The sequence below is a fragment of the Saccharothrix xinjiangensis genome (genome assembly GCF_039527585.1).
GTDB lineage: Bacteria > Actinomycetota > Actinomycetes > Mycobacteriales > Pseudonocardiaceae > Actinosynnema > Actinosynnema xinjiangensis.
The window spans coordinates 1-55,244 of record NZ_BAAAKE010000040.1 but is presented as its reverse complement, the minus strand read 5'-3'; the positions used below and the strand labels follow the sequence as shown (position 1 = coordinate 55,244).

Here is a 55,244-nt window from a genome sequence, read left to right as displayed (position 1 = left end):
CCCGGTGGCGCGGGCGAGCCGGTTGCGCAGGCCGACCGCGCCGAGCGAGTCGAAGCCGAACTCGCGCAGCGGCCGGTTCGCGTCGACCTCCTCCGGGGAGGCGTACCCCAGTTCGGCGGCCACCTCCACCCGGACCACCTCCACCAGCGCCGCCGACCGCTCCCCGGCCGGCAACCCGGCCAGGGGGACGCGGGCGGGCGCCTCGACGGGAGCCTGCCGGGGCGCCAGTTCCCCGATCAGGGGTCGTGGCCGGGCGGCGGTGTAGCCCTCGGCGAAGCGCGCCCAGTCGACGTCGGCGACCGTCGTGCAGGGCTCACCGCCGTCCACGGCCGCGCGCAGCGCGCTCAGGGCGACCTCGGGGTCCATCGGGCGCAGTCCGACGCGGCGGTGGTGCTCCTCGCCCGCCACCGCGCCCATGCCGGCCCCGGCCCACACGCCCCAGGCGATCGAGGTGGCGGGCAGGCCGCGGGCGTGCCGGTCGTGGGCGACCGCGTCGAGCGCCGCGTTGGCGGCGCAGTACCCGGCCTGCCCGCCGCTGCCCCACACCCCGGCCGCCGAGGAGAACAGCACGAAGGCGTCCAGGTCGTCGCCCGCGGTCAGCTCGTCGAGCACGACCGCGCCCGCGGCCTTGCCCCGCAGGAGGTCGGCGAGGTCGCCGGGGTCCGTCCGGGCGACCGGCGTGCCCGACTGCGCGACGCCGGCCGCGTGCACGACCGCGCGCACCGGGCGGCCCGCGGCCCGCAAGCCGGCGAGCAGCGCCGCCATGCCCTCCCGGTCGGCGGCGTCGCCCGCCACCACGTCGACCCGCGCGCCGAGCGCGGCGAGGTCCGCGCGCAGCGCCGCCGCGCCCGGTGCTCCCGGACCGCGCCGGCTCACCAGCACCAGGTGCTCCGCGCCGTCCTCCGCCAGCCACCGGGCGACGTGCCCGGCGAGCCCGCCGGTGCCGCCGGTGACGAGCGCGGTGCCGCGCGGACGCCACGGCGCCCGCCCGCCGGGGGGTGCGGCGCGGACGAGGCGGCGGGCGGACGGCGCGCCGGCCCGGATCACCACCTGGTCCTCGCCCGCGTCCAGCGCCAGCACCGCGGCCAGCGCCGCCAGGTCGTCGTCGCCCGGCGCGCCGGGCAGGTCGACCAGGCCGCCCCACCGGTCGGGGTGCTCCAGCCCGACCACGCGGGCCAGGCCGGCCACGGCCGCGCCCACCACGTCGGTCGCGGCCTCGCCGCGGGTCGAGGCGGCGGCCGAGGTCACCACCCACAGCGGCACGGCCCGGTCGTGGTCCACCAGCGCCCTGGCGAGCGCGAGCGTGGCGGTCACGCCGGTGGGCGCTCCGGCCAGGTCGCCGCCCGCGCGGCTCAGGAGGCTGACGACGCCGGTGACGCCCTCGGGCACCTCGGGCGCGCCCGTGCCGGCCACCGGCAGCACCAGCACGTCCGCGCCGCGGCCGGCCAGGGCCTTGGCCACCTCGTCGCACGGGTCGCCCTCGGGCACGGCGAGCAGCCACGTCCCGGTCAGCGGCGGCGCGTCCGCGACGGACATCGCGGCCCACCGCACGCCGAGGAACCAGTCGTCCGCGGCGCGCCCGGCGGGCGGGCCGTAGCCGAGCACGGAGTTCAGCCAGTACCGCCTGCGCTGGAAGGCGTAGGTGGGCAGGTCGACGGCGCCCGCGGCGCCCGGCGCCAGGGCCGACCGGTCCACCGGCCCGCCGTGCGCGACCAGGTCGGCCAGGGCCCGGGTGAACGCCTCCCGCTCGTCGCGGTCGTGCTGCTGCGAGGCGACGAAGGCGCCACGACCCGGCGCCGCCGCGCACTCCTGCGCCATCGGGGCGAGCACCGCGCCGGGTCCCACCTCCAGGTAGGTCGTCACCCCCGCCGCGTCCAGCGCGCGGACCGCGTCGGCGAACCGGACCGCGCGGCGCGCGTTGTCCAGCCAGTGACCCGGCCCGGACAGCTCGCCGGGCGAGGCGAGGCGACCGGTGGTGGCCGAGACCAGCGGGATCGAGGGCGGCCGGAAGGACAACCCGGACAGCACCTCGCCGAGCCCGTCGAGCACGGGCTCCACCAGAGCCGAGTGGAAGGCGTGCGAGACGCGCAGCCGGGAGGTCTTGCGGCCCAGCGCGGTGAACGCGGCCTCGGCCGCCGCGACGGCGCCCGCCGCGCCCGACACCACGACGGAGGCGGGGCCGTTGACCGCCGCGACGTCCACCGGCCGGTCCAGCCCGGCCAGGACGGTGCGCACCTCGTGCTCGGGCGCGCGCACGGACGTCATCGCCCCGCCCGCCGGCAGGTCCTGCATCAACGCGCCGCGCGCGGCGACCAGCGCGACGGCGTCCCGCGCGGAGAGCACCCCGGCCACGTGCGCGGCGGTGACCTCGCCCAGGGAGTGGCCCGCCACGAAGTCCGGGACCAGGCCGAAGGACTCCCACAGCCGGTGGAGGGCGACCTCGAACGCGAACAGGGCGGGCTGGGCGAAGCCGGTCAGGTCGAGCAGCGCGGCCGACGGGCTGCCCGGTTCGGCGGACAGCACCTCCGCCAGCGGCACGGGCAGCAGCCCGTCGAACCCCGCGCACAGCTCGTCGAACGCCTCGGCGAACACCGGGAACGCGGCCCTCAGGCCAGACCCCATGCCCGGCCGCTGCGCGCCCTGCCCGGTGAACAGCACCGCCGTCCGGCCTCGCCGGACCTCCCCGGTGACCACGCCGGGCGAGTCCAGTCCCCGCGCGAGGGAGTCCAGGCCCGCCAGCAGGTCCTCCCGCCCGCCGCCGAGGACCACGGCCCGGTGGTCGAACGCGGCGCGCCCGGTGGCCAGCGCCCCGGCCACCGCCGCGACGTCCAGCCCGGGGCGCTCGACGACGTGCGCGCGCAGCGCCTCCGCCTGTGCCCGCAGCGCCGCGGCGCCCTTGGCCGACAGCGACCACAGCAGCCGCTCCGGGGCCGGGCCGGCGGGCCGGCCCTCGGGCGGCGGCGCCTGTTCCAGGACGACGTGCGCGTTGGTGCCGCTGATGCCGAACGACGACACCGCGATCCGGCGCGGGCGGCCGGTCTCCGGCCACGCCGTCGACTCGTGCAGCAGCGCGACGCCGCCACCCGACCAGTCCACGTGGGACGTGGGCCGCTCGGCGTGCAGGGTCCGCGGCAGCGTGCCCTCCCGCAGCGCCAGCACCGCCTTGATCACCCCGGCCACGCCCGCCGCGGCCTGGGTGTGGCCGATGTTGGACTTCAGCGACCCCAGGAGCAGCGGCCGGTCGCGGCGGGCCGCCCCGTAGGTGGCCAGCAGCGCCTCCGCCTCGATGGGGTCGCCCAGCGCGGTGCCGGTGCCGTGCGCCTCGACGGCGTCGACGTCGGCGGGACCGAGCCCGGCGTCGGCCAGCGCCTGCCGGATGACCGCGCGCTGGGCGAGGCCGTTGGGCGCCGACACGCCGTTGGAGCGGCCGTCCTGGTTGGTCGCGCTGCCCCGCACCACGGCCAGCACCGGGTGCCCGAGCCGCCGGGCGTCGGACAGCCGTTCCAGCAGCACCAGCCCCGCGCCCTCGCTCCAGCCGGTGCCGTCGGCGGTCTCGGCGAACGCCTTGCAGCGGCCGTCCGGGGCGAGGCCGCCCTGCCGGGAGAACTCGACGAACGCGGCCGGGGTCGCCATCACGGTGACCCCGCCGACCAGCGCCAGGTCGCACTCGCCGGCGCGCAGCGACCTCGTGGCCTGGTGCAGCGCCACCAGGGAGGACGAGCAGGCCGTGTCGACGGTGACCGCCGAGCCCGTCAGCCCCAGGGCGTAGGAGACGCGGCCGGACACCAGCGCCATCGAGCTGCCGGTCACGGCGTAGCCCGCGGTCTCCTCGCCGCCGTGCACGATGCCCGCCGTGTAGCCGGTGGCGGTGGCGCCGACCAGCACGTCGGTGCGGCTGCCGCCCAGGGCCGTCGGGTCGATGCCCGCGCGCTCGAACGCCTCCCACGCCAGCTCCAGCACCAGGCGCTGCTGGGGGTCCATGGCCAGGGCCTCGCGCGGTGGGACGCCGAAGAACTCCGCGTCGAAATCGCCCGCGTCGTGCAGGAACCCGCCCTCGGTGGCGCCGCAGCCGGTCAGCCGCCAGCCGCGGTCGACCGGGAACGGGGTGATGGCGTCCACCCCGTCGTCGACCAGCCGCCACAGCTGCTCCGGGGTGGCGACCCCGCCGGGGAACCGGCAGGCCGCGCTCACCACGGCCACCGGTTCGGCGGCGCGCCGCTCCAGCTCGACCAGGCGCTGCCTGGTGCGGGCCAGTTCGGCGGCGGTCTCCTTCAGGAAGTGCCGCAGCTTGTCCTCGTTCGACACGTGCTTCCCCCTCCGCGGGCGGCGCTCAGGAGATCCCGAACTCCTGGCTCAGGTAGCTGAACACCTCGTCGTCGGCGGCCTCGGCCAGCGACGGGATCGCGTTCGCGCCCGCCCGCCCGGTCGCCTGCCAGCGCGCCAGCAGGTCGGTCAGCCGGGCGGTGACCCGGGCGTGCTCGGCCTCGTCGACCGCCGCGCCCGCCAGGGCGCCCGCCAACCCGTCCAGCCGGTCGGTCACGGACGGCTCGTCCTCCGCGCGCGGCAGCAGCTCGGCGCGCAGGTGGCGGGCGAGCAGCTGCGGCGTCGGGTGGTCGTAGACCAGCGTGGTGGGCAGGCGCAGCCCGGTGGCGGCGTTGAGCCGGTTGCGCAGCTCGACGGTCATCAGCGAGTCGAACCCGAGCTCGCGGAAGGTCCGGTCGGTGACCACGCCACCGGCGTCGGCGTGGCGCAGCACCCCGGCCGCCCGCTCGCGGACCAGGTCGAGCAGCGCCTGCTCCTGCCGCGCCGCGGGCTGCCCGGCCAGGTGCGCGCGCAGCTCCGCCGCGCCGTCCTCGACCGGCTGCTCCGCGCCGTCGGCGGGCGCAAGTTCGGCGAACAGCCGGGTCGGCCGGGCCGCGGTGAACGCGGGCACGAACAGCGGCCAGTCCACATCGGCCACGATCGGGTCGGGCCCGCCCTGCCCGACCACCCGGTGCAGGGCGGCCAGCGCCGACCCGGGCGGCATGGCGCGCACCCCGTGCCTGGCCAGCTCCTCCCGCACGCCGTCGGCCATCCCGGCCTCGCCCCACCCGCCCCAGGCGATCGACGTGGCGGGCAGGCCGCGCGCCACCCGGTCCCGGGCCAGGGCGTCGAGGTGGGCGTTCGCCGCGCCGTAGGCGCCGTGGCCCGCGCTGCCCCACACCCCGGAGATCGAGGCGAACAGCACGAAGGCGTCCAGCTGGGTGTCGCCCAGCAGCGCGTCCAGGTGGTCCGCGCCCGCCACCTTGCCCGACAGGACCTCGGCGAACCCGGCCGTGGAGCTGTCCGCGACGGGGGCGAGCCTGCCGACGCCGGCCGCGTGCACCACGGCCCGCAGCGGCTGCTCCTCGGGGATCCGGGCCAGCACGGCGGCCAGCGCGTCCCGGTCGGCCACGTCGCACGCCTCGACGGTGACCCGCGCGCCCAGCGCGGTGAGGTCCGCGACCAGGTCCTGCGCGCCGGCCACGTCGGAGCCGGTGCGGCTGACCAGCACCAGGTGCTCGGCGCCGCGTTCCGCCGCCCACCGGGCGACCTGGCCGCCCAGCGCCCCGGTGCCGCCGGTGACCAGCACGGTGCCGCTCGGTCGCCACGGCGAGCCCGCGCGCGGCGGCGGCGAGGCGGTCACCCGGCGGACCAGCGGGCCGGGGGCGCGGAGGGCGACCTGGTCCTCGTCCGACCCGGACAGCGCCGCCGGCAGCCACTCCAGCGCGGCGGGGTCGTCGTCGCGCGGCAGGTCGACCAGACCGCCCCAGAGGTGGGGGTGCTCCAGTGCGACCGCGCGGCCCAGGCCCCAGATCTGGGCCTGCACCGGGCTTGTCGGGCCGGCCGGGTTGGCGGGGCCGGCGGGACTTGCCGGGCTCGCTGTGCTGGAGGGGCTTGCGGGGCTCGTCGGACCCACCGGGCCGGCCGGCTCGGTGACCGCGCCCCGGGTGACGCACCACAGCCGCGCCGCCAGGTCGGTTTCGGCCAGGGCCCGCACCGCGGCCGCGGTCAGCGCGAGCCCGGTGGGCACGGCGGGGTGCCCGGGGTGCGGCCGTTCGTCCGCGGCGAGCAGGGACAGCACGCCGACCGCCGTGGGCGCGTCGCGCAGCGCGGCGCGCAGGTGCCCGGCGACCCGCCCGTCCTCGGCGTCGCCCGCGGTCAGCGGCACCGGTCGGACGTGGGCGCCGGACCCGCGCAGCCGGTCGACGACCGCGCGGACGTGCCCGTCGTGCTCGTGGTCGGCCGGGACGAGGACCAGCCAGGTGCCCAGCAGGGCGGTCGGGGTCGCGTCCCGCAGCGGGCGCCACACCACCCGGTGCACCCAGGAGTCCACTGTGGATTCATCACGGTTCCGGTCGCGCCAGGACGCGAGCGCGGGCAGCAGCTCGCGCAGCGGGGTGTCGCCGTCCACGCCGAGCATCCCGGTCACCGCGGGCAGGTCGCCGCGCCCCACCGGCTCCCAGAACGCGCCGTCCTCGGCCGCCGCGCGCTCGTGCGGCGGCGCGTCCAGCCAGAACCGCTGCCGCTGGAACGGGTAGGTCGGCAGGTCCGCGGCGCGCCCGCCGGGCAGGGCGGGCCGCCAGTCCACCTCCGCGCCGCGCACCCACGCCTCGGCGAGCGCGGACCGGAACCGGTCGAGGTCGTCGCCGCGGCGCAGGGTGCCGATCACGGCGGCGTCGCGACCGGAGGCGTCGATGGCGTCCTGGACGCCCAGCGTCAGCACCGGTTGCGGGCTGACCTCGACGAACAGGCCGTGCCCCGCCCCCAGCAGCGCGGCCACGGCGGTGTCGAGCGCCACCGGCTCGCGCAGGTTGCGGTACCAGTAGTCGGGGTCGAGCCCCGCGGTGTCGACCGGGCCGCCGGTGACCGTGGAGCAGAACGGCACGCGCGCGGCCCGCGGTCGGATGCCCGCCAGCCCGGCGAGCACCTCGTCCCGGATCGCGTCCACGTGGCCGGAGTGCGCGGCGAAGTCCACGCCCGGCACGCGCCAGCGCAGCACGCCGCCGCGGGCCAGCTCGCGTTCGAGCTCGACGAGGGCGTCCTCGTCGCCGGAGACGGTGATCGAGGCCGGTCCGTTCACCGCGGCCACCCACAGCCGCCCCGGCCACCGCGACACCAGCTCGGCGACCTGGGCGGGCGGCGAGACCACGGACAGCATCGCGCCGCGCCCGCGCAGCCCGCGCAACGCCCTGGCGCGCACCACGACCACCCGCGCCGCGTCCTCCAGCGCCAGCGCGCCCGCCACGCACGCCGCGGCGACCTCGCCCTGCGAGTGCCCCACCACGGCCGCCGGGACGACCCCGTGCGACCGCCACAGCTCCGCCAGCGACACCATGATCGAGAACAGCACGGGCTGGAGGACGTCCACCCGGTCCAGGCCCGGCGCGCCGGCCGCGCCGCGCACCACGTCCAGCAGCGACCAGTCCACGTGCCGCTCCACGGCCTCCGCGCACTCGGCCATCCGCCGGGCGAACACGGGGGAGTCGGCCAGCAGGTCGCGGCACATCCCCGCCCACTCCGTGCCCTGGCCGGAGAACAGCAGCACCGGCCGGGACCGCCGCGCGGCGCGGCCCGACACCAGGCCCGGTCCGGCGTCGTGCCCGTCGGCGAGCGCGGCCAGCCCGGTCAGCAGCTCCTGCCGGTCCCGGCCGAACACGACGGCGCGGTGCTCCAGCACCGCCCGGCCGGCGGCGAGCGACCAGCCGACGTCGACCGGGTGCGGATCGGTGTCGAGGACGTGCGCGCGCAGCCGCTCGGCCGCGGCGCGCAGGGCCGGCCCGCTGTGCGCGGACAGCACCCACGGTCCGGCGGCGCCTCGCGGCCCGGCGGGCTCGGCGGGTGTGGCAGCTGTGGTGGACGTGGCGGGCTCGGCAGGTGTGGCGATCCCCTCGGGTGTGGCGGTCGCCGAGGGCTCGGTGGCACCGGCGGCGGGTTCGGCGGGGAACTCCTCCAGGACGACGTGCGCGTTGGTGCCGCTCACGCCGAACGACGACACGCCCGCCCGCCGGAGCCGCCCCTCCGCGCGCGGCCACGGCCGTTGCTCGTCCAGCAGCCGCACCGCGCCCGTCGACCAGTCCACCTGGTCGCTCGGCCGGTCCACGTGCAGGGTGCGGGGGAGCACGCCGTGGTGCAGGGCGGTGATCATCTTGATCACTCCGGCGACGCCGGCGGCTGCTTGGGTGTGTCCGATGTTGGATTTGAGGGAGCCGAGCCAGAGTGGTCGGTCTGAGGGTCGGTCGCGGCCGTAGGTGGCGAGTAGTGCTTCGGCTTCGACGGGGTCGCCGAGTCGGGTGCCGGTGCCGTGCCCCTCCACCGCGTCCACCTCGGCGGCGGTCAGCCCGGCCGCGTCCAGGGCCTCGGCGATCACCTGCCGCTGCGCGGCCGCGTTGGGCGCGGTGAGCCCGTTGGACGCGCCGTCGGAGTTGACCGCGGACCCGCGCAGCACCGCCAGCACCCGTCGCCCGTCGCGCACCGCGTCGGACAGCCGCTGCACCAGCAGCAACCCGACGCCCTCGCCCCACCCGGTGCCGTCCGCCGCCGCGGCGAAGGACTTGCACCGGCCGTCCGGCGCCAGCCCGCGCTGCCCGGCGAACCCGATGAACGTGGCGGGCGTCGCCATCACCGAGACCCCGCCCGCCACGGCCAGGTCGCACTCCCCGGCCCGCAGCGACCGCGCCGCCAGGTGCAGCGCCACCAGCGAGGAGGAGCAGGCGGTGTCCACGGTGACCGCCGGGCCGCGCAGGCCGAAGGTGTAGGCCACGCGCCCGGACGCCACGCTGCCGGACGTGCCGGTGATCAGGTGGCCCTCCAGCCCCGGCGGCAGGTCGACCACCGTGCGGGCGTAGTCCGAGCCGCTGACGCCCGCGAACACGCCGGTGCGGCTGTCCCGCAACGAGGTCGGGTCCACCCCGGCGTGCTCGAACAGCTCCCACGCCAGCTCCAGCAGCAGCCGGTGCTGCGGGTCCATCGCCTGCGCCTCGCGCGGCGCGATGCCGAACAGTTCGGCGTCGAACTCCGCCGCCCCGGCCAGGAAAGCGCCCTCGCGCACGTAGGTCCGGCCGGGCGTGCCGGGCTCGGGGTGGTACAGGTCGGCGGGCCAGCCGCGGTCGTCGGGGAAACCGGCCACGGCGTCGCGGCCCTCGGCCACCAGCCGCCACAGCCGCTCGGGCGAGTCGACGCCGCCGGGGAAGCGGCAGCTCATCCCGACGACGGCGATCGGTTCGCGAGCCCGGTCCTCGACCTCGCGCAGGCGCTCGGTGGTCCGCCCCAGCTCGGCGGTGACCCGCTTGAGGTACTCCAGGACCCTGTCGTCGTCAGCCATCGGCGCCCTTCCGCTCGACCCGGTGGCCAGGTCTACCAAGGACACGACGGCGGGATCTTCAGCAATTCGACCTAACCACCGGGAAAACGCGGCGGTGGGGAGCCGGAACCGCGCCCGGGGCAACGCTAAGTCAACTTACTGATGCCCGCCCCCGCGTCGGCGTCCTACCGTTCTGCGGTGTTCGGCAGCGTTGGCACGACGACGGAGGCGCGCACCGGTGACGACTCGTTCGGGCAAGCACCTCGCAGTGCTGGGGGCCGGGGTGATGGGCGTCGGCATCACCACCACCGCGCTCGCGCACGGCCTGCCGGTCGTGCTGGTGGACGTCGACCGGGCCGCGCTGGACCGCGCCCGGACCGAGGTGGCGCACCAGTTGCGGCACGCCGCGCTCATGGGCGCGGCGCCGGCCGACCGCGCGCCCGGCGAGGTGGTGACCACCACGTCGGTGCGCGACGCGGCGGGCGCGGTGGCCGTCGTGGAGGCGGTCACCGAGCGGCTGGACGCCAAGGTCGGGGCGCTGGGCGCGGTGGCCGACGTGGTCGACCCCGGCACGCCCCTGATCACCAACACCTCCGGCATCCCGGTCGACGTGCTGGCCGACGCCGTGCCCCGGCCGGGCGAGCTGGTGGGCGCGCACTTCATGAACCCCGCCTACCTGATCGACCTGGTCGAGGTCGTCCGCGGTCCCCGGACCGCCGACGACGCGGTGGCGCGGCTGGAAGCCCTGCTCGGCTCGCTGGGCCGGCGCGCGGTCGTGGTGCGCGACTCGCCGGGCTTCGTCACCAGCAGGCTGCTGCACCCGCTGCTCAACGACGCCGCCCGGCTCGTCGGCGAGGGCGTGGCCACCGCCGAGCAGGTCGACGACCTGATGCGGGGCTGCCTGGGGCACCGCACCGGCCCGCTGCGCACCGCCGACCTGATCGGCCTGGACAACCTGGTCGACTCGCTGGCCGCGCTGCACGAGCGGACCGGCGTGGAGTCCTACCGCCCCGGTGAGGCGCTGCTGGAGAAGGTGCGCCAGGGGCACCTGGGCCGCAAGTCCGGCCGGGGGTTCTACGACTACGGGGAGAGCAGGTCATGAGGGAGGCACACCGGTGAACGACGAGAGCCAAGCCGTGGTGGTGGCGGACCAGCCCGCGACCGCCGAACCGGTCGAGCAGGCGCTGCTGGAGTTCCTGCGGACCCGGCTCAAGACCGAGGTCGACCCCGCCCAGGACCTGTTCGGCTCCGGCCTGGTCAGCTCCCTGTTCGCGATGGAGCTGGTGGTGCACCTGGAGCAGTCCTTCGGCATCGCCGTCGTGGGGCGCGACCTGAGGCTGGACAACTTCCGCAGCGTGCGCTCGATGTCCGCTCTGGTGCACCGGTTGCAGGACGTGGCGGGCGGTGGCTGACCGGCTCGCCGCCGCGGCGGCGCTGGTCGAGGACCTGGTCGGCGAGCGGGCCGACGGGTGGGACCTGGCGGGCGAGCTGCCCGAACCGGTGCTGCGCGAGCTGGGCGCCGCGGGCGTGCTGTGCGGGCAGGTCGGGCCGGAGCACGGCGGGCTCGGGCTGAGCAGCCTGGACGGCGGCGAGCTGACCGCGCGCGCCGGCAGCCTGTGCAGCTCGGTCCGCAGCGTCATGACCTCCCACGGCATGGCCGCCTGGGCGGTGCGGCGGCTGGGCGACCGGGACCAGCAGCGCGCCCTCCTGCCGCTGCTCACCTCCGGCCGGCTGGCCGCGGTCGCGTTCAGCGAGCCCGACGCGGGCAGCGACCTGTCCGCGATCGGCGCGCGCGTCGAGCGCGCCGGCGACGAGGTCGTGCTGACCGGCGAGAAGGTGTGGGTCACCGCCGCGCACTACGCCGACCTGATCCTGGTGGTCGCCCGGGACGGCGACGACGCGGCCGTGGTCGTGGTGCCCCGCTCGGCGCCCGGCGTCCACGTGGAGCGCGTGCCGAACCCGGTGGGCTGCCGGGCCGCGGGCCACGCCGGGGTGCGGTTGGACGCGGTGCGGGTGCCCGCCGACGCGGTGCTGGGCGGCGGGGGGCAGCCGCTGCCGCTGGTCGTCACCACGGCCCTGTCCTACGGGCGGATGTCGGTGGCGTGGGGCTGCGCGGGCATCCTGCGGGCCTGCCTGCGCGCGGCGACCGCGCACGTCGCCGAGCGGCGCCAGTTCGGCCGGCCGCTGATCGACCACCAGCTCGTCGCCCGGCGGGTGGCCGAGCTGTACGTCGCCGAGCAGGTGGCGACCAGGGCGTGCGAGCACGCCTCCCGGCGGTGGGACGCGGGCGCGCCGGACGTGGTCACCGCCGCCGTGCTGGCCAAGCACGTCGGCGCGGGCCAGGCCGCCGCGGGCGCGGCGTCGGCGGTGCAGCTGCTGGCGTCGCGGGGGTCGCAGGACGGCACGGTGGTGGCGCGGGCGTACCGCGACGCCAAGCTCATGGAGATCATCGAGGGCACCACCGAGGTCTGCCAGGTGCTGCTCGCCCAGCACGCGATGACCAGCGCGCGGTGACGAGCACGCGGTGACGCGGGCGCGATGACGAAAGCGCGATGACGGCGTGAAGACCAAGGCGCGGGAGGACTCATGGCCGACGGCCCGGCACCGGTGAAGTGCCTCGTGTGGGACCTGGACAACACGCTGTGGCGGGGCACCCTGCTGGAGGACGGCGAGGTGGTGCTGCCCGACGAGGTCCGCGCGGTGATCACCGCGCTGGACGAGCGCGGCATCCTCCAGTCGGTGGCCAGCCGCAACGACCACGACCTGGCCTGGCGGCAGCTGGAGCGGCTCGGCCTCGCGGAGTACTTCGTGCTGCCCGCGATCGGCTGGGGCGCCAAGTCGGAGTCGGTGCGGGCGATCGCCGACGGGCTCGGGTTCGCCCACACCGCGATCGCGTTCGTCGACGACCAGCCCGCCGAGCGCGCCGAGGTGGCCTTCCACCTGCCCGAGGTCCGCTGCTACACCCACGACCAGGTGCCCACCCTGCCGGACCTGCCCGAGTTCACCCCGGCGTCGGTCACCGCGGACTCGCGCCGCCGCAGGCAGATGTACCAGGCGAACTCCCGTCGCGCCGCGGCCCGGGAGCGGTTCTCGGGTCCGGACGGGGAGTTCCTGCGCTCGCTGGAGCTGGTGATGCGGATCGGCCGGGCCGACGAGGCCGAGCTGGCCCGCGTCGAGGAGCTGACCCTGCGCACCAGCCAGATGAACGCGACCGGCGTGCACTACCCGGACGCCGTGCTGCGCGACATGTGCGACGACCCGGCCCACGAGGTGCTGGTGGTGACGCTCGCCGACCGGTTCGGCCCGCACGGCGCGGTGGGCGTGGTGCTGCTGGCCCGCCACCCCGACGTGTGGCACCTCAAGCTGCTGGCCACCTCCTGCCGGGTGGTCTCCTTCGGCGCGGGCGCGGTCATCCTCAACTGGCTCGTCGACCAGGCCCACCGCGCGGGCGCGCACCTGGCCGCGGACTTCCGGCCCACCGGGCGCAACCGCATGATGGACGTCGCCTACCGGTTCGCGGGCTTGGACGACGAGCCCTGCGCGTGCCTGGCGGCGCCGGCAGAACCCGCCGAACCCGACGTCGTGCGGCTCCACGTGGAGCCGGGGCCCCGAGAGGCGCCCGACTACGTGCACCTGGTCGCCGAGGACCTCTCCGCGCCGCGGGTGGAGCAGTGGTGATCCCGCACCCGCCGCTGCGCCTGCCGTTGCTGGGCGACGTGCTGCGCGTGTCGGCCCGCACCCCCGTCCAGGACGCGGTGCGGCTGTCCCGGCGGCTCGGGCCGGTGTTCGAGCTCAAGGCCTTCGACCGGCGCTTCGCGTTCGTCTGCGGCGCGGAGCTGGTCGCCGAGCTGGCCGACGAGACCCGGTTCACCAAGCACGTGCCGCCGGGCGTCGAGGCGATGCGGGGGATGCTGGGCGACGGCCTGTTCACCGCGCACGAGCACGAGCCCGGTTGGCGGGTCGCCCACGACGTGCTCGTGCCCGCGTTCAGCCAGGGCGCGCTGCGCCGCTACCACGGCACCATGCTGGAGGTGGCCGGGCAGCTGCTGGACCGGTGGGACCGCGCCGGCGGACCGGTGGACGTGCCCGCCGACATGACCCGGCTGGCGCTGGAGACCATCGGCCGCACCGGGTTCGGCTACTCGTTCGGGTCGTTCTCCCGCCCCGAGGCGCACCCGTTCGTCACCGCGATGCTGCGCGGCCTGCGGTACTCCCAGCGCAGCACCACCCTGCCCGCCGCGGCGACCGCGCTGTTCGGCCGGCGCGCCCGCCGCCGGTACCTCGCCGACGCCGCGGCCATGCACCGGCTGGTCGACGAGGTGATCCGGTCGCGGACCGGTTCCGGCGACGACATGCTCGGGCTGATGCTGGAGTCGGGCCGGCTGGACGACGTCAACACCCGCCACCAGGTGATCACCTTCCTGATGGCCGGGCACGAGACCACCTCCAGCGGGCTGGCGTTCGCGCTGCACCACCTGTCCCGCGACCCCGCCGCGCTGGCCCGCGCCCGGTCCGAAGTGGACTCGGTGTGGCCCGCCGAGCCCGAGCCGCCCGCGTTCGAGCAGGTGGCCAGGCTGCGGTACGTGCGCCAGGTGCTGGACGAGGCGCTGCGGCTGAACCCGCCGGTGCCCGGCTTCGCCCGGCGGGCGCGGGCGGACACGGAGCTGGGCGGCCTGCCCGTCCGCGCCGGGCAGTGGTTCATGGTGCTGGTGCCGGCGCTGCACCGCGACCCGGTCTGGGGACCGGACGCGGAGTCGTTCGACCCCGACCGGTTCGCGCCCGCCGCGGTGCGCGCCCGCCCGGCGCACGTGTTCAAGCCGTTCGGCACGGGCGCGCGGGCGTGCATCGGGCGGCAGTTCGCCCTGCACGAGATGACCCTCGTCCTCGGCCTGCTGCTGCGCCGCTACGACCTCGCGCCGGACCCGGGCTACCGGCTGAGCGTCCGGGAGACCCTGACGCTCAGCCCGCGGGGCCTGACCCTGCGCCCCACCCGGCGCGACCCGGTCAGCGCTTCCGGGCCAGCGTGATCCCGTCGGCGAACGGCAGCATCACCAGGTCCACCCGCTGGTCGTCGCGCAGGGCGGCGTTGAGCTCCCGCACCGCCCTGGTGTCCGCGTCGCGCGCGCCCTCGTCGAGGACCCGGCCGAAGAAGACCGTGTTGTCCAGCACCAGCAGCCCGCCGGGCCGCAACAGCTCCAACGACTTCTCGTAGTACGCCACGTAATTGGCCTTGTCGGCGTCCACGAACACCAGGTCCACCGGGTCCGCCTCGGCGGCCAGCGCGGTCAGCGAGTCCACCGCGTCGCCGATGCGCACCTCGATCCGGTCGGCGACCCCGGCCCGCCGCCAGAACGGCTCGGCGATCATGGGCCACCTCGGGGAGAGGTCCAGCGTGACCACCCGGCCACCGGCCGGCAGCGCGCGGGCCAGGCACAGCGTGCTGTACCCGGTGAACGTGCCCACCTCCACCACCGTGCGCGCGCCGGTCAACGCGACGAGCACGGCCAGGAACTGCCCCTCCTCGGCCATCACCTGCATCGCCTCGCCCATCGGCAACCGGGCGGTCTCCTCGCGGAGCTCGCGCAGGAGCTCGTCCTCCCGCAGCGACACCGCCCGGACGTAGTCCAGCAACTCCGGCGAGAACTCAGTCTGCTGTGCCAACCCGGTCCACCTCCTCCAGAGCGTCGCGGAGCGCGGTCCGCGACGAGACGCCCAGCTTCGGGAACACCTTGTACAAGTGCGCGCCCACCGTCCGGTCGGACAGGTAGAGCTTGGCCGCGATCTGCTTGTTGGTCAGGCCGGACGCGGCCAGCCGCGCGACGGACTCCTCCTGCGCGGTCAACCGCGCCGGCCGGTCCGGGGCGTGATCCGGGGCGCGGTCCGGGGTCAGCCCGGTCGCCCGCAGGTCGTCGCGGACCCGAGCCGCCCACGGCCGCGCGCCCAGCCGCTCCAGCACCTCCAGCGCCGCGGCCAGCTCCCGCCGGGCCGGGCCGATGGCGCGGGTGCGGCGCAGCCACTGGCCGTAGGCCGACCTGATGCGGGCGTGCGCGAAGGGCCGGCGGTCCCGGCCGGGCAGCGCCAGCGCCGCGCGGAACAGCGCATCGGCCCGCTCGTCCGGCGCGGCCACCGCCGTCGCACCCGCGACGAGCAGCGCGGTGCCGGGTGAGACGCGGTCCAGCCCCGCCGCGCGCACCGCGGCCAGGTGCGCCCGCGCCTCCTCGGTCCGCCCCGTGCGCACGGCCGCCTCCACCAGGTCCAACACGAGTTCGGCGGCATCCGGGGTGAGCTGACAGGTGGTGCTGGGACTAATGGGGTTAGTAGGACCAGCAGGGCTCTTGGAGCTTGTGTGACTGCTGGGACTGGTTGGGTTGGCCGGGTCGGTGGAGCCGGTCGGGCCGATCCGGCACGCGTGCTCGTAGGCGCGGTCGTAGTCGCCCGCGCCGACCGCGGCCAGCGCCAGCGCCCTCCGCGCCAGCGCCAGCGCCTGCCCGACACCGCGCGGGGTCGCCCACCGCAGCACCCGGTCGGCCAGCTCCCGCGCCTCCTCGTCCCGGCCGCGCAGCGCGGCCAGCAGCGCGAGCCTGGCGCGGAACACCGCGCCGACCACGTTCAGGCCGGTCGACTCCGCGAACGCCAGCCCCCGGCGCGCCAGCACCTCCGCCTCGTCCCACAGCCCCGAGGCGGTGCAGTCCACCACCGCCAGCTCCAGCTCCCGATCGCTCACCGCGGCGGGGAAGCCACCGTCACCGGGTTCGGGCGCGACGGGGCGGCACAGCGCCCGGCGCAGCTCCGCCGCCGCGTCGGCGGCGATCGCGACCGGGGCCAGCGGCAGCAGCGGCGCACCACCCCGCTCGGCGGCGGGCGCGCCCAGCAGCTCCACCAGCCGCTCGCGCGCGGGCCTGCCGCGCGGCTCGTCGCGGCACAGCCCCGGTTGGGCGGACCGGGAGCCGCCGTGGCGGCTCAGCACGGCGTCGAACGACGCCCACAGCTCGGGCGTCGCCGCGGTGGAGCACACGTGCAGCAGCGCCTCCAGCAGCGTGTCGCGCACCGGCGGCGTGGTGCCCGGGTCGTCCAGCGCGCGCACCAGCCGGTCGTGCGCCACGTCGAGCTCGCCGTCGCGGAAGGCCAGGACGTAGGCGGCGACGGCCGCGGCGGCGAGGTCCGGCGGGTCGCCCGCGACGCGGTGCCGCACCAGGTCGGTCGCCCAGCCCACCCGGCCGCCCTGCCACGCCCAGTACGCGGCCTGCGCCCGGCGGCGCACCCGGTCGGCCGGGTCCTCGCTCAGCTCCGCGGCCCGCAGGCACGACACCGCCGCGGCGGTCAGCCGGCCGTTCGCCGCCGCCCGCCCGGCCGCGCCCTCCAGCTCGCCGGCCACGGCGTCGTCCGGTTCCGGGGTCGCCTCGCCCAGGTGCCGGGCACGGGCGTGGCCGGAGGTCGCGCCGGCCAGCGCGGCGTGCGCCCGGCGGCGCTGCTCCCCGGAGGCCAGGTGCACCACCGCCAGGCGGCACACCGGGTGGGCGAAGGTGACGCGGTTCGGGCCGAGCCGGACCAGACCCGCCCGCTCCGCGGGGGCCAGCGCGGTGCGCGCGGCCGTGCCCGAGGTCCCGGTCACGGCAGCGAGCGAGGCGTCCTCGTCCAGCGCGGCCAGCAGCAGCGCCCGGCGGGCCGACCCCGGCAGCTCCCGCACCGGCGACCCGAACCGCTCGGCCAGCCGCCTGCCCAGCGGCAGGAAAGCGGGCAGCGGCGCGGCGCCCGTGCGCTGCTCCTCGGCCAGCGCGGCCGGGAGTTCCAGCAGGGCCAGCGGGTTGCCGCGCGCCTCGTCCAGCACGCGCCGCCGCACGTGCGGCGCCAGGTCCGGGTGGTGGGCGGCCAGCAGCGCCCGTGCCGCGGGCCCGTCCAGCGGGGGCAGCTCACCGTCGTGCAGCCCGGCCTCGGCGAGCGGGGTCGGCTGGTCGGCGGCCGTGGCCGCCAGGAGCCGGTCGGGGCGGTCGCGCAGCCTGCGGGCGACGAAGGCCAGCACCTCCGCGCTCGACGGGTCGACCCACTGCGCGTCGTCCAGCACCACCAGGACGGGACCGGCGGAGGCGAGTTCGGCCAGCAGCGCCAGCAGGGCCGCCGAGACGGCCAGCCGGTCGGCGTGGTGGCAGTCCGCGAGCACGCGCCGCAGCACCTCGCGCCGCGGCGACGGCAGCCGCTCCACGTCCTGCCGGACCGGGTAGAGCAGTTGGTGCAGCCCGGAGAAGGCGAACCCGCGCTCGGCCCGCGCGCCGGTCGCCCACAGCACCCGGTGGCCCGCGACCCGAGCCCGTTCGGCCGCCGCGCGCAGGAGCGCCGTCTTGCCCGCTCCCGGACCGCCGCGCAGCAACAGGCCCGGACCGGTGGCGCCGGCGGTCAGGACCGAGTCGACGAGCGCCAGCTCCGCGGCCCTGCCGACCAGTTCTCGGCCAACCAGGTCCCGGCCGACCGGATTCCGGCCGACCGGATTCCGGCTGACCGGATTCCGGTTGGCCACGTCTCGGCCGGCCACGCCTTGGCCGACCAGGCTTCGGCTGATCAGGTCCCTGCCGGCCAGGTCCCTGCCGACCACGCCCTGACCGACCGGATCCGGTGAGGGGTCTGCCGCGTGGTTCGGAGGTGCGGCGGGTTCCGAGGAGGTCCGGCCCACCACGCGGTGCCTGCCCGCGCCGGGCGCACTCCACCTGTGCGCGCTCATCCCTGTTCGGCCACCACCAGCGCGTAGCCGACCGACCGCAGGTCGCTGAAGCGCCGCATCAGCTCCACCAGCTGGTCGAAGTGCCCGGCCGGGATCCGCCCGGCGAAGTCGGCGCGCACCTCGCGCATCCGCTCGGCCAGCTCCGCGAACGCCCGCAGCACGTGCGGCCCGATGTCGGTGAACTCGACCACCCGGAACCCCGCCCGCACCAGCTTGTCGGGCAGCCCGACCACGGGCCGGCACCGCGTCACCGCGCAGAAGTTGTCCAGCACCTCCTGCTCCTCGCCGACCGCCTCGGTGAGCTGGATGATGTCGGCCATCACCAGCCTGCCGCCGGGCAGCAGCACCGAGCCGACCTCCCGCAACGCCCGGTCCTGGTCCGGCATGTGCAGCACGGACTCGATCGCGATGGCGGCGTCGAACACCCGTGCGCCGAACGGCAGCGCCATCGCGTCGGCGTACCGGAACCGCGCCCGGTCCGCCAGCCCGGCCGCCTCGGCGCGCGCGGTGGCGGTGGCGACCTGCGACCGGCTGATCGAGATGCCGGTGACCGCCGCGCCGGTGGCGCCCGCCAGCCGCAGCGAGGTGGTGCCGGTGCCGCACCCCACGTCCAGCACCTGCGCGCCGGGCCGGGCGGCGACCCGCTCGACGACCATGTCGGTCAGCCGCGTCGCGGCCTCGGCCACGGGGGTGTCGTCCTGGTCGTCGTGCCAGTAGCCGACGTGGATGTTGCCGTCGAGCAACGTGGTGAACAGCTCGGTCACGACGTCGTACATCCGGCCCACGTCGGTGGGCACCGGGGCGAACGTTGCCATCGGGGTGGCCTGCCTTCCTCGCTCGTCGCGCACCTGGACCCCGCTCACGAGGTCAACCCGAACTTGCTGTCGATGAGCCGCAGGACCTCCTCGGCCGTGGCGTCCGCCAGGTGGGCGTCGTCGCCGGGCGCGTCCCGCTGCCGCAGGGACCGCAGCAGCCGCTGGAGCCGGGCCGCCACCTCCGCGCCGGCCTCGTCGCCGGGCGGGATGCCGGCCACCAGCTCCTCCACCCGGTCCAGGGCCGCGGGCAGCGGCGACGCGGGCGCCGGGGCCTCGCCCAGCCGCCCGTCCAGGTGCGAGGCCAGGTCCGCGGGGTTGGCGTGCTCGAACACCAGCGTCGCGGGCAGGCGCAGGCCGGTCGCCGCGGTGAGGCGGTTGCGGAACTCCACCGCCATCAGCGAGTCGAACCCCAGCTCGGCGAACGCCCGGCGCGACTCGACCGAGTCCGCCGCGGTGTGCCCGAGGACGGCGGCGGCGTGCCCGCGCACCACGTCCAGCAGCACCCGCCGCCGCTCGTCGGCGGGCAGGCCGACCAGCCGCCGCGCCACGTCACCGCCGTCGCTGCGCCCACGGGCGGGACGCGCGAACACCCCGCGCAGCAACGGCGGCACGTCCTCACCCGGCACGGGCTGGAACCGGGCGGGCACGAGCAGCGGCACGTCGGTGCCCAGGGCGGCGTCGAACAGCGCCAGGCCCTCGTCCGCGGACAGCGCGACCACGCCCGCGCGGGACGCCCGCACGCGGTCGGCCTCGCCCATCCCGCGCGCCATCCCGGACTCCTGCTCCCACAGCCCCCACGCCAGCGACTGGCCCGGCAACCCCGCCGCGCGCCGCCGCGCCGCCAGCGCGTCCAGGATCGCGTTGGCCGCCGCGTAAGCGCCCTGGCCGGGGCTGCCCAGCACGCCCGCGGCGGAGGAGAACAGCACGAAGAAGGCGAGGTCGGCGTCGCGGGTCAGCTCGTCGAGCACCAGCGCCGACCGGGCCTTGGCGCGCACCACCGCCTCGATCCGCTCGGGGGTCAGCGACTCGAAGACCCCGTCGTCGAGCACCCCGGCGGCGTGGACGACGCCGCCGACGCGCACGCCGGCCAGCACCGCGGCCACGGCGTCGCGGTCCGCCGCGTCCACCGCCACCGCCCTGGCGCCCGCGCCCAGCTCGGCCAGCAGGTCCGCCGCACCCGGCGCGTCCGGCCCGCGGCGGCTGAGCAGCAGCAGGTCCCGCACGCCGTGGTGCTCGACGAGGTGCCGGGCGACCAGGCCGCCGAGCGCGCCCGTGCCGCCGGTGATCACCACGGTCGAGCCGGGGTCGGGCCTCGGCGCGTCCCCGATCAGCTCCGCGGGCACGCGCGCCAGCCGGGGCGCGAACGCCGTGCCGCCGCGCACCACCACCTGCGGCTCGTCGGCCGGCACCCGAGGCGGCAGCCCGTCGTGCGAGCCGTCGGTGTCCACCAGGAGGAACCGGCCCGGGTGCTCGGCCTGCGCGGAGCGCACCAGCCCCCACGCGCCCGCCCCGTCGAGGTCGGGCTCGTCGACGCCGGGGCCGACCGCACCGCGGGTGACCACCGCGAGCCGCGTCGACTCGGGCACCTCCCGCACCGCCCGCAGCACGTCGGCCGCCGTCATGCCCCCGGCGTCCAGCACCCGGCGGGGTTCCCCGCCGTCGGACGGGACGACCGGCCGCCACTCGACGGTGAACAGCGACCGCCCCGCCGACGCCACCGCGGTGAGCCGGTCCGCCGCGACCGGCCGGACCGCCAGCGACCCCACCGAGACCGCGGGCGCGCCGGTCTCGTCCACGGCCACCACGGACAGCCGGTCCGGTCCCAGCCGCGACAGCCGCACCCGCACGACCGACGCGCCGGGCGACCCCACCGCGACGTCGGACCAGGCGAACGGCAGCCCGCCCCGGTCGTCGGCGGTGCGCAGGAGCGCCGCGGCGTGCAGCACCGAGTCCAGCAGCGCCGGGTGCACGGACCAGGAACCCGTCCCGTCCACCCGCACCTCGGCGAAGACGTCGTCGCCCGCCCGCCAGGCCGCGGTGAGGCCCTGGAACGCCGGCCCGTACTCGTAGCCCTGCGCGTGCAGCAGCTCGTAGGTCCCGGTGAGGTCGACCGCGTCCGCGCCGGGCGGCGGCCACCGGGTGGCGCCGAGGTCCGGCGCGGGCGGCCCGTCCGCCAGGGCCCCCGTCCCGTGGCAGGTCCACGTGGTCCCGTCCTCGGCACGCGAGTGGACGCGCACCGGCCGGTGCCCGGACCCGTCGGCCGGGTCGACGGTCACCTGGACCAGCACGTCGCCGCGCTCGGGCACGACCAGGGGCGCCTGGAGCGTCAGCTCGGCCAGCCCGCCGAGGCCGACCACGCGGCCGGCGGTGAGCGCCAGGTCGACGAACCCGCTGCCGGGGAACAGCACCACGCCGCCCACGGCGTGGTCGGCCAGCCACGGCTGGAGGCGTCGGGACAGCCGCCCGGCCACCACCACGCGGTCGGAGTCCGGCGACTCGACCGCGGTGCGCAGCACCTCGTGGTCCAGGTCGCCCGCGCCCCGGCCGGCGTCGCCGCGCAGGCCGATCCCGCCCGCCCAGTACCGCCGGCGCCGGAAGGCGTAGGTCGGCAGCTCCACCCGCCGACCGGCGCCCGCGAACCAGGAGGCCCAGTCCACCGGCACGCCCGCCACGTGCAGCCGCGCGAGCGCGGTCAGCACCGAGCGCGGTTCGGCGGTGTTCCGGCGCAGCGCGGGCACCCACCCGTCGACCAGGCCGGACAGCACGGCGTCGGGGCCGACCTCCAGGCAGGGGACGCCGCGGGCGGTCACGACCGCCGCGCAGTCGCCGAACCGGACGGTGCGGCGGATGTTGGCCACCCAGTGGTCGGGGGAGCGGATCTCCTCCGCGGACACGAGCGCGCCGGTCACCGCGGACAGCACGGGCACCGCCGGCGCGCGGAACTCCACCTCCCGCGCCACCGCGCGGAAGTCGTCGAGCGCGCCGTCGACGAGCGGCGAGTGGAAGGCGTGGCTCACCCGCAGCCGCGTCGTCCGGAACCCCTGCTCGCGCAGCCGCCGCGCGGCGGCGAGCACGGGACCCTCGACGCCGGAGAGCACGATCGCGTCGGGGCCGTTGACCGCCGCCACGGCGACGTCGTCGTCCAGCAGCGGCAGGACCGCGTCCTCGGTCGCCCGCACGGCCACCATCGCGCCACCCGGCGGCAGCGCCTGCATCAGGCGTCCCCGGGCGGTGACCAGCCGCGCCGCGTCGGCCTGCGACAGCACCCCGGCCACGTGCGCCGCGGCCAGCTCGCCCACCGAGTGCCCCAGCACCAGCCCCGGCCGCACGCCCCACGCCGCGAACTGCCGGGCCAGCGCCACCTCCAGGGCGAACAGGCCGCTCTGCGCGAACTCGGTCCGGTCCAGCAGTTCGGCGTCGTCGCCCCACAGCACCTCGCGCAGCGGGCGGTCGTGGTGCCGGTCCAGCTCGGCGACCACCTCGTCGAACGCCTCGGCGAACACCGGCAGGGCGGCGTGCAGCCCGCGCCCCATGCCCAGCCGCTGCGCGCCCTGGCCGGTGAACGCGAACGCGACCGGTCCGGGCTGCCCGGCGGCGCCCACCACCGCGTTCGGCGGGGTGTCGCCCGCGGCCAGCGCCGCCAGCCCGGCCACCAGCTCCGCCCGGTCCTCGCCGACGAGCGCGGCGCGGTGCTCCAGGGCCGCGCGGCCGGTCGCCAGCGAGCGGCCGACGTCCACCGGGTCCTGGCCACCGGCCACGTGGGACAGCAGGCGCCCGGCCTGCGCGGTCAGCGCCTCGGGGGTCGCGGCGGACAGCACCCAGGCGAGCAGCGGCGGACCGGCCTGCGGCCCGGTTTCGGCTTCCGCGACGGGCTCGGGCTCCTCCACGACCACGTGGGCGTTGGTGCCGCTGATGCCGAACGAGGACACCCCCGCGCGGCGCGGGTGGTCGCCGCGCGGCCACGGGCGGGCCTCGGTGAGCAGGCGGACCGCCCCGGACGCCCAGTCGACCTGAGGGCTGGGCCGATCCACGTGCAGGGTCGCGGGCAGCCGGCCGTGCCGCATGGCGAACACGACCTTGATCAGGCTCGCGATCCCGGCCGCGGCCTGGGTGTGCCCGATGTTGGACTTCAGCGACCCCAGCCACAGCGGCCGGTCGGCGGGGCGCTCCCGGCCGTAGGTGGCCACCAGCGCCTGGCCCTCCACGGAGTCGCCGAGGACGGTGCCGGTGCCGTGGCCCTCCACCACGTCGACGTCCCGCCCGGACAGCCCCGCGGCGGCCAGCGCCCGGCGGATCGCCTTCTGCTGCGCCGTGCCGCTGGGCGCGGTCAGCCCGTTGGACGCGCCGTCCTGGTTGACCGCGCTGCCGCGCACCACGGCCAGCACCCGGTGGCCGTTGCGGCGGGCGTCGGACAGCCTCTCCACCACCAGGACGCCCACGCCCTCGGCGAAACCGGTGCCGTCGGCGGCGGCGGCGAAGGACTTGCACCGCCCGTCCGGCGCCAGGCCGCGCTGCTTGCCGAACTCGATGAACACCTCCGGCGTCGACATCACCGCCACCCCGCCCACCAGCGCCAGCGACGTCTCCCCGGCGCGCAGCGCGTGCCCGGCCAGGTGCAGCGCCACCAGCGACGAGGAGCAGGCCGTGTCGACGGTGACCGCGGGCCCCTCCAGCCCGAGGGCGTAGGAGACGCGGCCGGAGATGATCGCGCCGGTGCCGGTGTTGGCGATGTGGTCGTGGTACATCGCGCCCGCGAACACGCCGGTGTCGCCGCCGCGCAGCGAGGTCGGGTCGATCCCGGCGGATTCCAGCGCTTCCCAGGACACTTCCAGCAGCAGTCGTTGCTGCGGGTCCATGGCGAGGGCTTCGCGCGGGGAGATGCCGAAGAAGCCCGCGTCGAAGTCGGCGGCGTCGTGGAGGAACCCGCCGCCGCGCGCGTAGGTGCGGTCGGGCAGGCCCGGTTCGGGGTGGTGGAGGTCGGCGGCCCAGCCGCGGTCCTCGGGGTAGGGCGTGATCGCGTCCCCGCCGTCGAGGACGAACCGCCACAGCTCCTCGGGGGTGCGCACGCCGCCGGGGTAGCGGCAGGCCATGCCCACGATCGCCAGCGGCTCGCGCGCCGCGGCGACGAGGCCCTCGCAGCGCGCCCGCAGCCGCTCGTTCTCCTTCACGGAGGTGCGGAGCGCTTGCAGGAGCTTCTCCTGGGAAGCGGCCACGTCAGCTCACCTCGTCCTCGGTCGCGTCGACGCCGCCCAGCACCAGGTCGATGAGGCTGTCGGCGTCCATCTCGTCGATCTCGTCGATGAGGGCCGCCGGGTCGGGCCCGGCGTCCCGGTCGTCCCCGGCCAGCGCCAGCAGCCGGTCCAGCAGGCCCGCGGCGCGCAGCTCGCCCAGCGGGATGGCCCGGAGGGCGCGGCGGACCCGCTCCTCCTCGTCGGCCGGGCCTGCCTCGCCGCCGCCGGGAGCCAGCGCCCCGGTGAGGAACCCGGCCACGTCCCGCACCGAGGAGTGGTCGAAGACCAGGGTCGCGGGCAGGCTCAGCCCGGTCGCCGCGGTGAGGCGGTTGCGGAACTCCACCGCCATCAGCGAGTCGAAGCCCAGCTCGGTGAACGCCCGGTGGGCGGCGACCGACTCGGTGCCGTCGTGCCCGAGCACGGCGGCGGCGTGCCCGCGCACCACGTCCAGCAGCACGCGCTGCCGCTCGTCGGACGGCAGGTCCGCCAGGTCCCGGAGCACCGCGCCGTCGCCCCGGGCCGCGGTCCGGGCGGGTCGCCTCACCAGCGACCGCAGCACCGGTGCGGCGGCCTCGCCCACCGGTGCCAGGCGCGCGGGCGCCACCACGGGCAGGTCGGTGCGCAGGGCCGCGTCGAACAGCGCCAGGCCGTCCCGCGCGGACATCGGCACCACGCCGGCACGGGCCGCGCGGGCGCGGTCGGCCTCGCCCATCCCGGCCGCCATGCCGTCGGTCCGCGCCCACAGGCCCCACGCCAGCGACTGCCCCGGCAGCCCCGCCGCGCGCCGCCGCGCCGCCAGCGCGTCCAGCATCGCGTTCGCCGCGCCGTAGGCGGCCTGGCCCGCGCTGCCCACCGTCCCGGCGAGCGAGGAGAACAGCACGAAGAAGGCCAGGTCGGCGTCCCGGGTCAGCTCGTCGAGCACCAGCGCCGTCGTCACCTTGGCGCGCACCACCGCCTCGACGCGCTCGGGGGTCAGCGAGTCCACGACGCCGTCGTCGAGCACCCCGGCGGCGTGCACGACGCCGCCGACCCGCACCCCGGCCAGCGTGCGGGCCACCGCGTCGCGGTCCGCCACGTCCACCGCGGCGACCTCCACCCGGTCGCCCAGCTCGCGAACCAGGTCCGCGGCGCCCGGCGCGGCCATCCCGCGCCGGCTGAGCAGCAGCAGCCTCCGCACGCCGTGCTCGGCGACCAGGTGCCGGGCGACCAGCGCGCCCAGCACGCCCGTGCCGCCGGTGACCACCACGGTCGAGCCCGGGTCCACCGGCCGCCCGTCGCCGACCCGGTCGGCGGGCACGCGCGCCAACCGGGGCACGAGCACCTCGCCGCCGCGGACCACCAGTTCGGTCTCCCCGGCGGCGACCGCGGCCCGCACCACCGCCTCGTCCACCGGCCCGTCGGCGTCGACCAGGGCGAACCGGCCGGGGTGCTCGGCCCGCGCCGACCGCACCAGGCCCCACACCCCGGCACCGGCCAGGTCCGGGGCGACCACGTCGGGTCCGACCGCGCCGCCGGTCGCCAGCGCCAGGACGCCGGAACCCGCGCGCAGCCACCCCTGGACCGCGGCCAGGGCGGCGGCCGCGTCCGCGACCTCCCGCACGGTCACCGGGGCGTCCCCGGCGCGGTCGGGCACGTGCGACCGCCACTCCACGGCGAACATCGCCTCGTCCGCGACGGAGTGGCCCGCGGCGGGCTCGCGCAGCGCCAGCGAGTCGACCGACACCACGGGCTCGCCGAGTTCGTCGGTGGCCACCAGCGACAGCTCGGCCGGCCCGCGCCGGGACAGCCGCACCCGCAGCCGGGACGCGCCGGTGGCGCGCACCGACACCCCCGACCAGTGGAACGGCAGACCGCCGACGGGGTCGACGACGCCGGAGGCGTGCAGCGCCGCGTCCAGCAGCGCCGGGTGCACGCCGTAGCCGTCCGCGTCGGCGTCCAGGCGGACCTCGGCGAACACCTCGTCCCCCGAGCGCCACGCCGAGGTCAGCCCGCGGAACGCGGGCCCGTAGGCGAACCCGCCCGTCGCGAGGTCGTCGTAGAAGCCGGCGAGGTCGACCGGCGGCGCGTCGGGCGGCCAGGCGGCCGGAACGGGGGAGGGGACCGGGGCCTCGCGGGCGAGCAGGCCGCCGGCGTGCCGGGTCCACGGCCGCTCGTCCCCGGTCGGCCGCGAGTACACCGCCACCGGCCTGCGCCCCGACTCGTCCTCGCCGTCGACGACCACCTGGACCCGTACGGTCCCGTGCTCGGGCAGCACCAGCGGCGACTCCAGCGTCAGCTCGGCCACGACCGGGTGGCCGGCGGACCGCCCGGCGTGCCCGGCGAGTTCGAGGAAACCGGTGCCGGGGAACAGGGTGCGGCCGTGGATGACGTGGTCGGCGAGCCACGGCAGCCGCTCCGGCGACAGCACGCCGGTGAGCACCACACCGCCGGTCGCGGGCAGCTCGACGGCGGCGTCCAGCAGCGGGTGGCCCGCCTCGCCCGCGCCCCGCGCGCCGGGGTCGACCCGGGGCCAGTGGCGGCGGCGCTCGAACGGGTAGGTGGGCAGGTCGACCAGGCGCGCCGAGGGCAGCACCGCCCGCCAGTCGACCGCGACGCCGGTGACGTGCAGCCGGGCCAGCGCCGCCACGGCGGTGGCCTCCTCGGGCCGGCCGCGCCGCAGCAGCGGGACCCGGACGGCGTCCGGCGGGGCCAGGGCGGTCAGCACCGCGTCCGGCCCGATCTCCAGGTAGGCGCCGACGCCGTGCGCGTCGAGCCGGGCGACCACGTCGGCGAACCGCACGGTGTCGCGCACGTGCCGCACCCAGTGCTCGGGGTCGGTGACGTCCCCGGCCGCGACGACCAGGGGCACGGTCGGCGGCGAGAACGCCAGGCGGGACACCACCTCGCGGAACTCGTCGAGCACCGGTTCCACCAGCGGCGAGTGGAAGGCGTGCGACACCCGGAGCCGCCGGGGGCGGTCGAACCGGGCGGCGACGCGCTCCACCGCCTCGCGCTCGCCCGCGACGACCACCGAGTCGGCGCGGTTGACCGCCGCGATGGAGACGCCGTCGGTGAGCAGGGGCAGCACGTCCCGCTCGGCGGCGCGCAGCGCGACCATGGCGCCGCCCTCCGGCAGGGCCTGCATCAGCCGGGCCCGCTCGGCGACCAGCGTGCAGGCGTCGTCCAGCGACAGCACCCCGGCGACGTGCGCGGCGGCGACCTCGCCGACCGAGTGCCCGGCGAGGTGGTCGGGCACGACGCCCCACGACTCGACCAGCCGGTACTGCGCGACCTGCACCGCGAACAGCGCGAGCTGGGCGTTGCCGGTGCGGTCCAGCAGGTCCGGGTCGTCGCCGAACAGCACGTCCCGCACGTCCAGCCGGGCCAGCACCTCGTCCAGCGCGGCGGCGAACACCGGGTACCGGTCGTACAGCTCGCGGCCCATGCCGGTGCGCTGCGACCCCTGCCCGGTGAACAGCAGCGCCAGCCCGGTCGGCCCGGCCCGCCCGGTGACCGCGCCCGGTCGTTCCCGCCCCTCCGCCAGCGCGGTGAGCGCGGCCTCGAACCCGGCCCGGTCGCCGGCGACGACCGCGGCGCGGTGCTCGAAGGCGGTGCGGCCGGTGGCGAGGGTCAGCGCCACGTCCACCGGGTCCTCGTCGAGCGCGGTCAGCGCCCGGCGGGCCTGCTCGCGCAGCGCCTCCGGCGTGCGGCCGGACAGCACCCAGGGCACGGCCCGCGGTGTCGGGTGTGGTTCGGGTCGGGGTTGTTGTTCGGGTTCTTCGAGGATGACGTGGGCGTTGGTGCCGCTGATGCCGAAGGAGGAGACGGCGGCGCGGCGGGGTTGGTCGTGGCGTGGCCAGTCGCGTGGTCGTGCGAGCAGTTCGACCGCGCCGGCCGTCCAGTCCACCTGGGAGGTGGGCGCGTCGGCGTGCAGGGACCGGGGCATGGCGCCGCGCCGGATCGCCTCGACCACCTTGATCACCCCGGCGACGCCGGCGGCGGCCTGGGTGTGCCCGAGGTTCGACTTCACCGACCCCAGCCACGCCGGGGCGTCGCGGTCCTGGCCGTAGGTCGCCAGCAGCGCCCGCGCCTCGATCGGGTCGCCCAGCCTCGTGCCGGTGCCGTGGCCCTCCAGCAGCTCCACGTCGCGCGGCGACAGCCCGGCGTTGGCCAGCGCCTGCCGGATGACCCGTTGCTGGGCCTGCCCGTTGGGCGCGGTGAGGCCGTTGGAGGCGCCGTCCTGGTTGACCGCGCTGCCCCGCACCACGGCCAGGACGCGGTGGCCCGCCCGCCGCGCCCGCGACAGCCGTTCCACGACCAGCACGCCGACGCCCTCGGACCAGCCGGTGCCGCTCGCGCCCTCGCCGTAGGAGCGGCAGCGGCCGTCCACCGACAGCCCGCCCTGGCGGGAGAACTCGACGAACGTCGTCGGCGTGGACATCACGGACACGCCGCCCACCAGCGCCATGCCGCACTCGCCGGACCGCACCGCCCGGCTCGCGACGTGCAGGGCGACCAGCGACGACGAGCAGGCCGTGTCCACCGTCACCGCGGGTCCGCCGCTGCCCAGCACGTACGCCAGCCGGCCGGAGATCACGCTGGCCGCGCGCCCGGCGATGGTGTAGCCGTCCACTCCCTTCGCGGCCTGCTGGAGCACGCCGTAGTCCTGGCCGCCGGCGCCGATGAACACGCCGGTGTCGCTGCCGCGCAGCGAGCCCGGGTCGATGCCCGCCCGCTCCAGCGCCTCCCAGGCGACCTCCAGCAGCAGCCGTTGCTGCGGGTCCATGGCCAGCGCCTCGCGCGGGGAGATGCCGAAGAAGTCCGCGTCGAACTCGGCGGCGTCGTGCAGGAACCCGCCGTGCCGGGTGCGGCTCGTGCCGCTCCTGGTCGGGTCGGGGTCGTGGACGTCGGCCGGCCAGCCGCGGTCGGTGGGGAACTCCGAGATCGCGTCGCCGCCCTCGGCCACCAGCCGCCACAGGTCGTCGGCCGACCGCACGCCGCCCGGGTAGCGGCAGCCGATGCCCACGACCACCACCGGGTCGTCCTCGGTGGCCTGCGCGGTCGCGGCGACCGCGGACCGCTCGCCGCCGAGCACCAGGTCGCGCAGGTGGTCGGCGAGCGCCGCGGGCGTCGGGTGGTCGAACGCGACCGTCGTCGGCAGCGCCAGCCCGACCGCCCGGTTGACGCGGTTGCGGAACCGCACCGCCATCAGCGAGTCGAAGCCCAGGTCGCGGAAGGCCCGGTCGGCGACCACCGCCGCCGGGTCGGGGTGGCCGAGCACGGCCGCCGCCTCGGTGCGGACCAGGTGCAGCAGGCGCCGGTCGCGCTCGGCCGCGGGCAGCTCCGCGAGCCGGGCGCGCGGCGACCGGTCCCGCTCGGGCCCGGCCGACCGCGCGGCCGACCACCGGTCCAGGTCGAGGTCGGCGACGACGACGCGGGTGTCGCCCCGGTCGAGCGCGGCCCCCAGCGCGTCCAACGCCCGCGCCGGGGCCATCGCCCGGACGCCGTCGCGGGCCAGCGAGCCGGTGCGCAGCCCCTCGGCCACCGGGCCCGACGCCTGCCAGGCGCCCCAGGCGATCGAGGTCGCGGGCAGCCCCCGGGCGGCGCGCTGCTCGGCCAGGGCGTCGAGGAACGCGTTCGCCGCCGCGTACCCGGCCTGCCCGGCGTTGCCCAGGACCCCGGACACGGAGGAGAACAGCACGAACGCCGACAGGTCCAGGTGCGCGGTCAGCTCGTGCAGGTGCAGCGCGCCGTCGACCTTCGGCCCCAGCACCCGGGCCAGGCGCCGCGGGGTCAGCGAGTCCACCACGCCGTCGTCGAGCACCGCGGCGGCGTGGAACACCGCGGTCAGCGGCCGGGTCGCGGGAACGGCGGCCAGCACACCGGCCAGCGCCTCCCGGTCGCCCACGTCGCACGCGGCGATCGTCACGCCGACGCCCTTCGCGGCGAGCGCGTCGGCCAGCTCCGGCGCGCCGTCGGCGTCCCGGCCCCGCCTGCCCACCAGCAGCAGGTGCCCGGCGCCGCGGTCGGCCAGCCAGTGCGCCAGGTGCGCGCCGAGCGCGCCCGTGCCCCCGGTCACCAGCACCGTGCCGGACGGCCGCCAGCGGGCGCCGGTCGCGGCCCCCGGCCGGCGGGCGACGCGGTGCGCGTGCAGCCCGTCGTGGCGCACGGCCACCTGGTCCTCCGCGCCGGCCGCGACCGAGGGCAGCAGCGCCAGCCCCGCCGGGTCGGCCACGTCGACCAGGCCACCCCACCGGTCCGGCGCCTCGACCGCGACGACCCGCCCGAACCCCCAGGTCAGGGCGCCGCGCGCGGCGCGGACCGGGTCACCGGGGCCGGTGGTCACCGCACCCGAGGTGACCAGCCACAGCGGGGCGTCCAAGGCCGCGTCCTCCAGCGCCTGGACCAGCGCGGCGTTGGCGGCGAGGCCGAACGGCACGGACGGGTGGTCCGGCAGCGGGCGCTCGTCGAGCGCGAGCAGCGACACCACCGCGGTGACGCCGGTGTCGCCGCGGGCCGCGGCCAGGCGGCGCGCCAGGTCCCGCCGGTCGGGCGTGCCCGGCGGCAGGTCGACGCGGACGAGGCGCGCGCCCGTCGCCGCCAGCGCGGCCACGTGCGGTTCGGCGTCCCCGGCCGCCACCACCAGCCAGGATCCCGTCCCGGCCGGCTCCGGCGCCGGGGTGGGCTCCCAGTGCTCCTCGTGCCGCCAGCGGTCGGCGTGCGGGGTGACGGGCGCCGCGCCGAGCCAGTAGTGCCGGCGCTGGAAGGCGTACGTCGGCAGGGGCACGCCGCGCGCGCCGCTGCCCTCGAACCGCGCCCGCCAGTCCACCGGGACGCCCGCGGCGAACGCCTCGGCGACCGCGGTGGTGAAGCGCTCCGCGCCGCCCTGGTCCTGGCGCAGCGTGCACAGCGTCGTCGCCGTGCCGCCCTCGGCCTCCACGACCTGCTCGACCGCGAGGGCCAGCACCGGCGACGGGCTGGGTTCGAGGAAGACCCGGTGGCCGTCCGCGTGGGCCGCGCGGACCGCGTCGGCGAACCGCGTGGTCCGCCGCAGGTTGCGGTACCAGTAGTCGGGGCCGAGCGCGGCCGTGTCGAGCCGGCCGCCGGTGGTCGTGGAGTAGAACGGCACCTCGGAGCTGCGCGGCGTGATCCCGGCGATCCCGGCGATCAGCTCGTCCCGGATCGCCTCGACGTGCCCGGAGTGCGCGGCGAAGTCGACGCCGGGCACCCGCCAGCGCATCACCCCGCGCCGGGCCAGCTCGCGCTCGAACTCCTCCACCGCGTCCTCGTCGCCGGACGCGGTCACCACGGTCGGGCTGTTGACCGCGGCCACCCACAGCCGGTCGCGCCACCGGTCCAGGAGCGCGACCACGTCGTCGACCGGCGCCATCACCGACACGAGGGCCGCGTTCCCGCGCATCGCCTCCACCAGCTTGCTGCGCAGGGCGATGATGCGTGCGGCGTCGTCGAGGGTGAGTGCTCCGGCGACGCAGGCGGCGGCGATTTCGCCTTGGGAGTGGCCGATGACGGCGGTGGGGTGGGTGCCGTGGTGCTGCCAGTGTGCGGCGAGGGAGACCATGACGCCGAACAGCGCGGGTTGGATCACGTCCACGCGGTCGAGTGGTGTGCGGTCGCGGATGATCTGTAGGAGGGACCAGTCGACGTGGTGGCCCAAGGCCGTGTCGCATTGGGTGAGTCGTCGGGCGAAGGTGGGTGAGGTGTCGAGGAGGTCGGCGGCCATGCCGGGCCATTGGGAGCCCTGGCCGGGGAAGACGAACACCGGACCGCCACCCGACCGGGCCACGTCGTGCACCACGCGCCCGCTGCTGCGCCCGGCGGCGACCGCGGCCACGCCGTCCAGCAGCTCCCGCCGGTCCGCGCCGAGCACCACGGCGCGGTGCTCGAACGCGGTGCGGCCGGCCAGCGAGAACCCGACGTCCACCGGGTCCAGGCCGTCCACACCGGACAGCAGGTGCTCGGCCCGCGCGCGCAGGGCCTCCGGCGTCCGGCCCGTCAGCACCCAGGGCGTCAGGGCAGGCGCCGCGCCCCGGTCGGTGACCGGCTCGGGTTCTGGTTCTTCGAGGATGACGTGGGCGTTGGTGCCGCTGATGCCGAAGGAGGAGACGGCGGCGCGGCGGGGCCGGTCGTGTCGCGGCCACTCCCGCGCCCCGGTCAGCAGCTCGACCGCGCCGACCGACCAGTCCACCGTGGACGACGGGGTGCCCGCGTGCAGGGAGCCGGGCAGGATGCCCTGCCCGATCGCCTCGATGGTTTTGATGATCCCGGCTGCGCCGGCGGCGGCCTGGGTGTGGCCGAGGTTGGATTTGACGGAGCCGAGCCAGACGGGGGTGTGGCGGTTGTGGCCGTAGGTGGCTTGGAGTGCGCTCACCTCGATCGGGTCGCCGAGTGTGGTTCCGGTGCCGTGGCCTTCGATGAGGTCGACGTCGTGGGGTGAGAGCCCGGCGTTGGCCAGTGCCTGTCGGATGACGCGTTGTTGGGCTTGTCCGTTGGGTGCGGTGAGGCCGTTGGAGGCGCCGTCCTGGTTGACGGCGCTGCCCCGGATCACGGCCAGGACGTGGTGGTTGTTGCGGCGGGCGTCGGACAGCTTCTCCAGCACCAGCACGCCGACGCCCTCGGAGAACCCGGAGCCGTCGGCGCCCTCCCCGTAGGAGCGGCACCGCCCATCGGGTGACAGCAACCCCTGGTGGCCGAAGTCGACGAAGATGCCCGGCGTGGCCATCACGGTCACCCCGCCCGCCAGTGCCAGCGAGCACTCGCCGGCGCGCAGCGCCTGCGCGGCCAGGTGCACCGCCACCAGCGACGACGAGCACGCCGTGTCCACGGTGATCGCCGGGCCCTCGACGCCCAGCGCGTACGCCACCCGACCGGTGGCCACGCTGCCCGCGTTGCCGTAGGCCAGGTGCCCCGCCAGCTCCTCGGGCGTCTCGGCGAGGCCGGTGCCGTACTCGTGGTACATCACGCCCGCGAACACGCCGGCGTCGGTGCCGCGCAGCGAGGTCGGGTCCACCCCGGCCGACTCGACCGCCTCCCAGGACACCTCCAGCAGCAGCCGCTGCTGCGGGTCCATCGACAGGGCCTCGTTCGGCGAGATGCCGAAGAACTCCGCGTCGAAGTCCCCGGCGTCGTGCAGGAACCCGCCGCCGCGCGCGTAGGTGCGCCCGGCCGTGCCCGGCCGCGGGTCGTACAGGTCCTCGGCCCAGCCTCGGTTGGTCGGGAACCCGGTGATGCCCTCGCCGCCCTCGACGACGAGCCGCCACAGGTCGCGCGGCGAGCGCACCCCGCCCGGGTAGCGGCAGGCCATGCCGACCACCACCACGGGGTCGTCGGCGACCGCGGCCCGCACCGGGGCGGCGGTGCTCGCGCCGACCCCGGACAACAGGTCCCGCAGGTGCGCGGCCAGCCGCGTCACGTCGGTGTGGTCGAAGACCACCGTGGGCGACAGGGTCAGACCGGTGGCGGTGTTGAGGCGGTTGCGGAACTCCAGCGCCATCAGCGAGTCGAAGCCGAGTTCCCGGAAGGCGCGGTGGGGGCCGATCGCGTCGGTGTCGCCGTGGCCGAGCACCTCGGCCGCCACCCCGCCGACCACGCCCACCAGCACCCGTTGCCGCTCGTCGGGCGCCAGGCCGACCAGGCGGCGGGCCACCCCGCCGCGCGCGGCGGACCCCGCGCCGCGCCGCCGGGCCGTCGCGCGCAGCAGCGGCGGCACGTCCGGGCCGGCGGGGACGTCGAGGTGCGCCGGGACGAGCTGGGGCAGGTCCGTGCGCAGGGCGGCGTCGAACAGCGCGAGCCCTTCCCCGGTCGACAGCGCCCGCACGCCGGACCGCGCCAGCCGGGCGCGGTCGGCCTCGCCCATCCCGGCGGTCAGCGCCGACTCCTGCGCCCACAGGCCCCACGCCAGCGACTGGCCGGGCAGCCCCTCGGCGCGCCTGCGCAGCGCCAGCGCGTCGAGCGCGGCGTTCGCCGCCGCGTACGCGGCCTGGCCCGCCGTGCCCAGCGTGCCCGCCAGCGAGGAGAACAGCACGAAGAAGGCCGGTTCGGCGTCGCGGGTCAGCTCGTCGAGCACCAGCGCCGAGTCGACCTTGGCCCGCAGCACCGCCGCCACCCGCTCCGGGGTCAGGGACGCGATCACGCCGTCGTCGAGCACGCCCGCCGCGTGGACCACGCCGCCGACCCGCTCCCCGGCCAGCACCGCGGCCACGGCGTCGCGGTCGGCCACGTCGACCGCCGCCACCCGCGCCCGGCCGCCCAGCTCCGCGACCAGCTCCGCCGCGCCCGGCGCGGCCATCCCGCGCCGGCTGAGCAGCAGCAGGTCCCGCACGCCGTGCTCGGCGGCCAGGTGCCGCGCGACCAGCCCGCCCAGCACGCCCGTGCCACCCGTGACGACGACCGTGCGGTCCGGGTCCACGGCGGTCGCACCGGTCACCCGCGCCGCGGGCACCCGGACCAGCCGGGGCACGGACACCTCGCCGCCGCGGACCGCCAGCTGGGTCTCGCCGGCGGCGATCGCGGCCCGCACCACCGCCTCGTCCACCGGCTCGTCCGCGTCGACCAGGGCGAACCGGCCGGGGTGCTCGGACTGGGCCGACCGCACCAGGCCCCACACGGCGGCCGGTCCCGGCCGCGCGGTCGGGCCGACCGCGTCGCGGGTCACCAGCGCCAGCACGCCGTCCCCGTCGCGCAGCCACCCCTGGACGGCGGGCAGCGCCTCGGACGCGTCCGCCACGTGCCGCAGCACCACGTCGTCGGCGCCGGCCCCGGTCAGCGCGCACGGCTGCCACTCCACGGTGTGCAGCGCCCGGGTCGGCACGGCCCGCGGCCCGGCCACCGCCGGCCGCAGGACCAGGGAGCCCACCGACAGCACGGGCGCGCCGGTGTCGTCGGCGGCGGTCAGCGAGAACTCGTCGCGGCCGGTGCGCGACAGCCGGACCCGCAGCGCGGACGCGCCGGTCGCGTGCCGGGTGACGCCGGTCCAGGCGAAGGGCAGGCCGCCGTCGTCCTCGGGGGCGCGCAGCAACGCCGTCGCGTGCAGGGCCGCGTCCAGCAGCGCCGGGTGGACGCCGTGAGCGCCGACGTCCTCCGCGACGCGGACCTCCGCCAGGACGTCGTCACCGGCGCGCCACGCCGAGGTGAGGCCCCGGAACGCCGGGCCGTAGTCGAAACCGGCCTCGGCCAGGTCGTCGTAGAAGCCGTCCAGGCCGATGGGCGTCGCACCCGCGGGCGGCCACTCCGGCTCCGCCGGGGGATCCTGCGGCGCGTCGCCCAGGGTCCCGGAGGCGTGCAGCGCCCAGTCGCCGTCCTCGACCTTCGAGTACACCTTCACCGACCTGCCCTCCACGACGACCTGCACCTGGACGGTGCCGGTCGCCGGGACCACCAGGGGCGCGCTCAGGGCGAGTTCGGCGACGGCGGGCAGGCCCGCCCGCTCCCCGGCGGCGACGGCCAGGTCCAGCAGCGCCGTGCCGGGCAGCAGCACGTCGTCGCCGACCACGTGGTCCGCCACCCACGGGTGGGTCCGCCGGGACAGCGCGCCGGTGAAGACCAGCCGGTCGGCGTCGGGCGCGGCCACGACCGCGCGCAGCACGCCGTGGTCGACCGCCTCCAGGCCGGAGCCCGCGCCCACGGCGTCGGTGGCGCCCGGACCGGTCAGCCAGTAGCGGCGGCGCTCGAACGGGTAAGCGGGCAGGTCCACCCGCCTGCCCGCGCCGCCGAACCACCGGGACCAGTCCACCGGCACGCCCGAGGTGAACGCCTCGGCGGCGGACGCGGCGAAGCGCGCCGGGCCGCCGTCGTCGCGGCGCAGGGTGCCGACCGCGACCGCGCCGGAACCCGCGGTCCCGCTGATCGGGGCGGTGAGCACGGGGTGCGGGCTGACCTCGACGAAGGTGTCGTGCCCGGTGTCGAGCAGGTGGCGCACCGCGTCGTCGAACAGCACGGTCTCGCGCAGGTTGGCGTACCAGTAGTCGGCGTCGAGCCCGGTGGTGTCCACGACGCGGCCGGTGACCGTGGAGCAGAACGCGACCTCCGCCGGGCGCGGCCGGATGCCGTCCAGCGAGCGCAGCAGCTCCGCGCGGACCTGCTCCACCTGGGCGGAGTGGGCGGCGTAGTCGACGTCGACCAGCCGCGCGCGGACGCCGTCTCGCTCGCAACGGGCCAGCACCTCCCGCACCGCGTCCGCGCCGCCGGACACCACCACGGCCGAAGGCCCGTTGACGGCGGCGATCGAAACGGTCCCGCCCCAGGGGCGCAGGAGTTCGCGGGCCCGCTCGGCGGGCACGGCCAGGGAGACCATCCCGCCCAGTCCGGCCAGGCGGCGCAGGGCCTTGCTGCGCAGGGCGATGATGCGTGCGGCGTCGTCGAGGGTGAGTGCTCCGGCGACGCAGGCTGCGGCGATTTCGCCTTGGGAGTGGCCGATGACGGCGGTGGGGTGGGTGCCGTGTGAGCGCCAGAGCTCGGCGAGGGAGACCATGACGCCGAAGAGCGCGGGTTGGATCACGTCCACGCGGTCGAGTGGTGTGCGGTCACGAATGACCTGGACCAGCGACCAGTCGACGTGGTGGCCCAAGGCCGTGTCGCATTGGGCGAGTCGTCGGGCGAAGGTGGGTGAGGTGTCGAGGAGGTCGGCGGCCATGCCGGGCCATTGGGAGCCCTGGCCGGGGAAGACGAACACCGGGCCACCACCCGACCGGGTCACGCCGACGGCGGTCCGACCCTCGGCGAGGTCGCTCAGCCCCGCCCGCAACCGGTCGCGGTCCTCGCCCAGGACCACCGCGCGGTGGTCGAAGCGGGCGCGGCCGGCCAGCGAGGAGCCGACGTCCACCGGGTCGACGCCGGGGTCCTGGTCCACGAGGTCCAGCAGTCGGGCGGCCTGGGCGCGCACGGCGGCCTCGGAGCGAGCGGACAGCACCCAGGGCACGACCTGCGGTGTCGGGTGTGGTTGTGCTTCGGGTTCGGGTTGGGGTTCTTCGATGATGACGTGGGCGTTGGTGCCGCTGATGCCGAAGGAGGAGACGGCGGCGCGGCGGGGTTGGTCGTGGCGTGGCCAGTCGCGTGGCTGTGCGAGCAGTTCGACCGCACCGACTTTCCAGTCCACTGTGGACGAAGGGGTGTCGGAGTGGAGGGATCGCGGCATGGTGCCGCGTCGGATGGCTTCGATGGTTTTGATGATCCCGGCTGCGCCGGCGGCGGCCTGGGTGTGGCCGAGGTTGGATTTGATCGAGCCGAGCCAGACGGGGGTGTGGCGATTGAGGCCGTAGGTGGCCTGGAGTGCGCTCACCTCGATCGGGTCGCCGAGCGTCGTGCCGGTGCCGTGGCCTTCGATCAGGTCGACGTCGTGGGGTGAGAGCCCGGCGTTGGCCAGGGCCTGCCGGATGACCCGTTGCTGGGACTGGCCGTTGGGTGCGGTGAGGCCGTTGGACGCGCCGTCCTGGTTGATCGCGCTGCCCCGGATCACGGCCAGGACGCGGTGGTTGTTGCGGCGGGCGTCGGACAGCTTCTCCAGCACCAGCACGCCGACGCCCTCGGACCAGCCGGTGCCGCTCGCGCCCTCGCCGTAGGAGCGGCAGCGGCCGTCCACCGACAGCCCGCCCTGGCGGGAGAACTCGACGAACGTCGTCGGCGTGGACATCACGGTCACCCCGCCCGCCAGCGCCAGCGACGTCTCCCCGGACCGCAGCGCCTGCGCGGCCAGGTGCACCGCCACCAGCGACGACGAGCACGCCGTGTCCACCGTCATCGCGGGTCCGCCGCAGCCCAGCACGTACGCCACCCGCCCGGAGGCGATGCCGGCCTGGTTGCCGGTCAGGAGGTGGCCCTCGACGCCGGGCGGCGCGGTGGTGAACCGGCCCGCGTAGTCGTGGTACATCACGCCGGTGAACACGCCGGTGTCGCTGCCGCGCAGCGAGGTCGGGTCGACCCCGGCCGATTCCAGCGCCTCCCAGGACACTTCCAGCAGCAGCCGTTGCTGCGGGTCCATGGCCAGCGCCTCGCGCGGGGAGATGCCGAAGAAGTCCGCGTCGAACTCGGCGGCGTCGTGCAGGAACCCGCCGAACCGCGTGCTGCTCCTGCCCGTCGCGGCCGGGTCGGGGTCGTGCAGGTCGGCTGGCCACCCCCGGTCCGCGGGGAACTCCGACACCGCGTCCCGGCCCTCGGCCACCAGCCGCCACAGGTCGTCGGCCGACCGCACGCCGCCGGGGTAGCGGCAGCCGATGCCCACGACCACCACCGGGTCGTCCACCGCGGGCGCCACGGGCGCCGCGGCGGTGGGGGGCGCGGCGTCCGGCGCCGCGCCGGTGATCCCGTCGAGCAGGTACGCCGCCAGCTCGGCCGCGGTGGGTCGCTCGAACACGACGGTGAGGGGCAGGTCGAGCCCGGTGGCGGCGCGCAGCCGGTTGCGCAGCTCGACCCCGGTCAGGGAGTCGAACCCGAGGTCCTTGAACGAGCGGTGCGCGTCGACCGCCCGCGCGTCGGCGTGGCCGAGCAGGGCCGCCAGCTCCGCCCGCACCAGGTCGAGCACGAACCGGGACCGCTCCGCCTCCGGCCGGTCGAGCGCGCGCCGCGCCCAGCCGCCGGTGGCGCGCGCCCGCCCGGTGGGGCGCCGGGCGCTCAGCCGCGCGGGCAGCACGTGCGCCCGGTCGCCGGCCAGCGCCGCGTCGAACAGGGCGAGCCCTTCCGCCGCGGTGATCCGGCGCAGCCCACCGCGCTCCACCCGGGCCACGTCGGCGTCGGTGAGGTGCGCGGTCATGCCGGTGTCGGCGGCCCACAGGCCCCAGCCCAGCGCGGTGGCGGGCAGGCCGCGCGCCCGGCGGTGCCGCGCCAGCGCGTCCAGGAAGGCGTTGCCCGCCGCGTACACCGCCTGGCCGGGGTTGCCCAGCGTCGCCACCGCCGAGGAGAACAGCACGAACGCGGTCAGGTCGCGGTCGCGGGTGAGCCGGTGCAGGTGCCACGCCGCGTCCGCCTTCGGCCGCAGCACGGCGTCGACCCGCTCCGGCGTGACGGCGGTGAAGGCGCTGTCGTCGAGCACACCGGCGGCGTGCACGACGGCGTCGAGGTCGGGGATGCCGTCGAGCAGGTCCGCCAGCGCGTCGGCGTCGGCCGCGTCGCACGCCGCGACGCGCACCCGGGCTCCCAGCGCGGTCAGCTCGGCCGCCAGGTCGGCCGCGCCGGGCGCGCCGGGGCCGCGGCGGCTGGTCAGCACGAGGTCCCGCACGCCGTGCCCGGTGACCAGGTGCCGGGCCAGCAGCGCGCCCAGCCCGGACGTGCCGCCGGTGACCAGGGCCGAGCGCATCCGCGGCGCCTCGCCGGCGGCGGGGGAGACGCGCCGCACCCTCGGCACGTGGACGACGCCACCGCGGACGAGCACCTGCGGCTCCCCGGCGGCCAGGGCGCGCCCGACCTCGCCCGGGTCGTCGGCGTCGACCAGGACGAACCGGTCGGGGTGCTCCAGCTGGGCCGTGCGCACCAGGCCCCACAGCGCGGCGGCGGCCGGGTCGTCGCCGTCGACCGCGCCGCGGGTGAGCACCGCCAGCCGGGTGCCCGCGAAGCCCTCCCGGCCGAGGAAGTCCTGCATCAGGGCGGTCAGCCCGCGCACCAGCCCGTGCGCGCGGCCCGGCTGGTCCTGGTCCACGACATCGCGGTCCACGACATCGCGGTCCACGACGTCGGGATCCACGGCGCCGCAGTCCACGACCAGGAACTCGGCGGCGGTGCCCGGCAGCGCCCCGTCCGCGAGGGGGACGACGTCCGAGGCGCGCCGCCCGGTCACCTCGCGCGGCTGCCACTCCACCGCGTGCAGGGCGTCGGTCCCCGCGCCGGCCGCGGCGCGCAGGGCCAGCTCCCGGACGGTCAGCACGGGCGCGCCGGTGGTGTCGGTGGCGGTCAGCGCCACCGCGTCCGCGCCGACCGGGGACAGCCGGACGCGCAGCCCGCCCGTCGCGGCGGCGTGCCGGGTCAGGCCGGTGAAGGAGAACGGCAGCAGGCCGGCCCGCGGTCCGTCGAGCAGGCCGAGGACCACCGGGTGCAGCAGCGGGTCCAGCAGCGCCGGGTGCAGGTCGAAGCCCTCCGGGTCGAGATCCGACCCCACCTCGGCGCACACGTCGTCGCCGCAGCGCCAGGCCGACCGCAGCCCCTGGAACGCGGGGCCGTAGTCGTAGCCGAGGTCGGCGAGGCGCGAGTAGGCGTCGGTCAGGTCCACCGGTTCGGCGTTCGCGGGCGGCCACGCGCCCGCCTCGGCGGGCGTCGGGTCCGCCGGGCCGAGCCGGCCGGAGGCGTGCCGGGTCCACTCCTCGTCGCCGCGCCGCGCGAACACCGCGAACGGCTGCCGCCCGGAGGCGTCCACCGGGTCGACCGCCACCTGGAGCGCCACGACGCCGGCCGGGACGAGCGGGCGCTCCACCACCAGTTCGGCCACCGCCCCGGCCCCGACCAGGTCGGCCACCCGCAGGAGGAGCTCGGCGAACGCCACGGCGGGCAGCACCTCGTCGCCGAGCACCACGTGGTCGGCCAGCCACGGCGCATCGCTCCCGGACAGCCGCCCGGTGACCAGCCACCCGCGGCCGTCGGCCAGCTCGGTCGACGAGGTCAGCCACTGGTGCGGCGCCGGCGCCGGGTCGGCGCCGGTGATCCAGAACCGGTCCCGCCGGAACGGGTAGGTGGGCAGCTCGACCCGCCGCGCGCCGCGCCCGGCGTAGAACGCGGACCAGTCCACCCCGACGCCCCTGGCGTTGAGGTGGGCGACGGCCGCGCCGAGGGTGTCCACCTCGCCCCGGCCGTGCCGCAGCGCGGGGACGGCGACGGCGGTCGGATCGGGCGAGGTCTCCGCGGCCAGGGGCGTGAGCACCGCGTCGGGGCCGAGTTCCAGGAACGCGGTCACGCCCTCGGCGTGCAGCAGGCGCAGGCCGTCGTGGAACCGCACGGTCTCGCGGACGTGCCGCGCCCAGTAATCCGGCGAGCCCAGCTCCTCCGGCGTCGCGGGCGCGCCGGTCAGGTCGGAGACGACCGTGGCGGCGGGCTCGGACACCGGCAGCGCGCCGAGTCCGCGCCGGAAGGGCGCGAGCACCCCGTCCATGTGGTGGGAGTGGAACGCGTGGCCGGTGCGCAGCCGGCGCACCTTCCGCCCGCGCGCGGCCAGGGCGTCCGCGCACCGCCGCGCGGCCCCCTCGTCACCGGAGACGACCACCGAGCGCGGCCCGTTGACCGCGGCGATGGAGACGCCCGCCAGGCCCGCCAGCAGCTCGGCCACCTCCGCGGGCTCGGCCTGGACGGCGAACATCGCACCGCCGGCGGTCGCCTCGCCCATCAGCCGGCCGCGCAGGGCGACCAGCCGGACGGCGTCGGGCAGCGCCAGCGCGCCCGCGGCGTGCGCGGCGGCGATCCCGCCGACCGAGTGCCCCAGGACGAAGTCCGGCCGCACGCCCCAGTGCTCCAGCAGCCGGAACTGGGCCACCTCCAGGGCGAACAGCGCGGCCTGCGCGTAGCGGGTGCGGTCCAGCACCTCCGCGGGACCGGTGAGCACCAGCTCGCGCAGCGGGCGGTCCAGCAGCGGGTCGAAGTGCGCGCACACCTCGTCCAGCGCGTCGGCGAAGACGGGGAACGCCTCGCGCAGCTCGCGCCCGGCGCCCACGCGCCCGCTGCCCTGGCCGGTGAACAGGAACGCGGTCCGGCCGGTCCGCCGCGCGCTCGCCCGCAGCACGTTCGGCGCGGGGGAGCCGGCGGCGAGGGCGTCGAGCCCGGCGCGCAGCTCGGCCGGTGACGCGGCCACCACCACGGCCCGCTCCGGGAACGCCGTGCGCGTGGTGGCCAGGGAGAAGGCGAGGTCCAGCGGCTCGGCGTCCACGTGGCGCAGCCGGTCGGCGTGCTCGCGCAGCGCGTCGTCGTCCCGGGCGGCGAGCACCACGGCGGCGGGCGCGGTCGCCTCACCCCGGCGGGGTTCGGGGGACGTGGCCGGCGGCTGTTCGAGGATGACGTGCGCGTTGGTGCCGCTGATGCCGAACGAGGACACCGCGGCGCGGCGGGGCCGGTCGTCCCCGGGCCACGGCACCTCCTCGGTCAGCAGCGCGACGTTGCCGGACGCCCAGTCGACGCGCCGGGACGGGTGCCGCGCGTGCAGGGTGCGGGGGAGCACGCCGTGGTGCAGGGCGGTGATCATCTTGATCATCCCGGCGACGCCGGCGGCGGCTTGGGTGTGCCCGATGTTGGATTTCAGGGATCCCAGCCACAGCGGTCGGTCCGCGGGTCGGTCGCGGCCGTAGGTGGCCAGTAGTGCTTCGGCTTCGACGGGGTCGCCGAGTCGGGTGCCGGTGCCGTGCCCCTCCACCGCGTCCACCTCGTCGGGCCGCAGCCGCGCGGCCGCGAGGGCGTCGCGGATCAGGCCCTCCTGCGCGGCGCCGTTGGGCGCGGTGAGCCCGTTGGACGCGCCGTCGGAGTTGATCGCCGACCCGCGCAGCACCGCCAGCACCGGGTGGCCGTTGCGACGGGCGTCCGACAGCCGCTCCAGCAGCACCACGCCCGCGCCCTCGGCCCACGCCGTGCCGTCCGCCTCGTCGGCGAACGCCTTGCACCGGCCGTCCGGGGCCAGCCCGCGTTGGCGGCTGAACTCCACGAACATCCCGGGGGTCGCCATCACGGTGACGCCGCCCGCCAGTGCCAGCCCGCACTCGCCCTGCCGCAGCGCCTGGGCGGCCAGGTGCACCGCGACCAGCGACGAGGAGCAGGCGGTGTCCACGGTGACCGCCGGGCCGCGCAGGCCCAGGGCGTAGGCGACGCGGCCGGAGGCCACGCTGATCGTGCCGCCGGTCAGCCGGTAGCCCTCGCCGCCGCGGTCGGCCGCGTGCAGCCGGGGCCCGTAGTCCTGGGCCGTCGCGCCGACGAACACGCCGACCCGAGCGCCGCGCAGCGACGCCGGGACCAGCCCGCCCCGCTCCAGGGCCTCCCAGGACACCTCCAGCAGCAGCCGCTGCTGCGGGTCCATCGCGGCGGCCTCGCGCGGGCTGATGCCGAAGAAGTCCGCGTCGAACCGGTCGGCGTCGGCCAGGAACCCGCCGTGCCCCGTCCGGGAGGCGCCCGGCCGCTCCGGGTCCGGGCGCCACAGCCGGTCCAGGTCCCAGCCGCGGTCGGCGGGGAACTCGCCGATGGCGTCGCGCCCCTCGCGGACCAGCCGCCACAGGTCCTCCGGCGACCGGACGCCGCCGGGGTAGCGGCAGGCCGCGCCGACCACCACGACCGGGTCGTCGTCGACCGGGGCCGGCGCTTCCTCCACCACCCGGGCCGGCGCGCCCGCCAGCTCGTCGCGCAGGAACCCGGCCAGCTGCGCGGGGGTCGGGAAGCGGAACAGCACGTCCGCGCCCAGTCGCAGCCCGGTGGCCGTGCCCAGCCGGCCGCAGACCTCCTCCAGCCCGATGGAGTCCACGCCGAGGTCGTCGAAGCTCAGGTCCGGGTCGACGGCCTCGGCGGTGACCACGCCCAGCTCGATCGCCACCTGGGTGCGGACCAGCTCCAGCAGGTCCCGCCGCCGCGGTTCGGGCGCGGGCGCCGCGGCGGCTTCGCCGAACCAGTGGCGGCGGCGCTGGAAGGCGTAGGTGGGCAGGTCCACCGGCCGCGCGACGCGCGGCGGCAGGTCGGCCAGCCAGCCGGTGTCCGCGTCGGCTGCGCCACCCGCGCCGCCCTCGGCGACGGCCGCCAGCCCGCGCCGCAGCTCGTCCGCGTTCGCGCCGCGCACCACGGCGCGGTGCTCGAACAGCGTCCTGGTGCGCGCCAGCGCCACCCCGACCTCGTCCGGGTCGAGGTCGGGGTGCGCGTCCAGGTGGGCCAGCAGGGCGGCGGCCTGCGCCCGCAGGGCCTGCCCGGTGCGGCCGGACACCAGCCACGGCACCCCCCGCGGCACGTCTTGCGGCGCTCCCCGCGGCGCGTCCGGGACCGGCGGCCGGCCCGCCTCGGGCGCCTGCCCGACCACCAGGTGGCAGTTGGTGCCGCCCATGCCGAACGAGCTGACCCCCGCCAGCAGCGGGCGGTCCGGCTCGGGCCAGGACCCCAGTTCGCGCTGCACCCGCAGGCGCAGCGCGTCGAGGGGGATGTCGGGGTGGGGCCGCTCGAAGTTGAGGCTGGGCGGCAGCTGCCGGTGCGCGATGCTCAGCACCAGCTTGAGCAGGCCGACGATGCCCGCGGCGCCCTCCAGGTGCCCCACGTTGGTCTTGGCCGAGCCGACCGGCAGCGGCCGGTCCGCCGGGCGGTGCGCGCCCAGCGCCGCGCCGAGCGCCCGCGCCTCCACCGGGTCGCCGACCCGGGTGCCGGTGCCGTGCAGCTCGACGTACTGCACGGCGCGCGGGTCGGTGCCGGCGTCGCGGTGGGCCGCCTCGACCGCCTCGCGCTGGGCGGCCGCGCTGGGCGTGGTCAGCCGGTCGTCGTCACCGTCGTTGGTGATCGCGCCGCCGAGGATCACCGCGTGCACCCGGTCGCCGTCGGCCAGCGCGGCGCCCAGCGGCTTGAGCACCACCAGGCCGCCGCCCTCGCCGCGCACGTAGCCGTCGGCCCGCGCGTCGAAGGTGGAGCAGCGCCCGGTCGGCGACAGGCCGCCGAACCTGGCCGCGCCGAGCGTGGTCTCGGCCAGCAGGTTCAGGTTCACCCCGCCCGCGAGGGCCGTGGTGGACTCGCCGCGCCGCAGGCTCTCGCACGCCATCCGGACGGCGACCAGCGACGAGGACTGCGCGCTGTCCACCACCATGCTCGGTCCGCGCAGGCCCAGCGCGTGCGAGACGCGGTTGGCGATGACGCCGCGCTCGATCCCGGCCAGGGTGTGCCGGTCGACCGCGTCGGCGTCGCGCAGCAGGAGCGCGGCGTAGTCGTCCCACATCGCGCCGACGAACACGCCGGTCGCGCTGCCGCGCAGCGACGCGGGCAGGATCCCCGCTTCCTCCAGGGCCTCCCAGCCCAGCTCCAGCAGCAGCCGCTGCTGCGGGTCCATCGCGGCGGCCTCGCGCGGGGTGATGCCGAAGAAGTCCGCGTCGAAGCGGTCGACCTGGTCCAGGAACGCCCCGAAGCGGTGCGGCAGGTTCCTGCCGGTCCACCGGTCCGGCGGGGCTTCGCCGACCGCGTCGACCCCGTCGCGCAGCATCCGCCAGAACCCCGCGGGCGACGAGGCGCCCGGCAACCGGCAGGACATCCCGATCACCGCGACGGGCTCGCCCGGCGCCGCCGGGGCCCGCCCGCGCGCCGCACCGGAACCGGGATTCGAATCGGTCACCGCCAAGTCCACGCCTGCTCCCCAGTTCTGTCGTGATCCCGTGCCGGTCCTGCTCGAAGGCGCGCTGCCGCCCGCCCTTGGTAGGACGTCCGGTTTTTGCTGATATGTGCTTGGTGGACCGGTGCGTGGATGTGCGCCGGATCTGTCGCCGTCGGCGACGAACCGATCACAGGTGAACACAACCCGCGGACGGCGGGCAATGTCCCGATCACACCACTGCGCGGAAGGGCAATCCGCGGACAAGGGCCCGGAGGTCCGTTGCGGATCGGGAAAAGATGGTGTATCCCGCGCCGTCGCGTGGGACGCCCGAAACCGGATGGGGTTGCCCGCCGGGTGGCGGCGTTCGCCGTTCCGAACTGGTGGCCCCCGGCGGTGCGACACCGGTCCGCGAATGCATTGATGTGGTGGTGTCCGGATACCGCGGGTGCTCCGGCTCTCAATTGCCGGTGGTTCACCGCGGCGTGAATTCCCCTTGTGCGTCGACCGGGGAGCGGTCACTACACCCGGTTCGGGCGGCCCTCGTTGTAGGACTCCATGTACAGCACCAACAGGCTCGCGTAACCCACTTCGGTGGGCTTGGCGATCCCGGTGTCCGCGTCGTCGTCGGCCTCGCCGTCCCGGACGCCGGCGTCGTACACGTCCCAGCGGCGCTGCGTCCCCTGCTGGAAGCCCTCGTCATAGGTGGGCAGGGCTCCTACGGGGTGGGCGGACGCCAGGCCGGTGACCCCGTGCTCGTAGCCGGTGTCGCGGTCCTCGCCCGCAGCGGCCACGCCGTCGGCATGGCCTTTCCGGTAGTCCGGTGTCGTCTTCTTGGCCTGTTTCAGGCCGGCCTTGCCGTCCTGGTGACCCCGCTGGTAGTCGGTGGTCTCCTCGGTGCGCCGCCGCTTGCGGTCCCGCTCATAGTTCTCCAGGAAGGTGCCCACCCCCTTCACCTGCCGCTCCGGCGAACCCGAGCGCATCGGCGCGCGACCGGGGTCGGTGTGCGCCTTGGTCAGGACGCGGGCGGACCCGACCAGGACCCGGTTCGAGTACCTGTCCTGCTTGGCCTCCTCCCGGTACTTCCGCTTGCGCGTCGGGTCGGACGTCCGCTCGGCGGCGACGCGCCGGCTCGCCTCCCTGATCATGCTCGTCCGACCCGCCTCGATCAGCTCCCGCAGTTCGAAGACGTCCTTGAGGATCGGGTAGTAGTGGGTGTTGAACCACTTGCGGGCCGCCTGACCCCACCCGCCGCCGCCCTTGGCGCGGGGCATCAGCAGGCCGCTGTCGTCGCACAGGTGCTCGTTGACGAAGTGGGGGCCGAACAGGGGGTTCTCGCGGTACCACTTCAGGTAGTTCATGTCGGACTTGCCGAAGGCGCCGTTGCACGTCCGGCAGATGCGCATCAGGTTGTCGACGTCGTTGGAGAACACGTGCAGGGCCTCGGCCGTGGCGGTCACGACGGTGGAGGTCTTCTTGCCCTTGCCCTTGGCCTTGGTCACCGTGAAGCACCTGGTGAAGGCTTTCGCGTTCTTCTTCCTGACCTGTTGGAGCAGCTTCGGGTTGCCGGTCATCTCCTCGGCCACGTCGAAGAACGTCTGCTTGATGTCGGCGAAGGCCACCTGGTGGTCCACCTCGAAGGACTCCAGGAAGTTGTCCACGCCGCAGGTCGGGCAGATCTGGAGGGTGCCGCCGGATGTGCCGATCGCCCTGAGCTGGCCCTGCTTGTGCAGTTCTCCGAGGAGGTGGGCGTTGACCGAGCTGGTCGTCTTCGACCGCAGTGGCGTGGAGTGGGCGACGCTCTTGAACTTGCCCTGGTCCCGCCCCTTCGGGTTGGCGGGCGCGCCGACGAGCCCCGCGGGCGTGCTGTAACCCTTGTGGGTGACGGGCATGGTGATGGTCAGGCCACTGCCGGTGATCCGGTTGTCCACCCCGCTCAGGTCGTCGGTGCGCTGCTCGATCACAGCGCCCAGGGCGGTGACCGGGTGGCCGTTCAGCGCCCACAGGTTGAGCAGCCGCTGGAGCAGCAGCAGGGTGTCGGCGGCGTTGACCAGGGCCGTGTCGGGCTTGCCGGCCAACGCGGTGGCCTGCCTGACCAGGTCGGCGCCGTCCTTGACCGTCAGGTGGATCTTCTTGCTCTCGGCGACGACCCGGATCACCTCGGCGACGAGGCCGTCCGCCTTGGCCACCGCGGGCCACTGGGACACCTTCGCCCACGAGACCTTCTGCGCCTTCTTGCCGGCGGGTTGGTGGGAGATCGAGCGTTGCACGACCGCTCCGGTGAGGAGCCCGGCCACCGCGCGGTTGCCCGCCGCGCGTTGCAGCGCCAGCAGCCGGGCGGGCGGCGCGGGTCCGGACGGGACCGCCGCCCGGTCGTCGCGGTCCTGACCGGCCGTCCGCTCGCGGGGCTGTCGTGATCGCACACAGTGGACGTTACGAGTTCACCGCGCAGGCGCCGGCGGCGCGGGAACAGCCGCAGGGGCGGACTTCGTCGCCCGTCCGACCGCCCGGACGGGCGCCGAAGCCCGCCCCGGGGACGGGCACGTCGGACCCGCCCGCGTCCACCGGCGCCGCGCGGGGGCGGTCGGCGCCCACCCGGCCTACGTCTGGGGCCACATCGAGTAGACGACGTCGTCCCCGTCCGCGCACACCACCTGCGGCAGGGCCGGTTCCGGGACCTGGTTGCACGTCATCGGGCCGACCTCCAGCGGCGGCAGGCCGGGGGTCGGGTCGCGGCGCTCGGCGTAGTAGTCGAACAGGACGGCGGCCGCCTCGTCGCAGTCCAGGCGGCCCGACGGGGTCTCGACCACGACGGCCAGCATCGGTTTGCCCAGCGCGCCCGCGAACGGCTGGTCGCAGTACCGGGCGGGGGCGCCCTCGTCGATCTCGGGCGGTTCGACCGGCTCCGGCGGCCGGGTGCTCCCGCGGGTCGTCGTCGGCACCTCGATCGTCGAGGGCAACCCGGCCGTCGTGGGCGCCTCGACCCTGATGGACGCCCCGGTCGTGGTGGTGACGGCCGCGCCCGAGCCCGTTACGGTGGTCGAACAGCCCGTGACCAGGGCCGACAGGATGACGAGGAGGATCTTCACGCCCAGGGGTTCACCCGGTCGGCGCGGTTCGTCACCGGGCATGTCACAGCTCGTGGGACCGGATCGTCCTGATGATGTCGGGATTCGCACGATCGTTGGGACGTGGAGATGAAGATCGCGGTTGCGGGTGGCACCGGAGTTGTCGGGCGCAAGGTCGTCGAGGAGGTCGCGCGGGCCGGGCACGAGGCGGTGGTGCTCAGCCGGTCCAACGTCGACCTGACCACCGGGGAGGGCCTCGACGAGGCGCTGTCGGGGTGCGAGGCGGTGATCGACGTCTCCAACGGCCCGGCGTGGACGCGCGAGGAGGTCGAGCGGTTCTTCACCGCGGCCACCACGCACCTGCTCGACGCGGCCGAGCGCGCGGGCGTGCGGCACCTGGTGGCGCTGTCGATCGTCGGCGCCGACGAGGTCGACCTGGACTACTACTTCGGCAAGCGCCGCCAGGAGGCCCTGGTCGCGGCCGGGCGCGTGCCGTGGACGGTGCTGAAGGCCACGCAGTTCTTCGAGTTCCCCGAGCAGGTGCTGTCGCAGGCGACCGGCCCGGTGGCCAGGGTGCCCGCCATGCTGTCGCAGCCGGTGGCCACCGAGGACGTCGCGACCAGGCTGGTCGAGCTGGCCGCGGGGGAGCCGCAGGGGTTCGCGCCGCCCATCGCCGGGCCGGAGCGGCTGCGGGTGGCGGACATGGCCCGGCAGTTGGTCGCGCGGCGCGGTGACGACCTGCGGGTGGAGGAGGCCGAGGACGGGCCCGCCGGGCTGGCCACCGGCGGCCTGACCCCGAAGGGCGAGTACACCGAGGGCAAGCGGACCTACGCGGAGTACCTGGCCTCGGTGGGCGGGTGACCCGCGTCGTCGAGCTGGCCGCCGAGTACACCCGCGTGCGACCCCGGCTGGTCGGTGTCGCCTACTCCCTCGTCGGCACCCTGGCCGAGGCGCAGGACGTGGTCTCGGACTGCTGGCTGAAGCTGGTGGAGGCCGACGACCGGGACCGCGTCCTGGACGTGGAGGCGTGGGCCGTGGTGGCGGTGGCCCGGCGGGCGGTGGACGTGCTGAGGTCGGCGCGCGTGCGGCGGGAGGAGTACGTCGGGCCGTGGCTGCCCGAGCCGCTGGTCGACCCGGGCTCGCCCGACCCGGCCGAGCGCGTCACCCTCGACGACACCGTGAGCTACGCGCTCATGGTCGTCCTGGAGACGCTCACCCCGGCCGAGCGCACCACGTGGGTCCTGCACGAGGTGTTCGGCATGCCGTTCCCGGAGATCGCCGGGGTGGTGGGGCGCAGCCCCGCCGCCGTGCGGCAGCTGGCGGTGCGGGCCAGGGCGCACGTCACGGCCCGCGCGCCGCGCGTGGACGTGGCCGCGCCCGAGCACCGCCGGGTGGTCGACGCCTTCCTCGACGCGGTCGAGGGCGGCGACCTGGCGGCGCTGGTCGGCCTCCTGGACCCGGACGTGGTGCTCACCAGCGACGGCGGCGGCCTGCTCGGCGTGGCGCGCCGCCCGGTGCACGGGCCCGACCGCGTGGCGCGCTTCGTGCTCGGCGTGCGCCGCAAGGTGGCCGCCGACGAGCGCCTGCGGCCGCTGGCGGTCAACGGCGGCCCCGGGTTCGCGGTGCTGCGGGCCGACGGCACGACGCGCTTCGTCTGCTCGATCACCCTCGACGGCGACCGGGTGCGACGCGTGGACCTCGTCGTGGCGCCCGCCAAGCTGCCCGGAGCGCTGTGACGGCCAGTGCCGCGAGCGCGGCGAGCACGTAGGCGTTGCCCGCCGAGGACTCCAGCGGCGTCCAGCTCAGCTCGCGGCCGCGGGGCGCCAGGGCGAGCACCCCGCCGCTGAACAGCACCGCGGTGGCGACCGCCACCAGCGGTGCGCCCCGGCGCGCCGCCAGGCAGCACAGCGGCACCACCCACACCCAGTGGTGGGTCCACGAGATCGGGCTCACCAGCAGCCCGCAGAACGCCGTCACCAGCAGGGCGCCCAGGTGGTCCGCGCGGCCGTGCAGGGTGCGCACGAGCAGCGCGGCCACCAGCCCGCACACCGGGACGGCCAGCAGGAGCAGCGGCGTGGCGGGCACGCCCGCCAGCCGGTGCGCCAGGCCGTGCAGCGACTGGTTGCCCCACCACCCGTTGGACAGCGCGTCGTTCGCGCCGAGCACCGCCGAGCCCCAGAACCGCCACGAGTCGCCCGGGAGCAGCGCGAACCCCGCCAGGCCCGCCGCGGCGAACGCGCCGACCGCCCGCAGCGCGTCCGCCCGCCGCCCGGTGAGCAGCAGGTGCCCGACGAACACCAGCGGGGTCAGCTTGACCGCCGCGGCCACCCCGATGAGCACCCCGGACCAGCGGGAACCGCGCAGCGCCAGCACGTCGACCACGACCAGCGCCATGAGCAGCACGTTGACCTGGCCCAGCCCGACCGTGCGCCACACCGGTTCCAGCACCGCCGTCAGCGGGAGCAGCCACCACACCCCGGGCCGCGGGCCGGTCAGCCGCACGACCAGGCCGAGGGCCAACGCCGTGAGCACCCCGAAGAGGCCCCACACCAGCTGCGTCGGCAGACCGGCCGCCGGCAGGAACAGCAGGGCCGCGAACGGCGGGTAGGCGAACGGCAGGTCCGGCGACCAGTCCGGGGTCGCGGCCAGCCGCTCGTACAGGGGTTCGCCGCGCAACACGGCGCGCGCGCCCGAGCGGTACACCGCGCTGTCGACGCCCACCGGCAGGTCGGCCACCCACCACGCGACGGCGATCACCGCCACCGCGCACGCCAACACCTTTGCCGGACAGGGTAAGCGGTCCGTCCACAGTGAACTGGTCACGCCGTCGACGCTAGGGAGGGGGACGCCCGGAGTCGTCCCGCCGGGGTGGTGTCCTCGAACCGCCCGCCGGTACCGGGCGAGCCGGACCGCTACCCCGGTACTGCCCCTCCCGGGGTGCTACTCGCCGGGCGCCACCAGACCGGACTCGTAGGCCAGCACCACGGCCTGCGCCCGGTCCCGCAGCCCCAGCTTGGTCAGCACCCGGCTCACGTGGCTCTTGGCGGTCTGCTCCGCGATGGTCAGCGCGCCCGCGATCTCCGCGTTGGACAGGCCGCGGGCGATCAGGCGCAGCACCTCCCGCTCGCGCGGCGTCAGGCCGCTCAGGCTCGGGTCGGCGGGCCGGTCCGCCGCGCGGGCCGCGAACGCCGCCACCAGCCGGCGCGTGACCGAGGGCGCGAACAGCGTGTGCCCGGCCGCCACCACCCGCACCGCGTTGACCAGGTCGGCCAGCGGCGCGTCCTTGAGCATGAAGCCGCTCGCACCCGCGCGCAGCGCGCCGTAGACGTACTCGTCGAGGTCGAACGTCGTCAGCACCAGCACCCGCGGGGGTTCGCCGTCGACCGCGGCGAGGATGCGCCGGGTGGCCTCCAACCCGTCCATGCCGGGCATCCGGATGTCCATCAGCACCACGTCGGGCGCCAGCCGGCCGGCCAGCGCCAGCGCCCCGGCCCCGGTGCCGGCCTCGCCGACGACCTCCAGGTCCGGCTGGGCGCTCAGCGCCACGTGGAAGCTCTCCCGGACCATCGCCTGGTCGTCGGCGATCAAGACCCTCGTGGTCACCGCGCACCCCTCTCGTCCAGCGGCAGTTCGGCGACCACCCGGAAACCGCCGTCCGGCGCGGGCGTCGCGGAGAACTCGCCACCCAGCACCCGCACCCGCTCCGCCATGCCGGCCAACCCCTGGCGCGGCCGGTCGGCGTCGGCGTCCCCGTCCAGCGCGGGCCGCGCCGCCGCCGCGTTCGACACCGTGATCCGGAGCCGGTCGGCGTCCACCACCAGCCCGATCGAGACGGCGGCTCCGGGCGCGTGCCGCGCGCTGTTGCTCAGCGCTTCACGCACGATCCCGTAGGCGGACGGGCCGACGCCCGCGGGCAGCGGGCCGGTGCCGCACCGCAGGTCGAGGTCGATCGCCGTGCCCGCCGCGCGGAACCGCGCCACCAGCTCCCCGACCTCGCCCAACCCGGGCTGCGGCGCGGTCTCCGCCTCGTCGTCGGCGGTCCGCAGCGCGCCCAGCATCCGGCGCATCTCGGTCAGCCCGTCGCGGGCCAGGTCCTGGAGCAGCCGGAACTCGGCGCGCACCTCGGGCGTCAGGTCCGGCAGTCGGTAGGGCGCCGCGTCCGCCCGCAGCACGAGCACCGACATGTGGTGGCTGACCACGTCGTGCAGCTCCTTGGCGATCCGCGTGCGCTCCTCCAGCGCCGCCGCCCGAGCCTGCTCCGCGACCCGCTGCCGGTCGGCGTTCCGCCGCAACCGCACCGCGTTGCCCAGCACCAGCACGCCCGCGCCCAACCCGGCCGCCAGGAAGTGGTCGCGCGGGTCCGGCAGGTGCGGCCGGACCGCGACCGCCGTCACCACCCACGCCGCGATCAGCACCGGCTGGTCGTAGCTCTCCGCCAGCGAGTACAGGACGAACCCGGTGGCCACCGGCAGCCCCATCGCCCACGGCCAGCCCCACAGCGCCACCAGGTCGCCCATCAGCGGGTAGGCGTGGGGGGCGAGGAGCAGGAGCAGCGCGGTCAGTCGCCACGCGACCAGCGGTCGCCGGCGTGCCAGCAGCACCGCCAGCCCCGTGAGCAGCGCGACGACCGGGACCTTCGGGTCGATCGAGGCGCCGGTCGGGAAGAACGGCACGAGGGACAGGAACACGGCCGCCGCGGCGACCAGCACCTCGACCGCCCGCCGCAGCTGGAGGGCGGGCCCCGGGTCGACGGTCAGGTCCGGCGGCGCGCCGCGCGCCACGACGAGCACGAGCAACCGCACCGCCTCGCGAACGCGCCGCGACCACCGCCCCACCTCGGCCATCCGGTCACCATATCGGGTGAGGGCAGGGTGCTCGTCGCTTCTCAGGTCCGGGCGGGCGGTGCGGGACGCCGGGCGCGCCGTGGACGGGGTCGGTGCCCCGGGGCGGGTCCGCGTCGGGGGTCCGGCAGGTGTCGTGAGCCGGGTCGGCGGGGCGCCCGGTCGGCGCCGATCCCGGTTCGGGCCGCGAACCGACTAGGGTTCGGGTGCCGGCTCCGCACAGCTACGTAGGGACCGCACCACCATGCCGCACCACCCCGACGTGGTGCTGCTCGACCGCCGGCTGCCCGACGGCGACGCGCTCCAGGCGGTGCCGGCCTTCGTCGAGGCCGGGGCCAGGGTGCTGGTGCTGACCGGCGAGGCGACCGTGTCCGCGGCTTCCCTCATGGCGGAGTCCGGCGCGGCGGGCCTGGTGCTCAAGTCGTCCCGGCTCGACGAGCTGACCGAGGCGGTGCGGCGGGTGGCTGAGGGCGAGGTCGTGTTCGACGGCAACCTGCTGGTCGGCGTGCTGGACAAGCTGACCGGGCGGTCGGCCCCGCCGGGCACGGCGCTCACGGCCCGGGAGCGGGAGGCGTTGCTGCTGCTCGCCGAGGGCGCCGGCACCGAGGAGATGGGCGAGCGCATGGGCGTGGCGCGCAACACGGTGCGCAACCACGTGCAGCGGGTCCTGGAGAAGCTCGGCGCCAGGTCGAAGCTGGAGGCGGTGGTCATCGCCCGCCGCGACGGCCTGATCGACGCGGCCGGGCCTACGTGCGGGGGTTGTTGGCCCCGATCGCGGGCAAGAACGGCTGGACGTTGGCGGAGGTGGTCGGCGAGTCCACGCCGGAGGGGATGCAGCGGCTGCTCAACGCCGCGTCCTGGGACGTCGGCGGTGTGCGGGACGATCTACGCGCCTACGTGGTGGAGCAGCTCGGCCACCGCGACGGCGTGCTGGTGGTGGACGAGACCGGTTTTCTGAAGAAGGGCGACAAGTCCGCCGGTGTGCAGCGGCAGTACTCCGGCACCGCGGGCCGGGTGGAGAACTGTCAACTGGGCGTGTTCCTCGCCTACGCCACCGGCGAGGGCCGGACGTCGATCGACCGCGAGCTGTACCTGCCCAAGTCCTGGACCGGTGACCGTGCCCGGTGTCGGGAAGCGGCGGTGCCCGACTCGGTTTCCTTCGCCACCAAAGCTGTTCTGGCGCTTCGGATGTTGGAGCGGGCGTTCGCGGCCGGAGTGCCGGCCCGCTGGGTGACCGCGGACGAGGCCTACGGTCAGGACCACAAATTCCGCGCCTGGCTCGAGGACCGTCGGACGGGCTACGTCGTGGCCGTGCCGCGCAGCCAGACCGTGCCCACCGTGAACGGCACCGCCCGCGCCGACACCCTCGCCCGCAACGCCCCACCCGAGGCGTGGAAACGACGCTCCGCCGGTGACGGCGCCAAAGGCCCACGCATGTACGACTGGGCCGCCGCGACCCTGCCTCCCGACCCCGACCAGTACAGCGACCTGTCACGGTGGCTGCTGATCCGCCGCAGCACCACCGATCCCGACGACCTGGCGTTCTACCTGTGCTTCGGCCCCATCGGCACATCCGACGACGAACTCGTGCGCGTCGCCGGAAGCCGCTGGGCGGTCGAGGAATGCTTCCAGACCGCCAAGACCGAGGTCGGCCTGGACCAGTGCCAGGTCCGCCGCTACGACGCCTGGTACCGCCACATCACCCTCGCGATGCTCGCCCACGCCTACCTCGCCGTCACCGCGGCAAACACCCACAACGACCGGACGAGGACGGCCTCGCACGCCTCACCCTCGGCGAGGTCCGACGTCTCCTGGCACACCTGATCACCCAGACGTTCAACAAAGATCGACTCTACCGGTGGTCGCACTGGCGCCGCCGACACCAGTACCGTGCCAGAAAGAGCCACTACCAGCGGAAACGCACATAGTCACCAAGTGCGGCTGGAGTACTAGGAGCTGTTTGAGGTTCGGATCATGTGGCTGAAGCCAGGGCTCTCAGCCACATGATCGCTCCTCGTAGATGCAGCCCGGCCTCGTAGCTCTCCG

Annotated in this window: 17 protein-coding genes and 4 pseudogenes; 9 read left to right on the top strand and 12 right to left on the bottom strand. The window is 76.7% G+C overall.

The window, feature by feature from the left end:
* Together ABD223_RS40430 and ABD223_RS40425 are read right to left on the bottom strand one after the other, a co-directional pair.
* A pseudogene (locus tag ABD223_RS40430) lies at positions 1–4,302 on the bottom strand (SDR family NAD(P)-dependent oxidoreductase); the annotation flags it as partial.
* A 28-nt stretch (positions 4,303–4,330) separates the two neighbouring features.
* Positions 4,331–9,388 (bottom strand): type I polyketide synthase, encoded by a 5,058-nt coding sequence (locus ABD223_RS40425; RefSeq protein WP_417750551.1) that lies wholly within the window; start codon positions 9,386–9,388, stop codon positions 4,331–4,333.
* A 172-nt stretch (positions 9,389–9,560) separates the two neighbouring features.
* On the opposite strand from ABD223_RS40425, the gene ABD223_RS40420 reads away from it, so the two are divergent.
* The 5 genes from ABD223_RS40420 to ABD223_RS40400 all read left to right on the top strand — a co-directional run bounded on the left by ABD223_RS40420 (position 9,561) and on the right by ABD223_RS40400 (position 14,349).
* Entirely contained in the window at positions 9,561–10,424 is an 864-nt protein-coding gene (locus ABD223_RS40420) for a 3-hydroxyacyl-CoA dehydrogenase family protein (RefSeq protein WP_344043076.1), read from the top strand.
* A 13-nt stretch (positions 10,425–10,437) separates the two neighbouring features.
* The gene (locus tag ABD223_RS40415) at positions 10,438–10,734 is read left to right on the top strand and encodes an acyl carrier protein (RefSeq protein WP_344043074.1); all 297 of its coding nucleotides are present in this window, start codon (positions 10,438–10,440) and stop codon (positions 10,732–10,734) included.
* Positions 10,727–11,836 carry an acyl-CoA dehydrogenase family protein gene (locus tag ABD223_RS40410; protein ID WP_344043072.1) on the top strand — a complete coding sequence of 370 codons (1,110 nt, stop codon included), beginning with the start codon at positions 10,727–10,729 and terminating at the stop codon, positions 11,834–11,836. The genes ABD223_RS40415 and ABD223_RS40410 overlap by 8 nt, the downstream gene beginning before the upstream one ends.
* Positions 11,837–11,908: 72 nt before the next feature.
* The gene (locus ABD223_RS40405) at positions 11,909–13,000 is read left to right on the top strand and encodes an HAD-IIIC family phosphatase (protein WP_344043070.1); all 1,092 of its coding nucleotides are present in this window, start codon (positions 11,909–11,911) and stop codon (positions 12,998–13,000) included.
* Positions 12,997–14,349, top strand: a complete 1,353-nt coding sequence (locus ABD223_RS40400) for a cytochrome P450 (RefSeq protein ID WP_344043068.1) — start codon at positions 12,997–12,999, stop codon at positions 14,347–14,349. The genes ABD223_RS40405 and ABD223_RS40400 overlap by 4 nt, the downstream gene beginning before the upstream one ends.
* Here ABD223_RS40400 and ABD223_RS40395 read toward each other — a convergent pair.
* The 7 genes and pseudogenes from ABD223_RS40395 to ABD223_RS40365 all read right to left on the bottom strand — a co-directional run bounded on the left by ABD223_RS40395 (position 14,327) and on the right by ABD223_RS40365 (position 48,420).
* Positions 14,327–14,983: an O-methyltransferase gene (locus tag ABD223_RS40395; RefSeq protein ID WP_344043066.1), complete on the bottom strand. Its 657-nt coding sequence runs from the start codon at positions 14,981–14,983 to the stop codon at positions 14,327–14,329. The genes ABD223_RS40400 and ABD223_RS40395 overlap by 23 nt on opposite strands.
* Positions 14,967–17,909: an AAA family ATPase gene (locus tag ABD223_RS40390; protein WP_344043064.1), complete on the bottom strand. Its 2,943-nt coding sequence runs from the start codon at positions 17,907–17,909 to the stop codon at positions 14,967–14,969. Before ABD223_RS40390 ends, ABD223_RS40395 begins: the two co-directional genes overlap by 17 nt.
* A 122-nt stretch (positions 17,910–18,031) precedes the next feature.
* Positions 18,032–18,850 carry an SAM-dependent methyltransferase gene (locus ABD223_RS40385; protein ID WP_344043062.1) on the bottom strand — a complete coding sequence of 273 codons (819 nt, stop codon included), beginning with the start codon at positions 18,848–18,850 and terminating at the stop codon, positions 18,032–18,034.
* A 44-nt stretch (positions 18,851–18,894) separates the two neighbouring features.
* Positions 18,895–24,036: pseudogene (locus tag ABD223_RS40380) on the bottom strand (type I polyketide synthase); the annotation flags it as partial.
* Positions 24,037–24,064: 28 nt separating this feature from the next.
* Positions 24,065–45,313: an SDR family NAD(P)-dependent oxidoreductase gene (locus tag ABD223_RS40375; RefSeq protein WP_344043058.1), complete on the bottom strand. Its 21,249-nt coding sequence runs from the start codon at positions 45,311–45,313 to the stop codon at positions 24,065–24,067.
* A 497-nt stretch (positions 45,314–45,810) separates the two neighbouring features.
* Positions 45,811–47,712 (bottom strand): hypothetical protein, encoded by a 1,902-nt coding sequence (locus ABD223_RS40370; protein WP_344043056.1) that lies wholly within the window; start codon positions 47,710–47,712, stop codon positions 45,811–45,813.
* A 177-nt stretch (positions 47,713–47,889) separates the two neighbouring features.
* Positions 47,890–48,420 (bottom strand): hypothetical protein, encoded by a 531-nt coding sequence (locus tag ABD223_RS40365; RefSeq protein WP_344043054.1) that lies wholly within the window; start codon positions 48,418–48,420, stop codon positions 47,890–47,892.
* A gap of 66 nt (positions 48,421–48,486) precedes the next feature.
* Between ABD223_RS40365 and ABD223_RS40360 the strand changes: the two genes are divergently transcribed.
* Entirely contained in the window at positions 48,487–49,218 is a 732-nt protein-coding gene (locus ABD223_RS40360) for an SDR family oxidoreductase (protein ID WP_344043052.1), read from the top strand.
* Positions 49,215–50,093, top strand: a complete 879-nt coding sequence (gene sigJ / locus ABD223_RS40355; RefSeq protein ID WP_344043049.1) for an RNA polymerase sigma factor SigJ — start codon at positions 49,215–49,217, stop codon at positions 50,091–50,093. Before ABD223_RS40360 ends, sigJ begins: the two co-directional genes overlap by 4 nt.
* Here sigJ and ABD223_RS40350 read toward each other — a convergent pair.
* The 3 genes from ABD223_RS40350 to ABD223_RS40340 form a co-directional block, all read right to left on the bottom strand.
* Complete coding sequence (locus ABD223_RS40350; protein WP_344043047.1) at positions 50,020–51,120, bottom strand: glycosyltransferase 87 family protein; 1,101 nt, start codon at positions 51,118–51,120, stop codon at positions 50,020–50,022. The two genes, sigJ and ABD223_RS40350, sit on opposite strands and share 74 nt — an antisense overlap.
* Positions 51,121–51,297: 177 nt before the next feature.
* On the bottom strand, positions 51,298–51,960 hold the full coding sequence (locus ABD223_RS40345) for a response regulator (RefSeq protein WP_344043045.1): 663 nt from the start codon (positions 51,958–51,960) through the stop codon (positions 51,298–51,300).
* Positions 51,957–53,201: a sensor histidine kinase gene (locus ABD223_RS40340; protein WP_344043043.1), complete on the bottom strand. Its 1,245-nt coding sequence runs from the start codon at positions 53,199–53,201 to the stop codon at positions 51,957–51,959. Before ABD223_RS40340 ends, ABD223_RS40345 begins: the two co-directional genes overlap by 4 nt.
* Positions 53,202–53,442: 241 nt before the next feature.
* On the opposite strand from ABD223_RS40340, the pseudogene ABD223_RS40335 reads away from it, so the two are divergent.
* A pseudogene (locus tag ABD223_RS40335) lies at positions 53,443–53,865 on the top strand (LuxR C-terminal-related transcriptional regulator); the annotation flags it as partial.
* Between the two features lie 59 nt (positions 53,866–53,924).
* A pseudogene (locus ABD223_RS40330) lies at positions 53,925–55,022 on the top strand (IS701 family transposase); the annotation flags it as partial.
* Positions 55,023–55,244: the final 222 nt, after the last annotated feature.

Bases quoted from the DNA above. Each gene is read 5' to 3' on its own strand.
- ABD223_RS40405 (WP_344043070.1), top strand. From the start codon at position 11,909: ATGGCCGACGGCCCGGCACCGGTGAAGTGCCTCGTGTGGGACCTGGAC.
- ABD223_RS40385 (WP_344043062.1), bottom strand. From the start codon at position 18,850: ATGGCAACGTTCGCCCCGGTGCCCACCGACGTGGGCCGGATGTACGAC.
- ABD223_RS40365 (WP_344043054.1), bottom strand. From the start codon at position 48,420: ATGCCCGGTGACGAACCGCGCCGACCGGGTGAACCCCTGGGCGTGAAG.
- ABD223_RS40360 (WP_344043052.1), top strand. From the start codon at position 48,487: ATGAAGATCGCGGTTGCGGGTGGCACCGGAGTTGTCGGGCGCAAGGTC.
- ABD223_RS40340 (WP_344043043.1), bottom strand. From the start codon at position 53,201: ATGGCCGAGGTGGGGCGGTGGTCGCGGCGCGTTCGCGAGGCGGTGCGG.